Below are 56,807 nucleotides of genomic sequence, written 5' to 3'. Positions count from 1 at the left end.
CCAGGCTGCCCGCCTCGCCGCCCAAGGGGCGGTAGAGGGCCAGGGCCAGCGGGTTGTCGCCGTTCAGGCCGGCGATCTTCAGCACATCGGGCACGGCGGCGCGGGCGCTGACGCGCTCGCGGTAGCCGGCCGGGAAGCCGGCGCCCCAGCGCTTGAACAGTTCCAGGCCACGGGCCTCGCCCTCGGCATCGATCAGGGCGTCGCGCAGGTCGTCGTCCCAGCGGCGGGCGGCGGCGGTCAGCTTGGCCTCGATGTCACGGCGCTCGTACAGCGGCACTTGCCCAGGCGTGGTGCGCACGGTGAAGTGGATGCGGGCCAGCACGGCATCGCTGAGCTGCACATCGAACTCGGCACTGGTGCCGCTGAAGACCTGCATCAGGATGCGCTGGAACTTGATGCGCATATCGGTCGAGTAGGCCTCGCGTGGCACATAGACCAGGCAGCTGAAGAAGCGCTCGAAAGGATCGCGGCAGACGAACAGGCGCAGGCGCTGGCGCTCGCCCAGGGCCAGGATGCCCAGGGCGGTTTCGTAGAGCTCGTCGTCCGAGATCTGGTAGAGGTCGTCGCGCGGGTAGGTCTCCAGGATGTGCTGCAAGGCCTTGGCCAGATGGCCGCCCGGCGGCAGGCCGGCGCGCGTGGTGATGGCGCCGACGCGGCTGCGCAGGATGGGCGTCTCGGAGACGCGGGCGCTGTAGGCGGTGGAGGTGAAGAGGCCGATGAAGCGGTGCTCGCCGATCACCTCGCCGGCCGCGTTGTAGCGCTTGATGCCGACGTAATCGGTGTAGCCGGCGCGGTGCACGGTGGAGCGGGTGTTGGCCTTGGTGACCATCACGGTCGGTTCGGGCGCCCGCGCCATGGCGCGGGCATTGGCCGGCAGCAGGGAGTAGCCGGTCGAGAGTTTCTCTTGCTCGGTTTCTCGCAGCAGGCCCAGGCCACTGCCGGGCTGCAGGCTCAGGGCTTCCTTGCCATCCTGGTCGAAGACCAGGTCGTGGCAGCGGTAGCCCAGCAGGGTGATGTGGTCATCGGCCAGCCATTCCAGAAAAGCCACGCTTTCCTTGATGTGGGCGGCGCGCAGACTGGCCGGGGCCTGGTTCAGCTCATCGATCACCTGGCGCAGGCGGCCGACCATGGGCTTCCAGTCCTCGACGGCGGTGCGCACATCGGCCAGCACGCGCTCAATGCCGGCGACCAGCTCCTGGCGCTGCTGGGCGTCGATGATGCGGTCCACCTCGATATGCATCCAGGATTCGCGCTGGCCGCTGGCCTCGGCGCCTTCGCGGCGCGGCCCGATGGCCTTGAGCTGGCCGGCTGCATCGCGCTCGACGGCAAAAATCGGGTGGATGATCAGGTGCAGGGTCAGGCCTTGCCGATTGATCTCCATGGTCGTGGTGTCGACCAGAAAGGGCATGTCGTCATTGACGATGTCGATGACCGAGTGGCGCGAGGCCCAGCCATGCTCGGCGACTGCCGGGCTCTGCACCCGCACCAGGGTCTGACCGGGCAGGCGCTTGGCGCCGAACTGCAGATGCGAAAGCAGGGCGCCGAGCAAATCCTCGGGCGTGCGGGCCAGCAGGTCTTCCGGGTCGAGGCGGGCGAAATACTCGCGGCCAAAGCTCTCGATCAAGCCCTTGTGCTCGGCGGCCAGCGGGCGGCTGGCGGCCAGGGCCAGCACGGTGTCGATGCGTTCGCTTTGCAGCGCTTCTTGGGGGTCGGTCATTGCTCTTGTCTCCTTGGAAGGATGCTTGTGTGTCCAGTGTGCCCGGGCATTGCGACAGCCATTTAACCAGCAAGCGAGGCTTCTCGGTTTGAGAAGACGCAGGGTCAGGCCTTGCCGGCTCAGACGGACTTCAGGGTTTTCGGCGTTTCGCTGGAAAACTGCAGGCCGGCCAGCCAGTCGCTGACCTTGCGCTCCAGCAGATCCAGGGGCAGGGCGCCGCTGTCCAGCAGCATGTCGTGGAAGGCACGCAGATCGAAGCCTTCGCCCAAGGCCCGCTCGGCCCGCGCCCGCAGGGCCAGCATGTGCAGCTGGCCGATCTTGTAGGACAGGGCCTGGCCGGGCCAGCCGATGTAGCGGTCTACCTCGTTGACGATGTCCAGCTCGCTCTTGGGGGCTTGGGCGCGGAAGTAGTCGATCGCCTGCTCGCGGCTCCAGCCCATGGCATGCAGGCCGGTGTCCAGCACCAGGCGCACGGCGCGCCACATGTCGTAGCTGAGCTGGCCGAAGCGCGAGTAGGGGTCTTGGTAGAGCCCCAGCTCATAGCCCAGGCGCTCGCTGTAGAGCGCCCAGCCCTCCAGGTAGGCGTTGTAGCCGGCAAAGCGGCGGAACTTGGGCAGCTCGCCCAGCTCCTGAGCCAGGGCCAGTTGCAGGTGATGGCCGGGCATGGCCTCGTGGCTGGTCAGCACCTCGATCTCGAACTTGGGCCGCATCTCCGGCCGGTAGAGGTTGACGTAGTAGTAACCGGCGCGGCGGCCGTCATCGGACGGGGCGCTGTAGTAGGCCGCCGTGGTGTTGGGAGCGCTGCTCATGGGAATCGGCCGCACACCGTAAGGCATGCGTGGCAGCCGGCCGAAGAGCTTGGGCAGCTCGGGCTCGATCTTTTTGGCCGCCATCACATAGGCGCAGAAGAGCTCGTCTTCGCTGCCGCAGTAGTGGCGCGGGTCGCTGCGCAGCTGCTCGAAGAACTCGGGCTGGCTGCCTTCGAAACCCAGCTCGTCCATCACCGCCTGCATCTCGGCCTGGATGCGGCCCACCTCGGCCAGGCCGATGGCGTGGATGTCCTCGGCGCTGAGCGTGGTGCTGGTGTGGAAGGCGATGCGGTTGGCGTAGTAGGCCTTGCCGTCCGGGCTGTCCCAGATGCCCACGCTCTCGCGGCAGGCCGGCAGATAGCGCTCGGCGAACAGGCGGCGAAAGTGCTGGTAGGCCGGCAGCACGGCTTCGGCGATCACCTGGCGCGCTTCTGCCTGCAGGGCCTCGGCCTCCTCGGGCGCGATGCGCGCCGGCAGTTGGCGGAAGGCGCTGAAGAAGGGGCTCAGCTCGGGTTCGCTGACGCACTGGCCGTCCAGCTGAGGCAGCACGCGTTCCATCAAGATGCGCGGCTGGGTGCGGCCGCTGGCGGCGGCGCGCTCCAGCAACTCGCCGTACTGCTGCAGGTAGTTGGGCAGGCCGCGCAGGCGCTGCAGCCAAACCTCGAAGTCGGCCGCTATGTCCAGCGGCATCAGCTCGGCCACTTCGTTGAGGGCCTGCGGGCCCTCGCGCGCGGAGATCGCCCAGGCGAGCGGATGGAAGGGCAGGACATCGAGCCGGGTGCGCAACTCGTGGCGGAACAGCTCCGCATTGAGCCGCTCGCTCTCGGGCAGGCCGGCCGCCGCTATGGCCTCGAGCTCGGCCAGGGCCGCGCGGTTGGCGGCCTCGCTGCGCGCCTGCGCCTCCTCGGACAGATCGGGCCAGAGCGCATTGAAACGCGGGTCGCCGATATAGCTGGCCTGCAGCGGGTTCTCGGCCAGCTCGCGTTCCCAGCAGGCCTCGAACAAGGCGTGCAGGCGCTGGGTTGGGCTGGGCGTGGGGACGACGGTTGGGGCAGCAGGTTCGAACATGGCAGCGGGCGGCGGGGCCTGAATCGCGGTGGCTCATCCTATGCCAGTGGGCGCAGGCCCAAGCCGGCGCCATTCGCTTGCACATCTTTGCAAATCAGACACGCTGGCGCAGCCTCACGTGCCAGATGATGGCGGCCGGGCCTGGGTCTGGGCCGATGGAGCGTGCCGTGTTGATGTCTCGACGATCTGGATTGCAAGCAGCGGCCTGGGGCGGCCTGGCCGCCTGGGCGGGTACATGGCGGTCGGTGTTCGCACAAGCCCGCCCGTCCGAGCCGCTGGCGCAGCCCCTGACGGCTCAGGAGCGGGCCGTCCACGCGCTGTGCCGCCTGAGCTACGGGCCGCGGCCAGCCGATCTGGCGGCGTTGCAGCGCCTGGGGCCTGAGGCCTGGCTCGAGCAGTTCCTGGCCGCGCAGCTGCGCGGCAGCGCAGGGGGGCAGGTCTTGCCTGAGTCGGTGCAGGCTCGGCTGCAGGGGTTGGATACGGTGTCGCTCAGCCAGGCTGCCCTGCTGGGCCGGTACCAGGAGGCGCGCCGCCTGGCGCGCCTGGACAAGGCCGGCGAAGCGGCGGCGAAGGGTGCAGAGAATGGTGCGTCGAATGGCGCGGCAGGTGTGGTGAGTGCCCAGGAGGCCCGCCGCGAGCTGGTGCGCCCCATCCTGGCTCAGGCGGCCGAGCAACGCCTGCTGCGCGCCCTGCACAGCTCGGCCCAGCTGGAGGAGCAGCTGCTGGAGTTCTGGTTCAACCACTTCAATGTCTTCGCCGGCAAGGGGCCGGTGGCCGCCCTGGTCGGCAGCTACGAGCGCGAGGCGATTCGGCCCCATATCTGGGGGCGCTTCCGCCAGATGCTGGGCGCCACGGCCAAGCACCCGGCCATGCTGTTCTATCTGGACAACGCCCAGAGCGTGGCGCCGGGTTTCCGCCCGCCCGCTCGTCTGGGTGACGAACAAGTGGCGCGGCCGCGCGGCCTCAATGAAAACTACGCCCGCGAGCTGATGGAGCTGCACACCCTGGGCGTGGACGGTGGCTACAGCCAGGCGGATGTCACCGAGCTGGCCCGCATGCTGACCGGCTGGACGGTGGACGTGCGGGGGGCGCTGGGGCGGCAGGGCAGCGGCGATCTGTTCGAGTTCGCGCCGCGCCGCCACGACAACGGCTCCAAGCAGTGGCTGGGCCGGCCGGTCACGGCGCGCGGTCAGGCCGAGGGCGAATGGGCGCTCGATGTGCTGGCCAGCCACCCGGCCACCGCCCGCCATCTGAGCTTCAAGCTGGCCCAGGCCTTTGTCGCCGACGAGCCGCCCGAGGCGCTGGTCGCCCAGCTGAGCCGCAGCTTTCTGGCCAGCGGCGGTGATCTGCGGGCTTGGGTGCAAACTTTGCTCGGCAGCGAGCATTTCTGGCAGCGCGAGCATCTGCGCAGCAAGTTCAAGACGCCCTACCAGTTTCTGCTCTCCAGCCTGCGTGTGCTCGACGCCCAGCCCCAGGACATGCAGCCCCTGCTGGGTGCGCTGGCGCAGAGCGGCATGCCGCTGTACGGCGCCGCCACGCCCGATGGCTACAAGAACCTGGCCTCGGCCTGGATGAACCCGGAGGCCCTGTCCCAGCGGGTCCAGTGGCTGAGCCGTTTGAACGAGCGCACAGCCGGTGTGGAGCGCGCGTCCCGGCAGGGCGGCAGCCTGCTCAAGACCCTGGCGCCTTTGCTCAGCGAACACACGCGCAGCGTGTTGGCCCAGGAGCCGGCCGAGCTGCAGCTGGCCCTGCTGCTGGGCAGCCCTGAATGGATGCGGCGCTGAGCGCGCTGTCGTTGGATCGCTTTGCTGCAAGAGGATGCACGCACCATGACTGAACTGAGTCGACGTCACTTTGTTCTGCGCCACGGTTTGGCGGGCCTGAGCCTGGCCGGCCTGAGCCCCAGGGCCATGGCCCAGCCCGCCAGCAGCCGCCGCAAGCTGGTGGTGATCCTGCTGCGTGGCGCCGTCGACGGCCTGAGCGTGGTCGCGCCATGGGGTGACCCGGCCTACGCGGCGGCCCGGCCCAGCCTGGCCTTGGGCAGCCCGGGCACCGAGGGCGGGGTGCTCCGCTTGGATTCGCTGTTCGGGCTGCACCCGGCGCTGGCGCCGCTGATGCCCTTCTGGTCGGAGGGCAGCCTTGGCTTCGTCCATGCCAGCGGCTCGCCGGACCCAACGCGCTCGCACTTCGATGCACAGGACTATCTGGAATCTGGCACCCCGGGCCGCAAGAGCACGCCGGATGGCTGGATGAACCGCCTGGTCGCACAGTTGCCGGGTTCGGCCGGCCCCACCCGAGCGCTGAACATGGGCGCCACGCCGCCGCGCATCCTGGCCGGTCCGGCGCCGGTGGCCACGCTGGGCCTGGGGCCGCGGGCCCTGGATCGCAAGGCCATCGACCAGCCTGCCATGCAGGCCGGCCTGGCCCGGCTGTATGCCGAAGACCCGGCCCTGGCTCGCACCTTTCAGAGCACCGCCGAGGGCCGCGGTCAAATGCAGCGCAGCATGGCGGCCGGCAGCGAGTCGGTGCCAGACGCGTCTGCCACGCCTGTGATGGCGATGTCGGCCACCCACCCCCCGAGCGCCGAGAGCGCCGACCGCGGCGCCGCCTCGGCCCGCAGCTTTGCCGCCGATGCACGGCGCCTGGGGCAGCTGATCCGCCGGGACCCCAAGACCCAGCTGGCCTTCACCTCGGTGGGCGGCTGGGACACGCACGTCAACCAGGGCGCGGCCCAGGGTCAGCTGGCCAACAAACTGGCCAGCCTGGCCCAGGGTCTGGAGGCGCTGGCGCAAGGCCTGGGCGACAGCTGGCGCGACAGCGTGGTGGTGGTGATGAGCGAGTTCGGCCGCACGGTGCGCGAGAACGGCACCGGCGGCACCGACCATGGCCGCGGCAATGTGATGTGGCTGCTGGGCGGCGCGGTGGCCGGCGGCCGGGTGCTGGGTGAGTGGCCCGGCCTGGATACGGCCGCCCTGGCCGAGGGCCGCGATTTGGCCGTGGTCACCGACTACCGCCATGTGCTGGCGCCGCTGCTGCAGCGCCACCTGGGTGTGCAGGACGCGGGGCTGGCGGCGGTGTTCCCCCAACTGCCCGCGTGGGCGGGCACGCCCGGTGGGCTGCGATTGCTGCGCGCCTGAGCGGCGCTTCATTTCTTAGTCGGTCTCGGCCTGTACCAGACGGTTGCGCCCCTCGGCCTTGGCCCGGTACATGGCCGCGTCAGCGGCCTGGAACAGTTCGCTCTGTGAATTCTGAGGCTTGGGCACCAGGGTGGCACTGCCGATGCTGACCGTGACCCAGGGCCCGGCCGATGAGGCCGGGTGGGACAACTGGCGCGCCAGCAGGTCTGCTCGCAAGGACTCGGCCCAGGCCTGGGCTTGCTCGGCATCGCCGGGCAGAATGAGGGCGAACTCCTCGCCGCCATAGCGCGCGGCCAGGCAGCCGGGTGGCGCCTCGGGCCGCTGGGCCAGCGCTTGCAGCAACTGGCCCAGCGCCTGTAGGCATTCGTCCCCGGCCCGGTGGCCGAGCCGGTCGTTGTACTGCTTGAAATGGTCAACATCGAGCAGCAGCAAGCTCAGGGGCTGGCCGGCTTCTGCGGCCGTTCGCCAAGCCTGGGCCAGACCGCGGTCGAACTGGCGGCGGTTGGCGAGCTGGGTCAGTTCATCGATTTCAGCCAGACGGCGCAGCACCTGCTCGGAATGCTTGTACTGGCTGATGTCGTGCAGCAGCGCGATCTGCAGCTCGGCTTGGCCGGGCAGGGGGCTCAGGGTCAGCTCGATGTGCAGGGGCTCGCCTTGCAAGGTCAGCGCGCACAGTTCCTGGCGGCCGGTTCGCAGGCGTTCGACCGATTCGGCCGCCAGCAGCTCGCGCAGCGAGCGGCCGCACAAGGGCATGGGGCCTGCGCCGAACAGGCGTTCGGCCGCCGGGTTGGCTTTGCGAATGCACAGCGCAGGGTCGACCAGCAGCAGACCCTCGGCCATGTGATTGACGATGGCCTGCATGCGCTCGGCCTGCTCGCGCTGCACGCGCAGGTGATGGCGCAGCTGCAGCTGCGAATCGATGCGGGCCAGGGCCTCTTCCACACGCACCGGCTTGTGGATGTAGTCGGCCGCCCCGAGACTGAAGCCCTCGACCACATCGCAGCTGTCGGTGCGCGCGCTGACGAAGATCACCGGCACGGCGCGGCTGTGCGGGCTGGCCTTGAGGCGGCGGCAGGTCTCGAAGCCGTCCATTTCAGGCATGCAGACATCCAGCAGGATCAGATCCAGCGGCACCCGTTCGGCGATCTCCAGCGCCGCCTGGCCTGAGGTGGCGGCGTAGATCTGGTGGCCCCGGGGCTTGAGCAGGGTGCGCAGCACGCCGATATTGGCCGGCGTGTCATCGACGATGAGCAGGGCGCTGGGCTGGGGCCGCGGACCGGGCAGATCGAAGAGATCGGCCTCGGGCCCGAGGGGCTGCTGGATCATGGCAGTGCTTGCGCTCATGCGGGCAGCTCGTCGCTGGCGGCCAGGGCATGCAGCTCGCGCTGCAGCCGGGCCATGTCGTACTGCCGCAGGCAGTCCAGCAGGCGCTCGCCCAGGGCCTGCTCGGCGGGGCAGTCCTGCAGCAGCTGTTCAATGCCGCGCTCCAGCTCGCTGATCCAGCCGGTTTCGGCGGCGGACTGCAGCAGTTGCAAGAGTTCGCTTGGCAGGCGCTGCGTGGCCGCGGTGTGATGGCCGGTCGGCGAGGCCTGCGGGTGGCCCTCCACCGAGGCGGCCGCTGCGTCTGCGCCGGTAGCGCCGGGGCGGAACAGCGGACCCAGGTGCTGGCGCAGCAACTGGTGCACGGTCTCGAAAAGAAAAGGCTTGCCGATGAAGTCGTCGAAGCCTTCGCGCATATAGCTCTGGCGTTCGTGCATCAGGGCCGAGGCGGTCAGCGCCACCACCACCGGTTGGGGCTGGGGCAGCTCGCGGCGCAGGCGCTTGAGGGTTTCGATGCCGTCCAGCACCGGCATGCGGATGTCGAGAAAGACGATGTCAAAGCGCGCTGGTGACTCCTGCAGCATCTGCAAGGCCTGCAGCCCATGCTCGGCCTGCTGCACCTCGGCACCCAGGCCGCTCAGCATGCGCGCCAGCACATCGCGGTTGGCCTCGATATCGTCCACCACCAGCACCCGCAAGACCTGACCCTCGCTGAGGCTGACCAGGGCGCCAAAGCCCGAGTCTTGAGGCAGGCTGCTGCGGTCGCCGGCGGCCAGATGCAGGCGGAATGAAAAGCGCGAGCCCTGGCCCTCGGTGGATTGCAGCTGCAGCTGCCCGCCCATCAGCTCGACCTGGCGCGAGGAGATGGCCAGGCCCAAGCCCGTGCCCCCGCGCTGGGCGCCGGCGTCCGCTTGGTGGAAGGGTGCGAACACCAGGTCCTGCTGGGCCTGCGGGATGCCCAGGCCGGTGTCACTGACCTCGAAGCAGAGCTGCATGCCGGCCGCTCCGGCCTCGGCCCGCGCGCGGATGCGCAGCACCACCTCGCCGCAATCGGTGAACTTGACCGCATTGCTGAGCAGATTGAGCAGCACCTGGCGCAGCTTGCCGGCATCACCGCGCAGCACGCAGGGGCTGGGCAGCTCCAGTTCGCAGCGCCAACCAATGCCTTTCTGCGCACAGCGCAGCGCAAACATATCGCCCATTTCGCTGGCCAAGGCGGCCAGGTCCAGGTCGACCAGGTCCAGGCTCATGCCGCCGGCCTCGATCTTGGAGAGGTCGAGGATGTCGTTGATCAGGGTCAGCAGATGGGTGCCCGATTTTTCAATCGGCGCGACGATGCTGCGCAAAGCAGGGGGCAGGCGCGGGTCGCGGCTGAGCAGCTGGGCATAGCCGAGCACGGCATTGAGCGGTGTGCGGATCTCATGCGACATATTGGCCAGGAAGATGGACTTGGCATGGTTGGCCGCTTCCGCCGCGCGTTTGGCCTCTTCCAGCTCTGTGGTGCGGCGCTGCACGCGCAGCTCCAGGTCGCGGTTCAGGTCCAGGATTTGCTGGCGGGCCAGGCGCGCCTCCGTCACCTCGGTGGCGACGATGATGTGCTGGCTGGGCCGGCCGGCATCGTCGGCCAGAGGCAGCACGGTGGTCTCGGCCCAGCGGTGGCTGCCGTCGGCCTGCGGGTGGATGAGCTCGCCATGCCAGACCCGACCTTGTGCCAGGCATTGCTGCAGGCTCAGGCCCTCGTGGCCCAGCGCTCCACCGTGGCCGCGCAGGGGTTGGTGCTGCTGCGCCAGCAAGTGTTCGGCCGGGGCGCCGGCCAGGGCGCAGAAGCGCTGGTTCGCCGCGCTGAGCCGCCCCAGACCGTCGCTGACCGCGACGATGGCATGCTCGTTCAAGGCCTGCTCCAGATGCTGCACTTTCTTGAGCGTGGCGCGCAGCTCGGCCTGCTGATCGGCCATGGCACGCAAGGTGTCGTAAGCGCGCAAGGCGCTGACCACGGCCGCAAACAGCTTGGCGCCGGTCAACTCGGCCTTGTTGCGGTAGTCGTCAATGTCGTAGTCGACGATGACCTGGTGCTGCGGCGCCATGCCGGGTTGGCCGGTGCGCAGCAGGATGCGGGTCAGGTGGCAATTGAGGCCATGTCGGATCGTGTGCACCAGACGCAGGCCAGCGTCGTCGGTCTCCATCACCACGTCGAGCAGCACCAGGGCGATGTCGGGCGTGCTGGCCAGCAGGGTGCAGGCCTCGGCAGCGCTGTAGGCGCTCAGAAACTGAAAGCTGCGGCCGCGAAAGCTCTGCAGGCCCAGGGCCAGCAGGGTGGCTTGGTGGATGCCTTCGTCGTCGTCAACGATCAGGATGCGCCAGGGCGGCAAGGGCGCCGCGGCGGAATTGGAACCCCCCGTCGCCTCGCTGTCGGCATGGGGCGGCAGGTGCGAGGCGGCAGGCTCGTCCTCGTCGGCAAAGATCTGGAGCTCATCGAGGTCCAAAGGCTCGTCTCGGCTCCGGGTGTCCGACGCAGCGTCGGTCTGGCGGCTCGGTTTCATGGGGCACTCCCTGTGCGGGCCTCGATGCGTGGCGGCGGCGGTGTTGTGGGTGTGCTGCCTGCGGCGCGCTCTCGGCGTCTTGAGTTCTGGATTGGGGCCCGGGTGGCGCAGGCGAGATGACATCGCTCGCGCCTCGGACCGGGTGGCCTGCGTCAGGCCCCGCGGATCAAGGCGGGTGGACCCAGGTCCGCTTGAATGCCGTGAAGGTGTGGCTCATGAATGCACTCCGGCAGGGCGCAGCAGGGCCACGCTGCCGGCTTCATCACCGGGCCAGGGGGCCAGGGTCAGGTCCAGTGGCACACTGCCGCACAGACCTTGGGCCAGATGCACCTGACCCTGGCCGCTGGCGGGCAGGGCCTGACGGAGCAGGCGGCCGAGCTCGGGCGATTGGATTTCGACGGCGCTGCGGCCCAGCTGCTCTTGCAGGGCCGGGTTGCTGTAGCGAACGCTGCCTTGAGGGTCGAGCAGCAACAGGCCTTCGCGCATGGACTCGACGATGGCGCGCAGCTGTTGCTGCTCGGCGCGTTCCTGCTGGGCGCAGCGGCGCAGCGCCAGCTGGGTCTGCACACGGGCCAGCACCTCCTCGACGCGGATGGGCTTGGCGATGTAGTCCGCCGCGCCGGCCTGGAAGCCCAGCACCACATCCTCACTTTCGGTGCAGGCGGTGATGAAGATGACGGGCACGTCGGTGGTGGCGGATCGGGCTTTGAGGGCGCGGCAGGTGGCGAAGCCGTCCATGCCCGGCATCATCACGTCCAGCAGGATCAGATCGGGCTGGATGCGTTCGACCAGCTCCAGCGCCTGCAGGCCCGAGCTGGCCGCGTAAATGCGGTAGCCCTGGGGGCGCAGCATGGTGTGCAGCAGGCCGATATTGGGCGGTGTGTCATCCACGATGAGGATGACCGGGTCGGGCGACCCGAGGCGGGCAGTTGCTGTCGAGGACGCGTTCGAATCCATGCGAATCTCTCCTGCGCGGCCCGCCAAGGTCGGTGGGCTTGAGGATTATGTGGCAGGACCCGGTCCGCAGCTCGGCGTGAGAACCCTGATTCCCAGGCTGCATGCGCCACAATCGATGGCTGTGGTGGCAGGCGTTCTGCGGCCGGTAAGCAGGGCGGACGATGGGGCTTGGGTTGGCAGACAGCACGGCAGTGACCGAAATGGCAGCAGGCGTGGATGCTCAGGCGCTCGGTCCGCGCCGGCAGTTGCTCAAGACCCTGGGCCTGGCCGCCAGCATGGGCCTGCCCTCCTTGGGAGGCCCCGCAGCCGCCAGCCCGTCTGGTCGCCACAAGGACTGGGTGATCCGCCACGAGATGCGCCGTGCCGCCGACGGCACGCCTTCGCTGGAGCTGGCTGTTCTGCACCTCTTGCTCAGCAAGACCGAAGCCAGCCATGGCCCCTTCCGCCTGGAAACCATGCCGCCGCGCGAGAACCTCACGCAGAGCCGGCAGATGCTGGACCTGCGCATCGGCGCGCTGGACCTGATGGCCACCATGACCTCCAAGACCCGCGAGGCCGATGGCATCCCCGTGCACACCTGCATGCGCCGCGGCCTCAACGGCCTGCGCCTGCCGATTGCCCTGGCCAGCCGCCGCCGTGAGCTGGAGGAGGTGCGCAGCCTGCAACAGGTGCGTCAGCTGCGCGTGGCGCAGGTGGCGCATTGGCCCGATGCTTCGGTGATGCGGGCCAATGGCATGACGGTGCTGCCCATCCCGCGCCTCGATGTCTTCGAGGCCATGCTCAAACGCGACCGCTTTGATCTGTTCGCCCTGGCTGCTGATGAGGCTTTTGGCATCGTCAATGCCTTGCCCGGCGTGGTGGTGCTGAGTGACTGGCTGCTGGCCTACCCGTCCACCTTCAGCTTCATCGTCAACCAGGCCCGGCCCGAGCTGGCCGAGCGCCTGCGCCAGGGCTGGCGTGTGGTGCAGGCCGATGGCAGTTTCGAGGCCCTGCACGAGAAGCTGGTCGGCGCCGAGGTGGCGCAGGCCCAGCTGGGCTCGCGCCGCTGGCTGAGCCTGAGCAACCCCGAGCTGCCGCCCGCCGCCCTGCGCCAGGACGGCCGACTATGGCATCCGCTGGTGCGTCAGCGGGTGATTGCGCCGCTGCTGCGCTGAGCGGGCGGCCTTCGGCTTGACCGGCGGTGGCCGGGGCAGCTCACCCGAAGCTCACTCGAAACTCACTCGAAGCGATCCAGCACCGCGCCCGAGCTGGCGCTGGAGGCGTTCTTGGCGAACTTGGCCAGCACGCCGCGGGTGTAGCGCGGTGCCGGTTTGACCCAGGCGGCCTTGCGGCGGGCCAGCTCGGCCTCATCGACATGCAGCTCCAGCTTCAGCTGATGCGCGTCGATGGTGATGCGGTCGCCTTCGTGCACCAGGGCGATCACGCCGCCCTCGTAGGCCTCGGGTGCCACATGGCCGACCACCATGCCCCAGGTGCCGCCAGAGAAGCGGCCATCGGTGATGAGACCCACGCTTTCGCCCAGGCCCTGGCCGATCAGGGCACCGGTGGGCGCCAGCATTTCGGGCATGCCGGGGCCGCCCTTGGGTCCCAGATAGCGCAAGACCATGATGTCGCCCGCCACGATCTTGCCGGCCATGATGGCGGCCAGGGCCGATTGCTCGTCCTCGAACACGCGGGCCGGGCCGGTCATCACGGGGCTCTTCAGACCGGTGATCTTGGCCACGCAGCCTTCGGGCGAGAGGTTGCCGCGCAGGATGGCCAGATGGCCTTGGGCATACAGGGGCTGGTCCACCCGGCGGATGACTTCTTGCGTGGGCGAGAGCTCGGGCACCTCGGCCAGGTTCTCGGCCACGGTCTTGCCGGTGATGGTGATGCAGTCGCCATGCAGCAGGCCGGCCTGCAGCAGCACCTTCATCACGGCCGGGATGCCGCCGGCCTTGTGCAGGTCCACGGCCAGGAAGCGGCCGCTGGGCTTGAGGTCGCAAAGCACCGGAATCTTCTTGCGCATGCGCTCGAAGTCGTCGATGGTCCAGTCCACCTCGGCCGCGTGGGCGATGGCCAGGAAGTGCAGCACGGCATTGGTCGAGCCACCGGTGGCCATGATCACGGCCACGGCGTTCTCGATCGCCTTCTTGGTGACGATGTCGCGCGGTTTCAGGTCGGCCTTGACGGCCTCGACCAGCACGGCAGCGGCCTTCTTGGTGTTCTCGACCACCTCGTCCTCGACATTGGACATGGACGAGGAGTAGGGCAGGCTCATGCCCAGGGCTTCAAAGGCCGAGCTCATGGTGTTGGCGGTGTACATGCCGCCGCAGGAGCCGCTGCCGGGGATGGCGCGCTTCTCGATCTGGCAGAAGTCCTCTTCGCTCATCTTGCCGGCGCTGAATTGGCCCACGGCTTCGAAGACCGAGACGATGTTCAGGTCCTGGCCCTTGTAGTGGCCCGGCTTGATGGTGCCGCCGTAGATGTAGATGGCCGGCACATTGGCGCGCAGCATGCCCATCATGCCGCCAGGCATGTTCTTGTCACAGCCGCCGATCACCATCACGCCGTCCAGCCATTGGCCGCCGACGCAGGTTTCCACGCAGTCCGAGATCACCTCGCGCGAGACCAGGCTGTACTTCATGCCTTCGGTGCCCATGGCCATGCCGTCGCTGATGGTGGGCGTGCCGAAGAGCTGGGCATTGGCGCCCGCAGCCTTGAGGCCGATCACGGCCGCGTCGGCCAGCTTTTGCAGGCCCGAGTTGCAGGGCGTGATGGTCGAGTGGCCGTTGGCCACGCCGATCATGGGCTTGCCGAAATCGGTTTCCTGGTAGCCCATGCCGTAGTACATGGAGCGGTTGGGTGCGCGGGCCACGCCCTCGGTGATGTTGCGCGAACGGCGGTCGAAACGGATGGGCGGCTGGCTGTCCTGGCTCATGGTGTGAGGTCTCCTGCTGGGGTGGCTTCAGTATCTCGAAGGGTCGATTGCTTTTCAAATATATTATTCAGATTGAATTGATACTCTGGATGAATCAATGAGCCTGGATCTGCGCAGCCTGCGCCAGTTTGTTGCCGTGGCCGAAGAGCTGCATTTCGGCCGCGCCGCCGAGCGCCTGCACATGACCCAGCCGCCGCTGACCCAGGCCATCCAGAAACTGGAGGCCGAGCTGGGCGCCAGCCTCTTCGTTCGCAGCAGCCGTTCGGTGGGCCTGAGCCCGGCCGGTGCGGCCTTGCTGCCCCTGGCCCAGGGCCTGCTGGCCCAGGCGGCCGAGCTGCCGGCCCTGGCCCAGGCGGCAGCGCGGGGCACGGCCGGGCGGCTGCGCCTGGCCTTTGTGTCCACCCTGGGTTTTGGCGAGCTGCCGCGCTGGCTCAAGGGTTTTCGCGAGCAGGTGCCCGATGTGGCGCTGAGCCTGCGCGAGGCCACGCTCGATGTGCAGCTGCAGGCCTTCGAGGCCGGCGAGATCGATGCCGGCTTTGTGCTGCATGCCCGCGGCGCCGTGCCGCCAGGCTTTGAGTCGCTGCAGGTGGCGGACGAGCCCCTGCTGCTGGCGCTGAGTGCCGACTCGCCGCTGGCCCGCTTCGATCAGCTGCCTCTGGCCGAGGTTCTGGGATTGCCGCTGGTGATGTTCCCGCGGGCGATTGCGCCCTCGCTGTTCGATGCCGTGGTGGCCGTGTACCGGGCGCAGGGCTGCGAGCCGCGCATCGAGCAAGAGGCCATCCAGATGCAGACCATCGTCAACCTGGTCTCGGCCGGCATCGGCGCGGCCTGGGTGCCGGCCAGCATGCAGGGCTTTCAGCGCCCGGGTGTGGTCTACCGTGTGCTGCAGGCGCCGGCCGGGGAACAGGTGCCGCTGCCGCGAGGCGAGACGCGGTTGATCTGGCGGCGCGACGCGGCGCCGGCCGTCTGGCGTTTTGGCGAGCATGTGGCGGCTCAGCTGGCGGCGCCGCCGCCTCCGCAGCAAGTGTCGGAAGCCACCTCCGGCCCTCGGTGAATACCCCGCCAACCGCGGGCCTGCGGCCTCGTTCTAATGCGCAGGCCCCAAAAAAGGAGAGTGCCCGTGATGCGCGTGAAGACTGTTCGACTTGCCGTGTTGGCCCTGAGCGTGGGTCTGAGCTTGAGCGCAAGCCTGGCCCAGGCCGAGGTGCTGAAAGACCCGCAGTGGCGCGATTGGCTGGAGGCGGGCAAAAGTGCTGAGCTGGAGCAGGCCGCACAGACCCGGCTCAAGTCCGATCCCGAGGACAGCCAGGCCGTGCTGGCCCTGGGCCTGCTGGCGCTGGAGTCGGGTGACGCCAAACGGCTGGAGGCTGCCGTCAAGCCGGTGCAGGCCTGCGCCGATCGGCAGCCGGCCCAGGCGGCGTGTTTTTACGTGCTGGGCTCCCTGCAAGGTGTGCAGGCCATGAACGGCGGCATGATGAAAGCCATCAGCCTCAGCGGCAAGATCAAGGACAACCTGAGCCGGGCGGTGGAACTCGATCCTCTGCTGTTTGACGCCCGCGATGCCTTGCAGCAGTTCTATCTGATGGCGCCGGGCATTGCCGGTGGCAGCGTCGCCAAGGCGCGCGATCTGGCCCAGGCTGCCCAGGCCCGCCAACCCGAGCATGCCAAGCTGCTGCGCGCCCGCGTGGAGATGAAGGAAGAGCGCTGGGCCGAGGCCGAGCGCGAGCTCAGTGCGATCAAGCCTGGCGAGGACAAGGATTTGCTCGCCGGCCAGCGCGCCGGCTTGTATCAGCTGGCCATCCAGCTCTTCTCCGACAAGCAGTACGCCAAGGCCAAGCCGATCTTCGAGCGCCTACAGCGCGACTTCCCCGGTCATGCGGCCGGCCACTACGGCATGGGCCGCCTGCTCAGCGAAACCGGCCAGATCGACGAGGCCATCAAATCGCTGGAGCGCGCCCGCACGGCCGAGGGCGCCGAGCGCTATCCCGTCGACCATCGCCTCGGTTTTGCCCTGCTGGCCAAGGGCGACAAGACCCAGGGCAAGTCGGTGCTGGAGCGTTTCCTCGGCAACAAGAAAGCCAACCCACGCAATCTGGACGAGGTGCGCAAGCGCCTGGCCGAGCTGGGCTGAACTTCAAGGCTGAAGCGCCGGCCGGCTGACGCTTCAGCGCGGCAGGCGCTGCGCGGTGGCCAGGCCGTCCAGGGCGGCTCGGTTGCCCGGGGAGGTCTTCAGGTCTGCCTCGAAGGCGGCGAGGGCGCCGGGTCTATCCTGCGCCCGCAAGAGCATCTGAGCCAGCCAGCGCTGGGCGCTGGCGGCCCAGAGCGGCGGCTCGCTGGGGCTCAACTCGGCCTCGCGGTCCACCGCCTCTTTCAGAGTGGACAGGGCGGCGGCGCGATCGCCGCGGGCCCAGGCCTGCTCGGCCTGCAACGGCGCCAGCAGCAGGCGGGCCCAGGCAATGCGGGCGGGCTTGCGTGGGTTGTCGCTGGCCGTTTGTGCGTCCAGATGGGTTTGCAGCAGCGCCAGATCGGATTGCGCATCCTGGATCAGGCCCAGGCGCAGCCGTGCCAAGCCGCGAGCATGGGCCAGCAGCGTCGGCTCGATGCCCGCGGAAGTCGAGCGCGCGAGGACGTCGCGCCAACGCTCGAAATGCACCAAGGTCAGCCAGGGCAGGCCGCGCAGGAAATCGCCCCATTCGCCGGCCGGGGCTTCGGCCGCCAGCTGCTCGGCCATGGCCAGGGCGGTTTTGAAATCGCCGCCGAGCTGGGCGGCGACCCACAGAAAGCGTTGGTTGTGCGGATTCCAGTTTGTGCCCGGACTGAAGCCTTGGGTGTGCAGCTGGCGGTCCAGCGCGGCTTGCGCCGCCAGACCGCGCTGGTTGGCCTGCACGGCCTCGCCATAACGGCCCAGTTTGACGAGCAGATGCGAGCTCATGTGCTGCAGATGCGGCGAGGCGGGGGCCAGGTGTTGCAGGTTCTGCACCGCGTTGATGGCGCGCGGCGCATCTTCGACGGTGTCGGCCGCATGGCTCAGGTAGTGGATCACGCCGGTGTGCTGCGGGTGCTGGCTCAGGGCCTCCAGCAGGCGGCTGCTCAGGCCGGCCCACAGGATCTCCAGGCCCGAGGGGTCGGGGTGGACGACGAACAAGGCCTCGGCCCACCAGGACAGCAGATCGGGGTCCTGCGGGAACATCTCGCTGAGGATGCGCATGCGGCGCTCGAACACGCGGTCGAGCGGGTGGACCTGGCGGGTTTCGTCGGTGTCCGGCCCGCAGGCTTCGAGTACGGCCAGGGTGGCGGCGGGCATCTGGCTGACGTCGCCGAGTTGCAGTCGCTCCAGCATGGCCTCGGCCAGTGCGCGCTCCAGCGGCGCTTCGCGATTGGCCAGGGACAGGCGCTGGGCCAGGCGGGCGTAGTGGCGGGCCTGCGCCAGATCGTTGCGCGGGTCCTCGCGCAGCCGGGCGTTGTAGCTGGGGGCGTATTGCCAGGCCAGGCCCCAGGCGCACAGGGTGCAGCGCGGGTCAGCCGCGAGGGCGGCGCGAAAGGCGCGCCGCGCCTCGATCTCATCAAAGGCATAGGCCAGTTGCAAGCCCTGGTTGAACCAGGCTTGGGCCTCGGGTGAGCGGCTGACGATGCGGCGCTGGGTGGCCTCGCCAAAGCCGGCCAGGCGCGGTGCGCGGGCGGCGTGCAGCGCCTCCGGCCCGGGCCCGGTGTTGGCGGCCAGATGCAGACCAAGCCCCAGGCCCAGCCCCAAGCCCAGGCAGGCCGACAGCACCCGGCGCCAGCGCGCACGCGCCAGGCGTGGGGCTGGCCTCAGGGCCACGGAGGCCGCAAGCGCGGGGGCGGGCAGGGCAGACATGGCCGGGAGTATCGCGTGAACTCGACGGTATCGCGGCCCGCGCCGGACCGCGCCAGTTCCTGCCGTGGGGTAGGGTGCTGCGGCTTGTTGCGGGCCTGCTGGCTATGATGCCGGCCTGAGGCGCGGGGTCGAATCATGGACGTCCGCGCTCGCTGTTCTTGTGTGCCTCACCGTTTCAGGATTGCCGCCATGTGGGTTCATCCCCAGTTTGACCCGATTGCCCTTCGTCTCGGCCCTGTGGCCATCCATTGGTACGGGCTGATGTACCTGGCCGCCTTCGGCATGTTTCTGTATCTGGCCGGCCGCCGCGTGCAGCAGCCGCAGTATGCGCAAGCCGGCTGGAGCCGGCGCGATGTCGATGACCTGCTGTTCTTCGGCGTGCTGGGCGTGGTGCTGGGTGGGCGCCTGGGCTATGTGCTCTTTTACAAGCCCGATTACTACATCGACCACCTGCTGGAGGTGTTTGCGGTCTGGAAGGGCGGCATGGCTTTTCACGGCGGTCTGCTGGGCGTGATCGTGGCGATGGCGCTGTTTGCCAAGCTGCGCGGCCGCCGCTTCTTCGAGGTGACCGATCTGATCGCGCCCTGTGTGCCCACCGGCCTGGCCGCGGGGCGCCTCGGCAACTTCATCAATGGGGAACTCTGGGGTCGCTTTGCCGATCCCAGCCTGCCCTGGGCCATGGTGTTTCCGCAATCGGGCTCGCCCGAGCCGCGCCACCCCTCCCAGCTCTACCAGTTCCTGGGCGAAGGCTTGTTCCTGTTCACCTTGCTGTGGCTCTACACCCGCAGGCCGCGCCTGACCGGCCAGGTTTCAGGCCTGTTCCTGATCGGCTACGGCGCGCAGCGTTTCGTCACCGAGTTCTTCCGCCAGCCCGATGATTTCCTGGGCCTGCGGGCCCTGCAGCTGAGTCAGGGACAATGGCTGAGCCTGCCCATGATCGTGGCCGGCCTGGCCATCTGGCTCTGGGCCAGCCGCCGCCCTGCGGCCTGATTGGAGCAGGGGTGCAGTGGTGCAGCGGGCTGGCTCCTGCGCCCGGCCGTGCCAACATTGAACGACTGACAGAACGAGTGACCGACTGACCCATGCGTCAAATTTTCTTCGACACCGAAACCACCGGCCTGCTGGCTGAGGGCGGTGACCGCATCATCGAAATCGGCTGCGTTGAGATGATCAACCGCCAGCTGACCGGCAACAACCTGCACCTCTACATCAACCCCGAGCGGGCCAGCCATGAAGACGCGCTGCGGGTGCACGGCCTGACCGAGGCCTTTTTGGCCGACAAGCCCAAGTTCGCCGAAATCGTCGACGAGTTGCTGGAGTTCCTGACCGGCGCCGAGCTGGTCATTCACAACGCGCCCTTCGACATCGGCTTCGTCAACGCCGAGCTGAAGCGCCTGCGCAAGCCGCCCATCACAGATGTCGTCGGCAGCGTGCGCGACACGTTGCTGATGGCACGCGAGATGTTCCCGGGCAAGGCCAATTCCCTGGACGCGCTGTGCCGCCGCCTGGAAGTGGACAACTCGGGCCGGACGCTGCACGGTGCTTTGCTCGATGCGGAGCTGCTGGCCGACGTCTACATCAATATGACGCGCGGCCAGGACGCGCTCTTGATCGACGACGCCGGCGGGGACAGCGACTCGGCCGAGTTCAAGCTGGCTGCGGTGGACCTGCGCAGCTTCGAGCTGCCTGTGTTGCGCGCCGACGAGGCCGAGCTGGCCGCACACACCAAGGTGCTGGGCGAGCTGGACAAGAGCAGCGGCGGCAAGCGGGTCTGGCAAGACGGCATCTGAGCCGCTTCTCAGTCGCCTTTTTGAAGTTTTTCAGCGCAAGGCTTGCCGAGCTCAAAAAACACGTGGCATAATAGAGGGCTTCCCGGTTAGCGAAGTTTGCAGGTTGAAAAACAAGCAAATGACGCACAGGCGACCAAGACAACCGGGCGGTTAGCTCAGCGGTAGAGCACTGCCTTCACACGGCAGGGGTCGCAGGTTCGAACCCTGCACCGCCCACCAGGTTTTTTGAACGGAGCTCGGCAATCGTATCGAGCCCGCCCAAGAATCCTGATCGTCGTCGCCCGCCTCAGATTACCGGGCGGTTAGCTCAGCGGTAGAGCACTGCCTTCACACGGCAGGGGTCGCAGGTTCGAACCCTGCACCGCCCACCAGATCAAGCCCAGTGAACGAAAGTACGCTGGGCTTTTTTCTTGCCCGCTTGTGCCTGGGCCTGCACCCGCTGTTGCGCCCATGCCGACAGTTAGGCACCCAGGCCCGTCAAGCGGGGCTGGGCAAGCCTGTCGCAGTGGACAGCACCGGAGTGGCTTGGCATGCTGCCAAGGCCCCAGCTCTTTGAGGATTCCTCCATGCTTCGACGCAGCGCCGAATGGTTCGATGCCCAGTACAACAACCGGGCGCGTGTGCCCGACAGTGCGGTGCTGCTCGATCGTTGGACGCGCGCCTCGCAGCTGGTGCGGGATCAGGCGCCTTGCGTGCTCGACATTGCCTACGGCGCCGCGCCCAGCGAGCGGCTCGATGTGTTTCCGACGGAAGCGGCGCAGGCGCCGGTGCTGGTGTTTCTGCACGGCGGTTACTGGCGTGCCCTCGACAAATCGGACCATTCCTTCGTCGCCAGTGCCTTCACCGACGAGGGCGCGATGGTGGTGGTGCCCAATTACGCGCTCTGCCCCTCGGTCAGCATGGAGCGTATTCCGCTGCAGCTGGTGCACAGCCTGGCCTGGGTCTGGCGCCATGCCGCCCAGCATGGAGGCGATCCCAACCGCATCGTGCTGGTCGGGCATTCGGCCGGGGCGCATCTGGCCGCCATGCTGAGCTGCTGCGACTGGAAATCGGTGGCGCCCGATTTGCCGCGCCATCTGGTCAAGGGGGTGCTGTCGATCTCGGGCCTGCATGACCTGACCCCGATCCGACAGACGCCGTTTCTGCAGGGTGATCTGAAGCTCGATGCCGACAGCGTGCGGCGCCTCAGTCCGGTGCATTTCCCTGCACCCGACACGCCGCTGTATGCGGTCTGTGGCAGCGAGGAGAGCGAGGAGTTCCGGCGCCAGAACCGCCTGATCCGCCAGGCCTGGGGCCGGCGCGCCGTGCCCATCTGCGAGGAGATTGCCGGCTGCAACCACTTCGACATCCTGCATGACCTGGCCGACCCGCAAGGCCGCAGCCACCAGCTGGCGCGCAAGCTGCTCGATCTGCGCTGGTACAGCGCCTTGCTCTGAGGTCAAGCTCCGCCGTGCCGTTGGATTGGCGCGCTACCATGCAGTCGCGCCCAGAGATGGTGGAGCGCGAAGGAGATTTATGAGCATCAGCGCAGACAGCGTGTTGAGCCTCGAGGCTTACAGCGACTACCGGCGAGCCCACCACGAGGACATCCTGGAGCACCGGCAGCGCCGTTCGGTGCTGCTGGGCGAGCACATGCGTCTGCAGTTCGAGAGCGAGCAGACCCTGCGCTACCAGCTGCAGGAGGTCTTGCTGGCCGAGCGCCTGGTCGACCCTGAGGATGTGGAACGCGAGCGCGTGCTCTACGCGGCCTTGGCACCGCGCGGCAGCGACTGGCGGGCCACGCTGATGATCGAGTTTGCCGACGCCCGCCAGCGCGAGCAGGAGCTGCCCCAGCTGGCCGGCGTCGAGCAGCGCTTTTTTGTGGAGATCCAAGGCCTGGGCCGGGTCTACGCCGTGGCCAACGAGGACATGCCGCCGGAGCCCAAAGCTGGCTCGCCCGATGGCGCCGCGCCGGCCGCACCCTCGGCGGTGAGCTCGATTCATTTTCTGCGATTCGATTTCAGCCCCGAGCAGCGCGACGCCTTGCGCACCGGCGCCTCGGTCACCGTGGGCTGTGAGCATCCGGCCTATCCGGTCGATGTCGAGATCCCTGCGGCCACCTTGAGCAGCCTGCTGGGCGATTTCAGCAACTGAGCCCGGGCGAGGCTCAGGACATGCCGACGTAGCGCCCGGGTCGGTGGTTGATGGCCAGGGCTGCATTGATGGCCACCATGCCGACCAAGGACAGGCCCACGCGCTCGGGGGCGACAAAGGCCAGGGCGCTGAGCAGGATCAGGCCATCGAGGCCGGCCTGCACATAGCCGGCGCGCCAGCCGCGCTTTTCCTGCAGGTAGAGCACCAGCACATTGAGCCCCCCCAGCGAGGCGCGGTGGCGGAACAGGATCAGCATGCCGGCGCCGATCAAGAGGCCGCCGGTGATGGCGGCGAACCATATGTTGAGCTCGGCGAATTTCAGCCAGTGCGGCAGCACCTCGGCCAGCAGGGCCATCAGGCTGACCGCGGCGATGGTGCGCAGGGTGAAGGGCAGGCCCATGCGCCGGTAGGCCAGCCAGTAAAACGGCAGATTGATGCAGAAGAACAGGGCGCCGAAGGGCAGGCCCGAGGCGTAGTGCAGCAAGAAGGCGATGCCCACCGTGCCGCCGGTCAGCATGCCGGCCTGCTTGAACAGCGCCACGCCCAGGGCCACGAACAAGGTGCCGGTGACGATGGCCTGCACATCCTCCAGCGGCGAGTGGCGGAAGCTGCGGCTCAGGGTCTCGCGCAAGCTCATCCGGTGATGCCCGACATGAAGTACTTGATCACGCCTTTGGCCAGAAAACCGACCAGGCCGAAGCCCAGGCCCAGCAGCAGGATGAAGGTGCCAAAGCGGCCGGCCTTGGACTCGCGGGCCAGCTGCAGGATGATGAACACCATATAGGCCATGAAACCGCCCACGCCCCAAGTGAGGCAAAACTGGGCGAGCTCCTGTTCGCTGTATCCAAACATCCTGGTGTCTTTCGGTCCGGTCCGGTCTTGGCGTCTGTGGTTTGGCGTTCGTTCAGTCGTGCACGCTGACCAGATCGCGGTAGGCATGCCAGCTGGCATGGCCCAGGAGAGGCACGACCAGCACCAGGCCGACCATGAAGCTGGCCATGCCCAGCAGGGTCAGCAGCATGATGATGGCGGCCCACAAGGCCACCGGCGCCGGGTACTCCATGACCACGCGCCAGCTGGTGAAGACGGCACCGAGCACGCCAATATCGCGGTCCAGCAGCAGGGGCACGGCGACCAGGGTGGAGGCAAACACTGGCGCAGCCAGCAGGGCGCCCAGGGCCAGCCAGGCTTCGAACAACGGTGTCTCTTCGTTCAGCACCACATGGCGGATGAAATCAATCGGCTCGCGAATGGCGTGGCCGCTGAAACCGGTGATCAGCGAGGCCGAGGTCATCACCCAGCCGGTGCCGGCAAAGGCCAGCAGAACGCCGAACACCACCAGCCGCCCATCGCGCGGCCACCAGGTGTGCAGCACGGTGTGCAGGTTGGGTGAGCGGCCCAGCTCCAGATCACGGCTGATCACGTAGAGGCCTGTGGCCAGGATGGGGGCCACCAGCAAGAAGCCGCTGAAGGCACCGACCAGCAGCCAGAAATGATGGCGCGCCAGCAGCACGATCACCGCGCCAGCGATGGCCATGGCCATGCCATGGGCCAGCGAGGCACCCGGGCAACGCCAGATGTCGCGCCAGCCGCGGGCCAGCCAGCCCAGGGGGCGCAAGGCGGGGATGGGCTTCACGCCAAATTTGCGTGACTGCGCCAGGGCTTTTTCGGTGTCCAGAAAGGGCATGGGGTGCGGTGCGAGCTCAGGGAAGATGATGACATGCTCGCATGTCGCGGTCCTTGATGCCCATCAAGACAAACACGGGTGCAAGACTGCAAGCGCGCGGCGCAGCAGCATGCGCCGGGTATCAAGCCGGCAGGCTCACCGCGTCGAGCAATTCACTTTCGATCTGCAGCTGTGCCCGGTTGTGCTGCAGGGCCGGGCCGTCGACGAGGAAGGTGTCTTCCACCCGCTCGCCCAGAGTGGAGATCTTGGCCAGCTGCAGATTGATGCCGTGACGGGCCAGCACGCGGGCGATGGCGTAGAGCAGGCCGGCGCGGTCGCTGGTGCTGATGGACAGCAGCCAGGCCTGGCCGCGTTCGTCGGGCCGCAGGGCGATGCGCGGGGTGTAGGGGAAGCTCTTGACTCGGCGCGAGAGCCGGCCACGGCGTGGCTCGGGCAGCGGGCCTTCGGCCTGCAGGGCCTGGCCTAGCTTGTTTTCGACCAGGGGCACGAGGTCGCGGTGGTTGAGCTCCAAGTCGGGGCTGATGACCTGGAAGGTGTCCAGGGCGAAACCGCGCTTGGTGGTGTGCACCTTGGCGTCCAGGATGTTGAAGCCGGCGCCGTCGAAATAACCGCAGATGCGGGCGAACAGGTCCTGGCGGTCGGGTGCGTAGACCAGCACCTGCAAGCCTTCGCCGATCGGCGAGGGCCGGGCCTGCACCACCGGCGTGGCGGTCTGCACATGGCGCCAGAGCGAGCGCGCATGCCAGGCCAGCTCGCCCGCCTCGTGGCGCGCGAAATAGCTGATGGCCAGGGTCTCCCAAAGCGCGGTCTCGGTGCCGGGCAGCATGGAGTGCAGGGCCAGGCTGTGGCGGGCCTCGTTCTTGCGCGCCTCGATCTCGGCGGCCAGATTGGGCTGGGCGCCGCCCAGGGCGCGCAGGGCCAGGCGGTAGAGGTCTTCGAGCAGCTTGCCCTTCCAGGCATTCCAGACCTTGGGGCTGGTGCCGCGGATGTCGGCCACGGTCAGCAGGTAGAGGGCGGTCAGGTGGCGGGCGTCTCCGACCTTGGTGACATAACTCTGGATCACCTCGGGGTCGGAGAGGTCTTCTTTTTGTGCCACGCGCGAGTGGGTCAGGTGGTGGCGCACCAGGAAGACCACCAGCTCGCTGTCTTCCTTGCTCAGGCCGTGGTCGCGGCAGAAGCGCCGCGCGTCGTCGGCGCCGAGATCGGAGTGATCCCCGCCACGGCCCTTGGCCACATCGTGGAAGAGTGCGGCGATGTAGAGCAGCTCAGGCTTGTCCCACTGCGAGGCCAGCTGCGAGCAGAAGGCGTACTCGTGCGCATGCTCGGGGATGAAGAAGCGGCGCACATTGCGCAGCACCATCAGGATGTGCTGATCCACGGTGTAGACGTGGAACAGGTCGTGCTGCATCTGGCCGACGATGCCGCGGAACACCCAGAGGTAGCGGCCCAGCACCGAGGTCTGGTTCATCAGCCGGAAGGCATGCGTCTGCCCCTCGGGCTGGCGCAGGATCTGCATGAAGGTGGCGCGGTTCACCGGGTCGCGGCGGAAGGCCGCGTCCATCTGCTCGCGGGCGTTGTAAAGCGCGCGCAGGGTGCGGGCCGATAGGCCCTTGATGCCGGGTGTCTGCTGGTAGACCAGAAAGGTGCGCAGGATGGCATGAGGCTCGCGCTGGTAGAGCTCGTCGCTGGCCACCTCGAGCATGCCGGCCCGGTCCAGGAACTGCGCCTCGTGGCCGGGGATGGGGCGCATCAGCCCTTGTTGCGAGCCGTTGATCTGCTCCTCCAGATTGAGCAGCAGGATCTGGTTCAGCTGGGTCACGGCTTTGGCCGCCCAGTAGAAGCGCCGCATCAGCACCTCGGAGGCACGCTGTTCCTTGGTGGACTGATAGCCAAAGCTCTCGGCCACGGCGGTTTGCAGATCGAAAACCAGGCGATCCTCGCGCCGCCCCGCCACGGCGTGCAGGCGCGCACGGATCAGCTTGAGCAGGCCTTCGTTGCGCTGCAGCTGGCGGCTCTCAAAGGCCGTGATCAGGCCGCGCGTGGCCAGGGCCTTCCAGGTGTGGCCCAGGCCGGCGGCGCGGGCGATCCAGATCAGCACCTGCAGATCGCGCAGGCCGCCCGGGCTCTCCTTGCAGTTGGGCTCCAGCGAATAGGGCGTGTCGTCGAACTTGGTGTGGCGCTGTTGCGCTTCCAGCGTCTTGGCGCGCAAAAAGGCGCTGACGTCCAGATGCTCGTGCTGGCGCTGCACCAGCTGCTTGAACAGCGGCCGCGCGCCGGCCAGGGGGCGTGCTTCCAGCAGGGCGGTCTGCACCGTCACATCGCCGGCGGCCTCTTGCAGGCATTCGCCCAGGGTGCGCACCGAGGAGCCCAGCTCCAGGCCGATGTCCCAGCAGGCGGTGATGAAGGTCTCGATGCTTTGCTTGACGGCGCCCGGCTGGTGCGCCTCGACGCCGTCGGGCAGCAGCAGCAGCACATCGACATCGGAGAAGGGGAAGAGCTCGCCACGGCCATATCCGCCCACGGCCACCAGGCAGAAGCCCGGCGGCATGGCCGCCTGGGCCCAGAGCTGCTGCAGGATGCCGTCGACATGGCGCGCCAGCTGGCGCAGCAGGCGCTGGGCGGCGCGCTGCGTGGGCGGGCCGGCGCGGAAGGCGTCGATCAGCGCCTGCTTGCCGCTCTTGAGCTGCTGGCGCAGCTCGACCACAGGGTTGGCGCTGCTGCTGCTGGCCATGGCGGCGCCCTCAGGTGCTGGTGCTGCTGATGAAGGCGGGCAGGGCGGGGCTGCCCTCGGACAGGGTGAAGACCTCGTAGCCGGTTTCGGTCACCATCAGCGTGTGTTCCCACTGGGCGGACAGGGAGCGGTCCTTGGTGACGATGGTCCAGCCATCGCCGGTTTCCTTGATCTCGCGGCGGCCGGCGTTGATCATGGGCTCGATGGTGAAGACCATGCCGGGCACCAGCTCTTCCAGCGTGCCAGGGCGGCCATAGTGCAGCACCTGCGGCTCTTCGTGGAAGACCTGGCCGATGCCGTGGCCGCAGAACTCGCGCACGATGGAAAAGCCATTGCTCTCGGCAAAGCTCTGGATGGCATGGCCGATGTCGCCCAGGCGTGCGCCCGGCTTGACCTTGGCAATGCCCTTCCACATGGCCTCGTAGGTGAAGGCGCACAGGCGCTTGGCGGCGATGGAGCCCTCGCCAACCACAAACATGCGGCTGGTGTCGCCATGCCAGCCATCTTTGATGACGGTGACGTCGATGTTGACGATGTCGCCGTTCTTCAGCGCCCGGTCATTGGGGATGCCGTGGCAGACCTGGTGGTTGACCGAGGTGCAGATGGACTTGGGGTAGGGGATGTAGCCGGCCGGCGTGTAGTTCAGCGGCGCGGGGATCGCCTGCTGGACATTGACGATGTAGTCATGCGCCAGCTTGTCGAGTTGTTCGGTGGTGATGCCCGGTTTGACATGCGGGGTCAGCATGTCCAGCACCTCGGAGGCCAGGCGCCCGGCAATGCGCAAGGCCGGGATGTCGGCGCCGGATTTGATCGTGATCGTCATGGGGCGGGATTTTACGTGCTGCGCCGCCGGCTTGCCCTGCCTACCATCGCGGCTTCTTGGTTCTGGGCTCTTGGGTCCGGGCTCTCGGTTCTGGGTTGGGCCTGCGGCGACGGGCGGGAGGGGCAGCAGGGATGACACAGGCAAGCGAAGCGGGCTCGGGCGGCGCAGGATCAGACCCCCTGGAGCGGAGTGCCCGCGCCTCGGCCCACCGGCTCGGCGCCATCGATCTCTTGCGCGGCCTGGTGGTGGCGCTGATGGCGCTGGACCACACGCGCGACTTCTTCGCGCCCATGAATTTCAACCCGCTGGATCTGAACCAGAGCAGCCCGGCCTGGTTTTTGACGCGCTGGATCACGCATCTGTGCGCGCCGACCTTTGTGCTGCTGGCGGGGCTGTCGGCCTGGCTGCGCGGCCAGCGTCACAGCCGCACTGACATGAGCCGCTACCTGCTGAGCCGCGGCGCCATGCTCGTGCTGCTGGAGCTGAGCTGGGTCAGCTTCAGCTGGCAGTTTGGTTTTGAAACCCTGATATTGCAGGTGATCTGGGCCATCGGTGTGGCCATGATGGCGCTGGGCCTGCTGATCTGGCTGCCGCGCTGGGCCGTGATCGCCGTGGCCGCCGGCCTGATCCTGCCGCACAACCTGCTCGATGCCTGGCATGGCGAGGGTGCCAGCTGGGCCTTCATGCTCTGGCACCAGGGTGGCTACTTCAAGCCGGCCGCCGCCGGGCCGGGGGTGATGGTGGTGTATCCGCTGATGCCCTGGATCGGCTGGATGGCGGCCGGCTATGCGCTCGGGCCGCTGCTGCGCGGGCCGACAGCGCAGCGTCAACGCTTTCTGCTGCGGGCGGCCCTGGGCTTGCTGCTGGGTTTTGTGCTGCTGCGTGCCACGGGTCTTTACGGCGACCCGCATCCCTGGGTGGCCCAGGGGCGGCCGCTCTGGCATGAGGCCCTGGCCTTCATCGACGTGCACAAATACCCGCCCTCGCTGCTCTACCTGGCCATCACCGGGGCCTTCACATTGGCTGCGCTGGCCCTGCTGGAGCGCGCGATGGAGGGCGGGGGCTTGCAAGCGCCCGCAGCGCTGATGCTGTTCGGCCGCCACGCGCAGTTCTTCTACCTGCTGCACATCGCCCTGATCCATGGGCTGGCGGGCGCCTGGTACTGGCTGCGCTACGGCGCCTTGCCCAGCGACGGGGCGCACATGCCGGCCGGCTATGCGCCCTCGCTGTGGGTTTGCTATGGCGCCTGGCTGTGCGTGCTGGGCCTGATGTGGGTGCTGTGTCGCGCCTGGAGCCGGGGGCAGCGGGGACTTCGAGCTTGAGAGTTTTCGTCGCGAGCGGCCGTCAGGCGAGGCGGACGGAGCGCAGGAACCGGAACGTACTTCCGGTACGTGAGGATTTCGAGCACCGGACCAACGACGCATGGCGGCCGCGCAGTAGAAAACTCACGAGCGATCAGTCCTTCCAGACGATGATGCCGAAGTAGGAGGTCACCAGCACGATCACGCCGAACACGATGCGGTAGTAGGCGAAGGGCACAAAGCTGTGGCTGGAGATGTAGCGCAGCAGCCATCGCACGCAGATCCAGGCGCTGATGAAGGAGAACAGCAGGCCGACCGCGAACATGGGCACATCGTCCATGCTGAGCAGGGCGCGCTCCTTGAGCAGGCTGTAGGCGCCGGCGCCGATCAGGGTCGGGATGGCCAGGAAGAAGGAGAAATCGGTCGCGGCCTTGCGCGACAGACCCATCAGCATGCCGCCGATGATGGTGGAGCCCGAGCGGCTGGTGCCCGGCACCATGGCCAGACACTGGATCAGGCCGACCTTGAGCGCGTCCAGCGGCGTCATATCGTCCACATGGGCGATGCGCACGGCCGCTTGTTGACGGCGCTCGGCCCAGAGGATGATGAAGCCGCCGATGATGAAGGTGCTGGCCACCACGGTGGGGGTGAACAGATGGGCCTTGATGGCCTTGCCGAACAGCAGGCCCAGGATCACCGCCGGCAGAAAGCCGATGGCCACATTGAGGGTGAAGCGGCGTGCGCGGGCATCCGAGCCCAGGCCCGTGGCCACTTCGCGCAGGCGCTGCCAGTAGACCAGGATGACGGCGAAGATCGCGCCGGTCTGGATGGCGATGTCGAAGACCTTGCTCTTGGCGTCATCGAAGCCGAGCAGGGCGCCGGTCAGGATCAGGTGTCCGGTGGACGAGATGGGCAGGAACTCGGTCAGCCCCTCGACGATGCCCATGATGGCGGCCTTGATCAGCAAAACGATGTCCACGCAGGGCACTCCCTCTGTCGCTAAAAGTCTCAAAAATGTCGGAAAAACGGGCCGGATGATAGCTGGTGGGTCATGACGGCCCGCTGAGCGTGCCGCTCGCCGGCCCCGATTGACCTGGCTCGATGCCGCCGCCTATATTGCTGACCCATTGGTCAGTAACGCTCTGTTTACACCCCATGGCTGCGCCATCTTCGCCTCCTGTTTCGCGTTCCGAGCCAGCCGTGGTGAGCCCGGCTGCGCGCCAGCGCCGCAAGCAATCGCGTCCGCAGGAACTGCTGGCCGCGGCGCTCGAGTTGTTCGTGGAAAAAGGCTTTGCCGCGACCCGCACCGAGGAAGTGGCGGCCCGCGCGGGCGTCTCCAAAGGCACGCTCTATCTTTACTACCCGAGCAAGCAGGATTTGTTCAAGGCCGTGGTGCGCGAGTGCCTGGTGGCCCAGATTCACGAGGCCGCCGCGCTCAGTGCCCAGCACCAGGGCCCCGTGGCCGAGCTTTTGGGCCAGGTGCTGCAGGCCTGGTGGCAGCGTGTGGGGCAGAGCACGGCCGGCGGCATCGCCAAGATCATGGTGGCCGAGGCGCGCAACTTCCCGGAGCTGGCGGCCTTCTACACCGAGGAGGTGATCCTGCCCATCCAGGCCCTGCTGGTGGGGCTGATCGAGCGCGGCGTGGCGCGCGGCGAGTTCCGCCCGGTGCCGGTGGAAGCGACGGTGCATGTGCTGATCGGGCCCATCCTGCACATGATTCTTTACCAACATTCCTTCGCGGCCTGTGCCTGTGGCGGGCCCACAATCGAGCCCGCCGCGGTCCTGGAGGTGCAGCTCGATCTGATGCTGCGCGGGCTCCTGGCGCCGGCTGTGGCCGGTCCGACATGAGTTCGTGTGCGGGCAGGGCGCTTCGGGCCCGCTGTCTTTGCGCGCGGCGCTTGTTGTGTTCATCCCCTGGCGCGGCCTGGCCGCATCAGGCCTGAAAAGAAGAGTGTTCATCGCATGAAGCCTTGGTTGAAGATCGCCGTTCCCGTGCTGGGTGTCTTGGTGTTGCTGGGCCTGGCGGGCTTCTGGATGAAGGGGCGTGGGTCCGCGGGGTCGTCCGCTTCAGCGTCTGCCCCGGCTGCGGCCAGCAAGGCGCCGGTCGCCCTGGCCCTGGCCGAGATCGACCTGGCGCGCGTGCAGCGCCTGCGTTTTGCGCAAACCCTGGAACTCAGCGGCAGCTTGAAGGCCCGGGAGTCGGTGGTGATCAAGGCCAAGGTCGCCGGTGAGCTGCAGCGCCTGGATGTGCGCGAGGGCGACAGCGTGCGCGCCGGCCAGGCCCTGGGCCAGATCGACCCGGTCGAGGTGGACCTGCGCCTGCGCCAGGCCCAGGAGAACGCCGCCGCGGCCAAATCGCAACTGGACATCGCGCAGCGCAACCTCGACAACAACCGCGCCCTGGTGGCCCAGGGCTTTATTTCTTCCACCGCCATGGAGACCGCCAGTGCCAGTGCGGCCGGAGCCCGTGCCACCCTGCAAGCGGCCGAGGCCGCCGTGGGCCTGGCCCGCAAGGCGCGAGCAGATGCCCAGCTGGTCTCGCCGATTGCCGGCCAGGTGGCGCAGCGCCTGGCCCAGCCGGGCGAGCGCCTGCCCTTGGATGCGCGGGTGCTGGAAATCGTCAACCTGAGCCAGCTGGAGCTGGAAGCGGCCGTGGCGCCCGAGCTCAGCGTCGGCCTCAAGCCGGGCGCAGCGGCCCAGCTGCAGGTGGAGGGCCTGGCCGAGCCAGTGCCGGCCACGGTGGCACGCATCAACCCGGCCACGCAGAGCGGCTCGCGCTCGGTCATGGTCTACCTGCGCCTGGAGGGCCGGCCGGGCTTGCGCCAGGGCATGTTTGCCCGCGGCCGCATCTTGCTGGACGAACGTGAGGCCCTGGTCGCGCCGGCCTCCAGCCTGCGTCTGGACAAGGCCAAGCCCTATGTGCTGCAGATCGCTGATGGCCGGGTCAAGGCCCAGACGGTGGAGCTGGGCGCCAGCGGCGAGGCGCTGATCCAGGGCCGCGGCGTGGCGGTGCAGGAGCTGCGCTCGGGCGTGGCGGACGGCGCGCTGCTGCTGTCCTTGTCGGCCGGCCAGGTGCCGGAGGGCACGGCGGTGAGCTTGGCCGCTGCGCCAGCTGTACCGGCTTTACCGGCTGTAGCGTCTTCAGCGGCCTCACGCTGATCGGGCCGCCGCCATGTGGTTCACCCGCGTTTCCATCCAGAACCCCGTCATGGCCGTCATGGTCATGCTGGCTTTTGTCGTGCTGGGCCTGTTCAGCTACCAGCGCCTGTCGGTCGATCAGTTTCCCAATATCGACTTCCCCACCGTGGTGGTGCAGATGGACTATCCGGGCGCTTCGCCCGAGATCGTCGAGAGCGAAGTCACCAAGAAGGTGGAGGAGGCCGTCAACACGGTGGCCGGCATCAATGCCCTGACTTCGCGCTCGTATGAGGGCAGCTCGGTGGTCATCATCGAGTTCAACCTCGATGTCGACGGCCGCAAGGCCGCCGAGGATGTGCGCGAGAAAGTGGCCTTGATGCGGCCGCTGTTGCGCGACGAGGTCAAGGACCCGCGCATTTCACGCTTCGACCCGCAGAGCACGCCCATCTTCAATGTGGCCATCCTCTCGGAAGACGGCAAGAAGAACACCCAGGAGCTGACCACCTGGGCCACGCAGGTGCTGCAAAAGCGCCTGGAGAATGTGCGCGGCGTGGGCTCGGTCAGCGTGGTGGGCGGCTTGCAGCGCCAGATCCAGCTGCAGCTGCGCCCGCAGGCCATGGAGGCGCTGGGCATCACTGTGGACCAGGTGCTGGCCGCCGTGCGGAGCGAGAACCAGGAGCTGCCCATGGGCAATCTGCGCTCGCTCGAGCAGGAGCGGGTGGTGCAGATCAATGCCCGGCTCAAGCGGCCCGAGGATTTCCGCGACATCGTGGTGGCGCGCAAGGGCGGCGCCTCGGTCAAGCTCTGGCAGGTGGCCGATGTGGTGGACGGCCCGCAGGAGGTGGAGAGCCTGGCGCTCTACAACGGCCAGCGCACGGTGCTGCTGAGCGTGCAGAAGAGCCAGGGCGAGAACACCATCGAGGTGGTCGATGGCCTGCAGCGCGCGCTCAAGGAAGCGCAAGACCTGACCCCGCCGGGCGTCAAGGTCGAGGTCAACCGCGACAACTCGCGCGCGATTCGCGTCTCGGTGGCCAATGTCAAACGCACGCTGTTCGAGGGCGCGGCCCTGACCATCCTGATCGTGTTCCTGTTCCTGAACAGCTGGCGTTCGACCGTCATCACCGGCCTGACCCTGCCGATCGCCTTGATCGGTACCTTTCTGTTCATGTATGCCTTCGGTTTCACCATCAACAACATCACCATGATGGCCTTGAGCCTGTGCGTGGGCTTGTTGATTGACGACGCCATCGTCGTGCGCGAGAACATCGTGCGCCATGTGCAGATGGGCGCCACGCCGCGCCAGGCGGCGCTCGATGGCACGGCCGAAATCGGCTTGGCGGTGCTGGCCACCACCTTGTCCATCGTCGCGGTGTTCCTGCCCATCGGCTTCATGGGCGGCATCGTCGGCAAGTTCTTCCATGAGTTCGGCATCACCATCGTCGCGGCGGTGCTGATCTCCATGTTCGTCAGCTTCACCCTGGATCCGATGCTGTCCAGCGTCTGGCATGATCCGCAGGCGCATGGCGTTCACCGCGGACCGCCGGTGACGCTGTACGACAAGACCCTGGGCCGCCTGACCGGCGCGGTCGATCGCTTCACCAATTGGCTGTCGGCGGGCTACCAACGTATCCTGGCCTGGTCGCTGCGCCACAAGGGCGCAACCCTGCTGATCGCGCTGGCGACGTTCTTATCCAGCTTTGTGCTGCTGGCCGGCGTGGGCAAGGAGTTTGTGCCCAAGGCCGACCTGTCCGAGACGCAGATCAATTTCTACACGCCTGTGGGCTCGGCCCTGGAGGTGACCGAGGCGCGCGCCAAGCAGATCGACGCCTTGCTGCGCGAGCTGCCCGAGGTGCGCTACACCGTGGCCACCATCAACAGCGGCTTTGCGGCCGGCAAGATCTACGGCGCTATTTATGTGCGCCTGGTCGACCGCAAGGATCGCCAGCGCAGCGTGGCCGATCTGGCCGAACCGATGCGCCAGCGCCTGGCCACCGTGCCTGGCATCACCGTCACCAATATCGGTCAGACCGATCTGGGCGGCGGCAAGAGCCTGCAGTTTTCCATCCAGGGCAGCGATCTGGGCGAGCTGGAGCGCATCTCCAAGCAGGTGGTGGCCCGGCTGCAGAAGATCCCCGGCCTGGTCGACCTGGATACCACGCTCAAGCCCAACAAGCCGACCGTCTCGGTCGAGGTCAAGCGCGATGTGGCGGCCGATGCCGGCCTCAACGTCAATGCCCTGGCCGGCACGCTGCGCACCTTGCTGGCTGGCACCACGGTGGGCAACTGGCGCGCTTCGGATGGCGAGAACTACGACGTGCTGGTCCGCTTGGGGCCGCAAAGCCGCGACTCCCTGGCCGACTTGCAGCGCATGCCCATCAATCTGCCGGCGGCCGCCGACGGCGCGCCGCGGGTGATGGCGCTGACGCAACTGGCCGAGGTGCGACCCTCGACCGGGCCCAACCAAATCAATCGCCGCGACATGGCGCGCGAGATCACCATCGACGCCAACGCCCTGGGGCGCAGCTCGGGCGAGGTGTCGGCCGACATCAAGAAGGTGCTGGACGAGATCGCTTTCCCGCCCGGTTACCGCTACAGCTTTGGTGGCTCGACCAAGAACATGAACGAGTCCTTCCAGTACGCCGTGGGCGCCCTGGGCCTGGCCGTGGTCTTTATCTACATGATTTTGGCCAGCCAGTTCAAGAGCTTTTTGCAGCCGCTGGCGCTGATGAGCTCGCTGCCGCTGACCCTGGTTGGCGTGTTCCTGGCTTTGCTGCTGTTCCGCTCCACGCTCAATATGTTCAGCGTCATCGGCATCGTCATGTTGATGGGTTTGGTGACCAAGAACGCGATTCTGCTGATCGACTTCGCCATCCGCTCGCGCGCCGGCCAGCATGGCAACGGGGTGGACCAGGAGCCCATGGAGCGCGAGGCGGCCTTGCTGCATGCAGCCCATGTGCGCCTGCGGCCCATCCTGATGACCACCCTGGCCATGGTCTTCGGCATGGTGCCCCTGGCTTTTGCGCTGACCGAAGGCTCCGAGCAGCGCGCGCCCATGGGGCAGGCGGTGATCGGCGGGGTGATCACCTCCTCGCTGCTGACCCTGGTGGTGGTGCCGGTGATCTATTGCTATCTGGACGATCTGGCCGCCTGGGCGAAACGGCGCTGGACAGGAAATAGAATTCCCGCTGTACCGGGCACGGCCGACGCCGTCGCCGCGGATTGACAGCACAACACGGAAAGACTGACTGAGATGAACATCGAACAAGCCCGCTTCAACATGATCGAACAGCAGATCCGCCCCTGGGACGTGCTGGACGCTGGCGTGCTGCAGCTGCTGGCCGTGGTCAAGCGCGAAGACTTCGTGCCGCCGGCCAGCAAGGGCCTGGCCTTCATGGACACCGAAGTGGCCCTGGCCGGCGGACAGCGCATGCTGGCCCCGCGCGTCGAGGCCCGCCTGCTGCAAGAGCTGAAGGTGGCGCGCCATGAGAAGGTGCTGGAAGTCGGCACCGGCAGCGGCTTCATGGCCGCGCTGCTGGGCCACCGCGCCCAGCGCGTGCTGAGCCTGGAAATCAACCCCGAGCTGGCCGCCCAGGCCACGCTCAACCTCAAGCGCGCTGGCGTGCTGAACGTCACGGTGCTGGAGCAGGACGGCTCGCGAGGCCTGGCCAAGGAAGCCCCGTTTGATGTGATCCTGCTCTCGGGTTCGGTGGCCGAGGTGCCGTCGGCGCTGCTGGCTCAGCTCAAGGTCGGTGGCCGCCTGGCAGCCATCGTCGGCGAGGTGCCGGTGATGCGCGCCCAGCTGATCACCCGCGTGGACGACAAGAACTACCGCACGACCGAGCTCTTCGACACCGTGGCACCGCGCCTGCAAGGCTTTGCCGAGCGCAGCAGCTTCCAGTTCTGAGTGCCTGCACTGAGATGCTGCCTTCTCTGAGCGTCACCGATCTGCGCGAGCTGTGTGCGCGCAGCGCACCTGGGGCGGCGCCAGCTTCGGGGCTGTCGGCGCCCTTGTTGCTCGATGTACGTGAGCCCTGGGAAGCGGCGCTGGCCCGGATCGACATCGAAGGGGTGGCCAGCTGCCTGATCCCCATGGGCCAGCTGCCCGAGCGACTGGACGAGTTGGATCGCTTGCAGTCCATCGTCTGTTATTGCCATCACGGCATGAGAAGTCTGCAAGTCGTCGCATTTCTGCAGCGCCAGGGCTTCGATTCCGTCTATAACCTCGCCGGTGGCATTGATGCGTGGTCCTTGCAGGTCGACCCTGGTGTGCCCCGCTACTGATGACCAAACCCAACAAGTGCGCATCCCGCTAGGATCGCGGCTCAGGAATCAAAAAGCTAATCGCTGACAAGGAAGCTCATGCGTGACCCCCGTGCAATGAATTCGCGCCACTCCTCCTCCAACCCGGGCCGTGCCCTGAGCCGCATCGGCATGGCCCTGGCCTTGTTGATGGCCGGCGGCGCCCAGGCGCAAAGCCTGCAGGAGCTCTACGACGCGGCCCGCGCATTCGATGCCCAGTACCTGTCCGCCCGCGCCCTGGCCGATTCCGCCCAGTACAAGGCCGCCCAGGCCGACGCCCTGGCCCGCCCCAGCCTGGGCTTGGGCGTCACGGCCAAGCGTGATGAGACCGATCCGCCGAACTTCAGCCGTGTCGGCGCCACCTCGCTGAGTGCCGGCCTGCAGGGCAAGTACGCGCTCTACAACCGCAGCAACCAGCTGACCATCTCGCAGGCCCAGCTGGGCCTGACCGTGGCCCAGGCCGATCTGGAAACCGCCGAGCAGGATCTGATCGTGCGCGTGGCCCAGGCCTACTTTGATGTGCTGGGCGCGCAAGATGCGCTGGGCACCGCCCGCGCCAGCAAGGCCATGATTTCCGAGCAACTGGCCTCGGCCAAGCGCAATTTCGAAGTCGGCACCCAGACCATCACCGACACCCGCGAAGCGCAAGCCCGCTACGACCTGGCCCTGGCCACCGAGATCGCGGCCGAGAACGACCTGCGCATCAAGAGCGTGACCCTGGATCAGCTGGTCGGTCGCAACGGCGTGACGCCCAAGCCCCTGGCCGTGCCCGTGGCCCTGCCGGCCGTGACGCCGCTGACCGTGGACCCCTGGGTGGCGCAGGCCGAAGAGCAGCACCCCCTGGTGCGCAAGGCCCGCCTGGGCCTGGATTCGGCCAAGATCGAAATCGACAAGGCCCGCGCCGCCGAAGGCGTGACGCTCGATCTCAACGGCAGCCTGGGCACCGTCAATGCACGCGGCGCGGGTGCTCAGCTCAAGGGCACGACCCACAATGCCAGCCTGGGTGTGACCCTGAGCCTGCCGCTCTACACCGGCGGCGCCACGCAAAACCGCATCAAGGAAACCCTGGCCTTGGAACAGAAGTCGCGCAACGACCTCGACTACGCGCGCCGCGCCGTGTCCGAAGGCACCAAGCGCGCCTTCTTCGGCGTGCAGTCGCTGACCGCCCAGGTCAAGGCGCTGGAAGCGGCCGAGTCCTCGTCCAAACTGGCGCTGGAAGCTACGCAGCTGGGCTACAAGGTCGGCGTGCGGGTCAATCTGGACGTGCTCAATGCCCAGACCCAGCTCTTCAACACCCAGCAAAACCTGGCCAAGGCGCGCTACGACGTGGTCATGACCAGCCTCAAGCTGCGCCAGGCCTCGGGCCAGCTCAAGCCGGAGGATGTGTCGGCGGTGAACCAGCTGCTGGCCAAGTAAGCCAAGCGTCGCAGGCCAAGGCAAGGCTTGCGCAGCCCGCCCAGGCGAGAGGCCTCGGCGGGCTTTTTCATGCCCGGCTGCCCGGCCTGTCACGATGGCTGGGCGAGAATACCGGCCATGCTTTACCTGCTCTCTCCCGCCAAGTCGCTGGACTACGAAACCCCGGTTCCCGACTCCCTCAAGCCGCTGATCAGCCAGCCCCAGTTCACCGCCCAGTCGAGTGAATTGATCCAGGTGCTCAAGACCCAGACGCCGGCCGATATCGCCCGGCTGATGGACCTGTCCGAGGCCTTGTCCGAGCTCAATGTGGCCCGTTACCAGGCCTGGCGCCCCCGCTTCACCGAGAAGAACAGCAAGCCGGCTGTGCTGGCCTTTGACGGCGATGTCTACGATGGTCTGCAGGCCAAGACCTTGAATGCCAAGCAGCTGCAATGGGCGCAAGCCCATGTGGCCATCCTCTCGGGCCTGTACGGCGTGCTGCGCCCCATGGATTTGATGCAGCCCTACCGGCTGGAGATGGGCACGCGCCTGGCCAATCCGCGCGGCAGCAATCTTTACCAGTTCTGGGGCGACCGGCTGGCCGAGCACCTCAACGCGCGCGCGGCTTCCAGCCAGGTGCCGGTGATCGTCAACCTGGCCTCGCAGGAGTACTTCAAGGCGGCCGATCGCAAGGCCTTGCAGCCGCGGGTGCTGGAGTGCGTGTTCGAGGACTGGAAGAACGGCCAGTACAAGATCATCAGCTTCTTCGCCAAGCGTGCGCGCGGCCTGATGGCGCGATTCGCCATCACAGAAGGCGTGGACACGCCGGCTGGCCTGCTGGACTTCAATCTCGACGGCTACCGCTACCATGCCGAGGTGTCCACGGCCGAGCGTCTGGTGTTCCGCCGTCGTCTGACCGATTGATCGTTTTTTGTTTCTCTTCCTCTTGTCCCTCGCTTCACCATGAGTGCACAACAACTGATCACCGCCGAGCTGCGCCAATGGATCGGCGCCCAGCTGGCCCAGGGCTGCAGCCAGGAGCAATTGCTGGCCGCCATGCAAAGCAGTGGCTGGGATGCCTCGGTGGCGGCCACGGCCTTGGCGCAGACGCTGGACCCCTCCCTGGTGCAGCCCATGGCCGCCGGTCCCGCCATCAGCCAGGCGGTGCGCGACGCGGCCGCTGGCAGTGCGGTGCCCGAGCCCGATCTCAGCGGGGGGCGCCCGGTGATCCGGGTTGGGGATCGCGAGGTGCGGGTGCTGCTGAGCCTGCGGCATCCGCGCGTGGTGGTGTTCGGCGGTCTGCTGTCGGATGAAGAGTGCGATGCCATGGTGGCCCAATCCGAGGCGCGCCTGGCGCGATCGGAAACCGTGGCGGCCAAGGACAGCGGCAGCGAGGTCAACGCGGCTCGCACCAGCGAGGGCATGTTCTTCGAGCGCGGTGAGAACGAGCTGATCCGTCGCATCGAGGCGCGCCTGGCGGCCCTGATCAATTGGCCGGTTGATCACGGCGAAGGCCTGCAGGTGCTGCGTTACCGCCCTGGTGCCGAATATTTGCCGCATTACGACTATTTCGACCCTGGCATGAGCAGCACGCCGGCCATCCTCAAGCGCGGCGGTCAGCGCGTCGGCACGCTGGTGATGTACCTCAACACGCCGGCCGCGGGTGGCGCCACCATCTTCCCGGACATCGGCCTCGACGTGCTGCCGGTCAAGGGCAATGCGGTGTTCTTCAGCTACGACCGGCCGCAGCCTCAAACCCTGACCCTGCACGGCGGCGCGCCCGTGCGGGAAGGGGAGAAATGGGTGGCCACCAAATGGCTGCGCCAGGGCGTGTTTGTCTGAGGCGCTGCCAGTTCAGCAATTCGCGTAGGAAATGAAAACCATGAGCAAGAACAAGAAGCAAGCGACCGTGTCTCGAATGGTGGCTGTGTGCTTGGGGCTGTTGGCCACGCTGGGCTTGATGGCGCCCGCCTGGGGTCAGATCAGCAGCCAAGGCACCGTCATCCAGACCCCGCAGCCGGTGGCGCCAGCCGTGGTGGGACTGCACCAGCTGGAGGACGCGGCCAAGGCAGCACCGGCGGAAGCCGCGGCCAAAGCTGGCAAAGCATCGGGCAGGGCCGCGAGCAAGGCTGCCAACAAAAAGACCAACAAGGCCGCCGGCAAGGCGGCCCCGGCCAAGAAGGCCAAGGCGAGCAAGTCCGGCAAGCCTGCCAGCAAGGCCAGCAAATCAGGCAAGAAGGCTGCTGCCGAGGGCGTCGGCAAGAGCAGCAAGAGCGGCAAAAAAGCCCAGCAGGCCAGCGGCAAGCGCAAGGCGCATTGAACCCAGGCCTGTGCGCGGGATGAGTGGCGGCGCCGGGAGGCGCGCCAACAGCCTCGGCGTTTGCGGTGTTCAGCCGCGCAGTGGCAGCTGGCTTTGCTTCAGCTGCCGCAGCACAAAGCTGGACTTGCTGTGGCGTATGCCCGGGATCTTGTACAGCCGCTCGCGCAGCAGGCGCTCGTAGTCGCGCGTGTCCGAGACGGCGATGCGCACGTAGTAGTCGTAGTCGCCCGAGACCAGAAAGGCCTCCAGCACTTCGGGGATCTGCTCCAGCGCGCGGCCGAACTCGAACAAGGCCTCGTCGGAGTGGTTGTCCAGCGTGACCTGCACGATCACCGTGTCGGCCAGGCCGATCTTGGCGGCATTGAGGCGCACGGCATAGCCCTCGATCACGCCAGCTTCTTCCATGCGCTTGATGCGCGCCCAGCAGGGCGAGCTGGTCAGGCCGACCTGGCTGCTCAACTCCTGCAGGCTGATGCGGGCGTCCTGCTGCAGGCAGGCCAGGATTGCGAAATCAAATTTGTCGAGCTTCATGCTGCTGGAGTTTAGCTTTGCAGCAAGATTTGCTTCTGTGATTTGATTTTGAGGAAAAATTCGGAAGCCTTTGCTGCGTGTTCTTGGGCACAGTGCTGGCATGAGTGCATTGCCTGAAACCTTGTTTGACGCAGCACCGGATCTGGCTCCGGTGTGTCTTCAGCCCGCCATCCCGCGCAACGGCGCGCAGGCCTTGATTGCCAGCCTGCTGGCTCTGGGCGTGGACACCGTGTTCGGCTACCCCGGCGGTGCCGTGCTGCCGCTCTACGACGCCTTGCATGCTGAGCCGCGCCTGCGCCATGTGCTGGTGCGCCACGAGCAGGCGGCCGTGCATGCGGCCGAGGGCTATGCGCGCAGCACGGGCAAGGTGGGGGTGGTCTTCGTGACCTCGGGCCCGGGTATGAGCAACACCACCACCGGTCTGCTGGACGCCTTGTGCGACAGCATCCCGGTGCTGTGCATCAGCGGCCAGGTGGCCACCACGGCGATCGGCACCGATGCGTTTCAGGAATGCGATGCGCTTGGCATCTCTCGGCCAGTGACCAAGTGGAATGTGCAGATCCGCGCCGTCGACCAGGTGGCGGCCACGGTGGAGGAGGGCTACCGACGCACGCGCGAGGGCCGACCGGGGCCGGTGTTGATTGATTTCCCCAAGGACATCCAGCTGCAAGCCCTGGCCGAAGACAGCTGGCAGACGCCTGTGCCCCGCCGGCCCGCGCCCGACCGGCCCGATGCTTCCGCGGTGGACGCCGCCCTCGATCTGCTGCAGGCTGCGCAGCGCCCGGTGTTCTACGGCGGTGGTGGCCTGATCAATTCAGGCGCAGCGGCCTGCGCCAGTTTTCAGCGACTGGTCCAAGCGACCGGTGCGCCGTGCACCTTGACCTTGATGGGCTTGGGTGCTTTTCCGGCTGCCAGCCCGCAGTGGCTGGGCATGCTGGGCATGCACGGCAGCCTGGAGGCCAATCTGGCCATGCACCATGCCGATGTGATCGTCTGCGTCGGTGCGCGCTTTGACGACCGGGTCACCGGTCGGCTCGACAGCTTCTGCCCGGGTGCCAAGATCATCCACCTGGACATTGATGCGCGTTCCATCGGCAAGGTGGTGCGTGCCGATGTCGGCCTGCGCGGCGACTGTGCAGCTTCGCTGGCGGCGCTGGAGCAGACCTGGCAGACGCGCGGCCTGCACCTCGACTTGCAATCCTGGTGGTCGCGCATTGCGCGCTGGCGGTCGGCCGACAGCTTTGGCTTCGAGGACAGCGGCAGCGGGGAGATCGCGCCGCAGGCCTTGATGCGCCAGTTGCAGCGGGCCATCGAGCGGCAGCGCCCGGCGCAGGGCGCCATCGTCTCGACCGATGTTGGCCAGCATCAGATGTGGGCGGCCCAGCATCTGCAGTTCCAGGCGCCCGGCCGCTGGCTGACTTCCGGTGGCGCTGGAACCATGGGTTATGGCCTGCCCGCGGCCTTGGGGGCACAGATTGCGCATCCGCAGGAGCTGGTGGTCTGCGTCAGCGGCGACGCCTCGGTGCTGATGAACATCCAGGAGCTGTCCACCGCCGTGCAGCACCGCCTGCCTGTCAAGCTGGTGCTGTCCAACAACGGCCGCATGGGCATGGTGAGGCAGTGGCAGGAGCTGATCCACGGCGGCCGCTACAGCCACAGCTACACGGAGGCACTGCCCGATTTCGTGGCCTTGGCCCTGGCCTTCGGCTGGCAAGGCTTGCGGGTCGAGCGGCGTGAGGATCTGGACGCCGCGCTGCAGCGATGCCTGGCCAGCGCCGGGCCCTTTTTCCTCGATGTGCAGGTGCGGGCCGAGGAAAACTGCTTCCCCATGATCCCGGCCGGCGCCGGGCACCAAGAGATATGGTTGGGCAAGGAGCGGGCTTATCTCGAAGAAGCCGAGCTGCCCTCATCCTCAGGCTGAACGGCCTTGGAGATGGGCAGCTGGATGAAGCTGCTGCTCAACCAGCGGATGTGCAGCGGATCGCCCGCATCCGCGGTGCTCTCCTCGCTGACCGGCTTGCCGGTGCCGTGATTGACCTGGGCGCCACTGTTTTTGTTGACGTTGACCTGCAGCACCAGGCGACTGCCCGCTTGCAAGTGGCGGGCCACCATGCGCGTGCGCTCGAAGGGGATGCGCTGGACCCGTCCGGGCGTCAGCAGCCGGCGCTGGCTCATGTCGCGGGCATGGCTGGCGCGGCCGAGGAAGTAGGACAGGTGAAGGTAGTCCCCTTGCGCCGTCAGCTCGTAGAGCACAAGGCCCAGATCGACGTCCCGTTTGTTGATCACCAGGTGCAACTCGCCGGAGAAGCGGCCGGCCAGATTCATGGCCTGCTTCAAGGGGGCGCTGACAAAGGTGTAGCCGCTGCTCGTGTCCAACTCGCGGCGCAGGATCGGGGCAGGGTAGTAGTCGGTGTTGCTGCTGTGCTGGCGATCGGCGAGGTCCAGCGTTTGTTCAAAGCCGTGAGCTCGCTGGCGGCGGTCTGGGGTCAGCTCCGTGCTCCGTCCATCGGCCGACAGGCTCAGGTACAAGCGCTGGTTCTGGCGGTGAAGCGCGTTCAATGACGGCGCATGGAGCCAGCGGTTGGTGCCCATCACTTGGTAGTTGATGCGGTCTTTGAGGAGGGCTGGGCGTGGACCACCTTTCAGCTGGTGGTCCAGCCACTGGAAGGTCAGCTCCTGGGTGTCGAACTGCGCAACCGGGTCGATCGCGTAGCCGCGCAGCACCGGTGCCTTGAAGGACGATTGCGCGCCGCCGTGGTCGTAGGGGCCGATCAGCAGCACATGGTTCGGCCGCGGGTGGTGGGTTTCATGCTGCCGTAGGTATTCGAGGGCGGAGATCTGCCCGTCGTCGTAGTAGCCGGTGATGCTGAGCACAGGGATGTCAATGCGTGCATAGTCGCGGCCTTGCGGCACCATGGACTGCCAATACCCGTCGTAGCTCGGGTGTTGCAGCCAGCGTTGCAGCCAGGGGTTGGCTTGTCCGTCGATCTGGTCGATGTCTCGGTGGGGGCGGCCGCTCTCATACCAACGATCCGCCAGGCGGTTCCAGCGCTGCGAATCGAAATAGCTGGTCTTGTCGAGGTAGGCGTGGTTGCCCACGTAAAACGCCCAGCCGTAGTTGGCATTCAAGCCAACATTGTTTTCCATGGGCAGGCCCTGCCCAGGCATGGCCGCGACATAGGGCACGATGGTTTTCAGGGCCGGGTGTGGGCGCTTGAGGGCTGCCCATTGGGCAAAGCCGTCGTAGCTGCCGCCGAACATGCCCACCCGGCCATCGCTCCAGGGTTGCCGGGCCATCCAATCGATCACGGCATTGACGTCACGGTGTTCAAACTCGTAGGGCGCGATCACCTCCGGGCTGCCCGCCTTGCCGCGCGAGTACGCCGCCACGCCCACATAGCCGCGCTGGGCCGCGTTGCGGGCCTGGCGCCACAGATCCTGTTCATCGGCGTAGATGCTGAAGACCAGAGTGGCCGGCAGGCGAGCCGGCGCGTTCCTGGGCCGCATCACAAAGGCGGAGAGCGTGGTGCCGTCGGGGCCGCGCACCTGGGCCTGTTCTCGCAGGTAGCGGCGTTCTTCCTCGGCCTGCAGCAAAGGTGGCATCAGCGGCAACACGCTGCGGAACACCAGCCAGGGTTGGTAGGCGCGAACCCGTGCCTTGATCTGTTCCTGCGTGAGGTGGACCGAAGCATCCAGCGGCGCTGCCTTCAGTTGAGTCCGCCAGTCCTGCTCGCCGCGCTCCAGGTTGTAGGCAAAGCTGCGTTCCACGCGCATGGCTTGCAAGTCGCTGAGTGCATGCAGGACCTGCGTGTAGGTCGAGTTGAAGGCTGCAGCAAAGCCCGCACTGCCTTCGGCCTGGCTCAGGCGCAGGGCGCGGGCGTAGATCTCGTAGTTCAGATAGCTGAGCTGGGGCTCCGCCTGGCCTTGGCGCACCTGGTCTTCGCGCAGGCGGCGCAAACTGTCGAGAGCGCCGGTCGCGTCCTCGGCGACAAGCTGCAGCCGCATCCGGTTCAGCCAATCGACCCCGCGGGCGGCATTGCCCGGCCCTTGGGGTGATGGAGTGGTGCTGGCTTCAGGATTCGGGCTTTCGGTCAGCACCCTTTGTGCCCACGCACGCATGGCTGCCATCTCGGGAAGTTGTGTCTCTTCTTCTGCGGCCACAGCGCGCACGGAGGGCTTGCCCGCCGAAGGTGCTTGGGCCCAGGCGGTGGCGCTCATCAGGGATGCCCAACACAGACCCAGCAGGATGAATCGCTCGGAGGGCCCGAAAGGTCGCCTGCGCGCGCTTGCTGCTGATGTGTCCCCCATGCTCCCTCCTGCAGGAATGATCTGGCACCAGGGGCCTTGTACCAGCAGGTCGCTGGAAACACAAAAGTCAGCCAGATCGGCTCGACACCAGGCGGGGTGGGCGGCTGCCCGCTGCGTGCTCCGGGTTTCGTCCGGGCGAAAAAAAGCCAGTCGGCATCAGCGGACTGGCTTTGTGTCTGGCAAGCGTCTGGGCCGTGAGGGCCCAGGCATCACGTCCTCAGACGCGCTTGCGGTACTCGTGGGTGCGGGTGTCGATTTCGATCTTGTCGCCTTGGGCCACGAAGATGGGCACGGGGATTTCGAAACCGGTGGAGATCTTGGCGGGCTTCAGGACCTTGCCCGAGGTGTCGCCCTTGACGGCCGGCTCGGTCCAGGTCACTTCACGCACCAGCGAGGTGGGCAGTTCGACCGAGATGGCCTTGCCGTCGTAGAACACCACTTCCACGGGCATGGAGTCTTCCAGGTAGGACAGGGCGTCGCCCATGTTCTCGGCTTCGACTTCGAACTGGTTGTACTCGGTGTCCATGAACACATACATCGGGTCAGCGAAGTAGGTGTAGGTGCACTCGCGCTTTTCCAGGATGACCTGGTCCATCTTGTCGTCGGCCTTGAACACGACTTCGGTGCCGGAGTTGTTCAGCAGGCTCTTGAGCTTCATGCGCACGGTGGCTGCATTGCGGCCGCCGCGGCTGTATTCGGTCTTCAGCACGACCATCGGGTCTTTACCGTGCATGATCACGTTGCCGGCGCGGATTTCTTGAGCAATCTTCATGAGTGTTCCGATTTGGAGAGAAGTTCTGCGGGATGGCCCGGTGGATCACGCATGCTGCAGGTATGCACGATCGATTCGGGGCCCAGGCCATTGTTCGAACTTCGGTCAAAGAACAAGTGCCTGCTGTCTTGAGAGCCGGGTTTTCAAGGCCCAACACGACCTCAAACGCCCGACCAGGGTGCTGCGCCCAACACTTGCGGCGCGACAAAGCCCTCAATTTTAGCCCGATTTGGCGGCCAAGCCGAGCAGCTGGCTGCACAAGTCGGGCTGCAGCAGCAATTGCGCACGCCATTCCAGGGCTTGGGCGGCGGCCGGCGCAGCCGCTGGCAGCTGCAGCGGGCCGGCCTCCAGCTCGTTCCAGCGGCGCCAGAGCTGGCGGGTCGGGCCGGCCAATTCGGCGGGGGCGCCTTGCAGGTAGAGATCGAGAAAGGCGTCGAGCTTGGGGCCATGCGCGCCGTCGTCCTGGCGGTAGATCTGCCAGACCATGGGCTTGCCGGCCCACTGGGCCCGCACAAAAGAATCCTCGCCGCGCACCAGGTTCAGGTCGGCCGCCCAGAGCAGGGCGTCGAACTCCGGCTGGCTGAGGAAGGGCAGGGCATGCAGGCGTAGCGTGGCCGGCCGCTCGCGCTGCAACAGCTCGGCTTGCACCGCGCCGGGGCAGACCAGCAGCAGGGTGGGCTGATCGGCCATGGCGTCCAGCAGATCGCCCAGCCGCGGGTTGGGGTAGGCAAACAGGCTGACGATGCGCTCGCCCGGCTGGCGCTGCAGGCCTTGCGCCGCCAGCCAGGCCTTCGCATCGACGCCGGCCTGCGCCTCCAGCAAGCCCGGTTCGCGCAGCAGGCCGCCGGTGCGCAGGCTGAAGCCGGGGTAGAAAAAACGCTTGTCCAGGCCGCGGCCCGGGCCGCTGAATTGCGGTGAGCTCAGGCCATGGCTGCGCTCGACATAGGCCTCGGCGCTGAGATATTCCAGGTTCAGCCAGAGCGGCGCCGACTGGCGCGCGGCCATGCGGCTGACAAAAGCGGGCGGCAGCTCGCAGCCAAAGGTTTCGATCACCACATCGCCGGCTTCGAGCTCGGGGCCCTCGACCTCGGCTTCGCGCCAGTCATGCACCGCGATGCCCGCCGGCCAGCCGCCCGGCGCCATCCAGCGCAGCGGCGCCGCATCATCGATCCACAAACGCACGCTTTGCCCGCGTGCCGCCAGGTCGCGGGCCAGGCGCCAGCTGACGCCGACATCGCCGAAGTTGTCGATCACACGGCAGAACAGATCCCAGACCCGATTCGAACACTGACTCATGGCGGGATTATCGAGCCGGGCACAATGCTGCCCATGCCAACGCCCGATGCTCAAAAACCCGCTGAAACCCCCGTCGACTCCGCCGTCCCTGCTTCCGCGGAAGAGGCGCGCGCCCTCGGCGAACAAGCCCAGGCTCAGTGGGCGAGCGAGCGCCGCATCGTCGAGGAGGCCGAGGCCTTGCGGGTGCATCAGGTCGAGCAGGCCGCGCGCGAGCAGCGCGAGCGCATCCTGCAGGAGGTGGCGGCTTTGCCCGGCCTGCCCGGGGTCTACCGTTACTTCGACGCTCAGGACCAGGTGCTCTACGTCGGCAAGGCCAAGCACATCAAGAAGCGCGTCTCCAGCTATTTCCAGAAGGACCATGGCGGCACCCGCATCGGCCTGATGGTGGCGCGCATCGCGCGGCTGGAGACCACGGTGGTGCGCACCGAGTCCGAGGCGCTGCTGCTGGAAAACAATCTGATCAAGGCCTTGAACCCCAAGTTCAACATCCTGTTCCGCGACGACAAGAGCTACCCCTACCTCAAGCTCAGCGGCCATCAATTCCCTCGCATCAGCTACTACCGCGGCGCGGTGGACCGGCGCCACCGCTACTTCGGGCCCTTCCCGAGCGGCTGGGCGGTCAAGGAATCGATCCAGCTGATCCAGAAGGTCTTCAAGCTGCGCACCTGTGAGGACACGGTCTTCAACAACCGCTCGCGGCCGTGCCTGCTGTACCAGATCCGCCGCTGTTCCGGCCCCTGTGTGCCCGAAGGGCAGGGCGCCGATTACGCCCGCAATGTCAGCCATGCCGAGCGCTTTCTGCTGGGCGAGACGCAGGAGGTGATGGACGGCCTGCAGGCGCAGATGATGGCCCACTCGGATGCCTTGCAGTTCGAGTTGGCGGCCGAAGTGCGCAACCAGATCCAGGCCCTGGCGCGCGTGCTGCAGCAGCAGTCGGTGGACGAGAACAGCGCCACCGGGCGCGACCGCGATGTCGACATCCTGGCGGCCAAGGTGCAAGGCGGCCGCGCCTGCGTCAACCTGGCCATGGTGCGCGGTGGCCGGCATCTGGGGGACCGCGCTTTCTTCCCGCGCCATGTCGAGGAGGCCACCGCCGTGTCGCTCGGCGACGACGAGCAGCTCAGCGCCTACTCGCCCGAGCGCCAGGTGCTGGAGGCCTTCATGGCCCAGCATTACCTCGATGCCCATGTGCCCTCGTTGATCGTACTCAGCGAGGCGGTGGACGAGTCCTTGTCCGAGGCCTTGAGCGAGCAGGCTGGTTACAAGGTCACGACCCAGGCCCAGCCGCGCGGTCAGCGCCGCATCTGGCAGGAGATGTGCGTCAAGGGCGCTGAGCTGGCGCTGGCGCGCTTGCTGGCCGAAGAGGGCTCGCAGCAGGCGCGCACCCGCGCCCTGGTCGAGGCGCTGGATCTGCAGGTGCAGGAGCTGGACAGCTTCCGCATCGAGTGTTTCGACATCAGCCACACGGCGGGCGAGGCGACCATGGCCTCCTGCGTGGTCTTCGATGCGCATCAGATGCAGAGCAGCCAGTACCGCCGCTACAACATCGAGGGCATCACCGGCGGCGACGATTACGCCGCCATGCGCCAGGTGCTGACGCGGCGCTACAGCAAGCTGGCCGAGGCGGCGCAGCTGGGCACCGGCCGCCTGCCGGACCTGGTGCTGGTGGACGGTGGCCGCGGCCAGGTGTCCATGGCGCGCGAGGTGTTTGAAGAGCTGGGCCTGGATCTGAGCCTGATCGTCGGCGTTGAAAAGGGCGAGGGCCGCAAGGTCGGCCTGGAAGAACTGGTGTTTGCCGATGGCCGCCCCAAGGTCTACCTGGGCCGAGATTCGGCCGCCCTGATGCTGGTGGCGCAGATCCGCGACGAGGCCCACCGCTTTGCCATCACCGGCATGCGCGCCAAGCGCGCGGCGGTGCGCACGGGCGGCTCCAAATTGGAAGATGTGGCCGGCATCGGCCCGAAAAAGCGCGCCCAGCTGCTGCAACGCTTCGGTGGCGTGCGCGGCGTGGCGGCGGCGAGTGTGGATGAGATTGCCAGCGTCAAAGGCATTTCCAAGGAACTGGCAGAGGAGATTTATCGTGTCTTGCATTGAACAGAACCGAGGCGCCGCGCCGTCGTTGCCGCCGGCCGCCAGCGTCTGGACCGGCCGCAGCGGCCTGGGTGCGATCGCCGTGCTGGCAGGCCTGATGGCGGGCTGCAGCAGTGGCCCGCGTGCGCCGGCGCCTTCCAGCAGCCAGCCCAGCACCTCCGCGGCAACGCCGGCTCAGCCGGCCTCGCCGAGCAAGCCCGCTGAGCCCGCCAAGCCGACCGAGAGCGCCAAGCACGGCCTGCCACCGCCCGCACCGGTGCGCAGCCACGACGAGCTGCGCAAACAGGCCGCGCAGCGCCTGGTGGCCGCCAATCCGCACATGACCTATATGGGTCAGGTGCCAGCGGTGCTGTTGGCCATCCCCGTGCTGGAGGTCGAGCTCAAGCATGACGGTCACATCAAGCGCATCAATGTGCTGCGCCGCCCAGGTCAGGCGCTTGATACGGTGCAATTGGCCATCGATGCAGTGCACCGCGCGGCACCCTTTGGCAATGTCTCGCGCATGCCCGAACCCTGGAAGTTCAGCGAGACCTTTCTGTTCAACGACGACCGCCATTTCAAGCCCCGCACCTTGGACTGAAGGCCCCGCTTGAGCCCAGTCCGCCGAGGCAATAAAGCCACAGTCGGCGGGCGCCGAGCGGCCATCTGAGCCCGATGTAGGCTGCTTTGCCCGCTCTTGGTGCAAAAGCCCTGAATTGCGCGGCGGCCTTGGCCTTTGTTTGGGCACAATGCCGGCATGTTCTTCACCCTGCCAACGCTGTTCACTTGGGCCCGCATCGTCGCCATTCCGCTGGTGGTCGGTGTTTTCTATCTGGACCTGAGCAAAGACAGTCAAAATTTCTTCGCAACCGCCTTGTTCATCCTGGTGGCCTTGACCGACTGGCTGGATGGCTACCTGGCCCGCAAGCTCAACCAGACCTCGGCTTTCGGCGCCTTTCTCGACCCGGTGGCGGACAAGATGCTGGTCTGTGCGGCGCTGCTGATCCTGCTGGAACTCGGTCGTGTCAACGCCCTGGTGGCCCTGGTCATCATCGGCCGCGAGATCGCCATCTCCGCCCTGCGCGAATGGATGGCGCAGATCGGCGCCTCCGGCAGCGTGGCCGTGCACATGGTCGGCAAGCTCAAGACCATGGCGCAGATGATTGCGATTCCCTTTCTGCTTTTTGATGGTGTGCTGTTCGGCGTGCTGCCGACCCGTCCCTGGGGCACCTGGCTGCTGCTGGCTGCCGTGGTGCTGACCATCTGGTCGATGGTGTACTACCTGCAAAAAGCCTTGCCCGAGATTCGCGCCAAGGCGCGCTGAATTCGGCGGAAGTGCCAGCGCCCGTCTTGTGCGCTGGGGTGCGCGCCGCAGTGCACGCCAGGTGCCCAGGCTGTCAGCAACTGATGCAGTTGTATCGGGGCTTTTCCCGGTCGGGCGGGCTCGCTGAATGCGCTTAGAATCCGCTTCCCCGCGAGTTTTAGCGTCCCTTGGGTCCGGTCAGAACGCCGGCCTGAGGCGCCAGAAGCCAGGGCCAGATTCGCTGTGCGGACGCATTTCCTTTTGAGGGGATCCAATTGAACAAGTCTGATCTGATCGAGCACATCGCCGTGCAGGCCGACATCTCCAAAGCTGCTGCCGGCCGTGCGCTGGAAGCGGTCATCGGTGGTGTCAAGGCGACGCTGAAGAAGAACGGTTCCGTTTCTCTGGTAGGCTTCGGCACCTTCAGCGTGACCAAGCGCGCTGCGCGTGCAGGGCGCAACCCCCGCACCGGCGATGCGATCAAGATCAAGTCTGCCAAAGTGCCGAAGTTCCGGCCCGGCAAGGCGCTCAAAGACGCGGTCAACTGAAGTTCGGCGTCAGCCCCGTTTGGAAGTTTTGAGTAAGTTGTAGTTGTTGGTTGATCCGGTTTCCCGGGTGCTTAGCTCAGTTGGTAGAGCGTCGCCTTTACACGGCGCAGGTCGGCGGTTCGAGCCCGTCAGCACCCACCAGTATTGCCCCAGTCCGACACTCTGTCTGGACGTGGGCCTTGGCTAGAAGAAGGCCATCCCACGCAAAGGCGAACTCCGGTTCGCCTTTGTCGTGTCTGCATGTCTGAGGTTTCGATGTTTGATTTCGTCCGTAAGCACAACCGCCTGTTTCAGCTGCTCCTGCTGATCCTCATCCTCCCGTCATTCGCCCTGGTCGGGATTGAGGGCTATACCAGCTTCATGGATGGTGCCAACAAGAGCGTGGCCACAGTCGCCGGTCAAAAGATCACCCAGGCCGAATGGGATGCCGCCCAGCGCGAGCAAGCCGATCGCCTGCGCCGCCAGATGCCCAATCTGGACCCCAAGCTGCTGGACTCACCGGAAGCCCGCCGCGAGGCCCTGGATGGCCTGGTGCGCGAGCGTGTGCTGCAAGCGGCTGCCAAGGACCAGCATCTCTTCGTCAGTGACGAGCGCCTGCAGGCCATGTTCATGAACGATCCTCAGTTCGCTTTCCTGCGCAACCCGGACGGCAGCCTCAACAAGTCGCTGCTGGCTGCCCAGGGCATGAGCTCGCAGATGTTCGTCGAACGTCTGCGTCAAGACCTGACCCTCCGCCAGGTGTCTGCAGGCCTGGCCAACTCGAGCCTGGCCAGCAGCGCCAATGCGGGCGTGGCATTTGATGCCTTGCTGCAGCAGCGTGAAGTGCAGTTGCAGCGATTCAAGGCCCAGGACTACGCTGCGGCCATCTCGCCCAGCGACGCCGAGTTGGAGGCCTTCTACAAGGATCCGAAGAACGCCCAGCAGTTCCAGGTGGCGGAGAACGCTCAGATCCAGTACCTGGTGCTGGATCTGGAGGCACTCAAGTCCGATGTCAGCTTCACTGAAGAAGACCTGCGCAAGTACTACAGCGAGAACGCCTCGCGTTACACCGTGGCCGAGGAACGTCGCGCCAGCCACATCCTGATCAAGACCGACAAGGACGGCAAGCCGGACGAGCGCGCGAAGGCCAAGGCCAAGGCGGAAGACCTGCTGGCGCAAGCGCGCAAGAACCCGGCTCAGTTCGCCGATCTGGCGCGCAAGAATTCGCAGGACGAGGGCTCGGCTGCCAATGGCGGCGATCTCGATTTCTTCGGCCGCGGCGCCATGGTCAAGCCGTTCGAAGACGCCGCATACGCACTCAAGCAGGGAGAGATCAGCCCTCTGGTCGAGTCCGAGTTTGGCTACCACATCATTCAGCTGACCGGCGTGCGAGGCGGTGAAAAGAAGAGCTTCGAGTCGCTGCGCGCAGAGATCGAGGCCGAGGTACGCAAGCAGCTGGCGCAAAAGCGCTTCACTGAAGTGGCTGAGCAGTTCAGCAACAGCGTCTACGAGCAGGCCGACAGCCTGCAGCCCGTGGCCGACAAGCTCAAGCTCAATGTGCTGAACGCCACCGTGCAGCGCAAGCCCGCGCCTGGCGCGACCGGGCCTTTGGCTTCGGTGAAGTTGCTGGAAGCCGTGTTCAGCGACGACTCGCTGCGCAACAAGCGCAACACCGAAGCTGTTGAGGCCGCCCCGAATCAGTTGGTTGCTGCCCGCGTGGTGCAGCACAACCCGGCGCACCTGCTGCCGCTGGCGCAGGTGAAGGACACGGTCAAGACCCAACTGATTCGCCAGCTGGCCACGGCACAAGCCGTCAAGGCGGGCACGGCCCGCGTCGCCGAGCTGCAAAAGGCCGGTGCCGCGGATGCTGCCGGGCTGGAGGCGCCGGTGCTGGTGTCGCGTGCGCTGCCGCGTGATCTGCCGCGCAAGGTGCTGGAAGGGATTCTGTCGGCCGATGCCAGCAAGTTGCCCGCCGTGGTTGGCATCGACGGCGGTGATGGCAGCTATGTGCTGGCCCGCATCAACAAGGTGGTGGCCCGCGATCCGGCTGTGGTGGATGTCAAGCGCGCCGCCACGCAGTACGCCCAAGCCTGGTCGGCTGTGGAAGCGCAAGCCTATTCCAATGCACTGAAGACCCGCTACAAAGCCGTGGTCAAGGCCCCTGCAGCCGCGGCCTCGGCAGCCCAGTAAGGCAATCCGATCCAGTCCTCCCACCCCACGATCGCGGGCGGCTGGATTGGACACCCGTTTCAATGAGACGCTTGCCCTCGCAGCGCTTCAGGTTGATATGGACACCGGGTTCTTTCGTGGCTCAGCAGATTTTTCATCAAGACTTGCGCTGATCACAAAATCCGGTCTATAATCTTTGTCTCGACGGTGGTTGTAGCTCAGTTGGTAGAGTCCAGGATTGTGATTCCTGTTGTCGTGGGTTCGAGTCCCATCAGCCACCCCAAAACATGAAAACCCTCAGGCGAAAGCTTGAGGGTTTTTTCGTTTCTGGGCTTGCCGACACGGGTTGATCCATCTCTTGCCTCAACCCGGGGCCTCAACCCGAGCATGCGCGGCCGTTTCAGCGTTCAGGTCTGCGCCGGCGCATCCAGCGTCTGAGCAGGCCCGCAGCCACGGCGAGCAGTAGCAAGGCGCCCAGCAGCCGTGCCCCGTCGGCGGCATTGGCCTCGTGCCAGGCTTGAATCAGTGCATCCATGAAAAAGGCCAGGACCAGCGTGGCCGGCAGCATGCCGAGCAGGGTGCCGAGCAGCATGTCGCGAAGTCGGATGTGGCTGGCTCCGGCCACCATATTGACCAAGGCGAAAGGGGCAATCGGCAGCCACCGAATCAGGATCACGGCCATCAGGCCGCGCGCGGCCAGTGCCTGGCTGATCGCCTGCAGCCGCGGGCCGGCCAGTTCTCGCAAGGCGGCGTGCCCCAGGCCATGGCCGATGCTGTGGCTCAGCCCCGACGCCAGCACGCCCGCTGTCAAGGTACAGGTCATGCCCAGGGCCGGGCCCAGGGCCGCCAGTGCCAGCACGGTCATCAGCATCAGGGGCACGGCCAACACCAGAGCCATTGTCATCACGCCGATCACCCCCAACGGCCCCAGGGCCTGGCCCAGGGCTTGCAGGCGCGGCAGCAGGGTTTGCGCTTGCAAGGCTTCTCGCCCATCGCCATGGGCCCAGATCAGGCTCAGGCTGAGCAACAGCGCCAGCAGGAGCCAGAGCATGCGCAGGCGCCGGCGCAGGCGAGATCGGTCCGTGCGGTGGTTGGAACCACCCGGCGTCGTGTCGTGGCCCGGCGGTGCAGGGGAATGAGGCGTCATGCGTCCTCAGTGTGCCCCATGAACTGTGACAAGGCGCGGGCCAGATCATCGACATGGGCGGGCTCGAAGATCGAGCCGTGGGTGCCTGCGATCTGGCGGCGTTGCAGCTGATGCGGCATCAGCCGCTGCCAGCCCTGGAACAGCATGCGCTGCCAGCGCGCCAATCCGGCTGACTGCAGCAGCAGCACGGGCCCGTCGAACGCCTGACAGCGATGGCCACGCAGCGCCTGTACCTGGCTGACCAGACCGGGGTCGCTGAACATCGCGCCCAGGCGCCGGCCGTTGAGGCTGAGGTCTTGCACGTGCAGCTTGCGCACCAGCCAGCCCAGGGTGCGCCAGGAGGCGGTGCCGCCCAGCACGGCCTCGGGGTGGATGCTGTCCAGCAGGATCAGTCCGTCCGGCGGCAGCTCTTGCTTCTGAAGCAGCGCGGCCGTGGCCAGGGCCGTGACGCCGCCCACGGAAAAGCCAGCCAGCCAGCAAGGCAGGGGCGTCTCACGCACTGCTGCCATCGCTTCGGCATAGAGCTGGGCCAGTTCTTCGAGGCTGCGCTTGCGGTGGTCCAGGGGCGGTTGCAGCATGAAGAGTTGCAGCCCGACTGGCAGCGCATCGGCCAGCTGCTGCAGGCGCAGCACATCGCCGTGGCCGGATGCGGCCACAAAGAGCTGGGCCCGCACCGGTTCGCTCGCCGAGTGGCCCGGTCCGCGGGCCGGCAGCGCACGCAGCAAGCCTGGTTGGCGCGGCGGTCGGCGAAGGGCGCGGGCCAAGCTGGCAATGCTGGGATGCTCCTGCATCAGCTGCAGCGGCAGGCGGCGGCCCAGCTCGTCCTCCAGGCTGGCCAGAATGCCGAGTGCGGCCAGTGAGTCCCCACCCAGCGCGAAGAAGTCCGCGTCCAGATCGAGATGCTGGCCTAGGGCGGCAGCTGCCTGGGCGGCGGCCGGCAGGGCTTCGCTCCAGAGGCTCAGCAGACGCTGCTCCATGCCGGGTTGCGGCGGCCGGAGTTGGCCCGTGCTTGGGCATGCGGGGCTTCGATCACTGGCCTGCGGCTGAGGCAAGGCGCTGGTGAGCAACTTGCCCTGGGCATTGACCGGCAATTCCGGCAGCAGCGTGATGCCACTGGGCCGCATGGCCTCGGGCAGCCTCAGGCGCAGGCCGGCCCACAGTGCGGGCAGGTGATCATCTCGGAGCTCGGGCCCGGCCAGCCAGGCGTGCAGATGGGCAGGGCCGGGCTCTTGCAGCAGTTGCACCACGGCTTGCTGTACCAGGGGCAAGTGCAGGCAGGCGGCTTCCACGTCTCCGAGCTCGATGCGCTGCCCGCGCAGCTTGACCTGGCGGTCCAGTCGGCCGCCAAAGTGGAGCAGACCCTGGGGGTCGAGCCAGCCTCGGTCGCCGCTTCGATACAGGCGGGCGCCGGTCTGTTCGGGTAGGAAGGGGTCGGGCACGAAGTGTTGGGCGTCCAGCTCGGGGCGCCCCAGATAACCGCGAGCCAGCGCGGACCCGCCGATGTAGATTTCACCGCTGACGCCGAAGGGCATGGGCTGGAGTAGGGTGTCCAGCACATGGATGCGCGTGTCATCGACTGGGCGACCCAGGGGCACGTCAGTCGCTTGAATACCTGAGGATGCTTCATCCCCATCGGGCGGCTGGGCCGAGGGTTCGCAGGGCCAGGCAGTGCTGAAGATGCAGGCCTCGGTGGGGCCGTAGAGGTTGTAGAGCTGGGCACTGCAGAGCGACTGGAATCGCCGCAGCAATTCGGGGGAAAGCAACTCACCGCCGCAGCAGGCCACACGCAGTCTGGGTGCGGGCAGGCCTTGACGCTGGGCCTGTGCCCAGGCCTCGACCAGGCCCGCGAGCGTGCTGGGCACAAAAGCGCCGAAGGTGGCGCCATGTCGGGCCATTTGCTCGGCCAGTCGGCGTGGATGCAAACGCCCAGGTGGGGGGAGGGCGATGCTGGCCCCCAGGCTCAGCGGCAGCAGCAGCTCGATCAGGGCCGGGTCAAAGCCGTGGTGCGTGCCCTGGATCGAACGATCCTGCGGCGTGATCTGCCAGCGACGAGCCAGCCAGGCCAGGCGCCGGCTCAAGGCCGCGTGTTCAACCATCACGCCCTTGGGCCGCCCGGTGGAGCCCGAGGTGAAGAGCACATAGGCCAGGTCCTCGGGGCGGGCCACATCGTGGCTCGGGGCGTCGCCAGCGAGCTCGTCGGCTTCGTTGTCCCTCGCCTCGGGCAAAGGCAGGGGCAGACGAAGGCAGCGCGAGCCCAGCCCCGGCAGTTCGGCCAGGGCTTCGACGCCTGATGGGCTGACGGCGTCCAGCAGCAGGGCCTGTGCGCCGCTGTCCATCAGCACGCCGCTCAGGCGGGCGACCGGGGCTTGCGGGTCCAGGGGTAGAAAGGCGGCGCCTGCCAGGCCGATGCCCAGCAATGCCACCACCAGCTCGGGTGAACGCTCCATGGCCAATGCCACCACCTGCTCACGCGCGACGCCCAGGGCGCGGAGCTGTCGCGCCAGCGCTTCGCCGCGTAGCAGCAGCTCGCCATAACTCATGGTCTCCGTGCCAGCCGCGCCATCCCAGACCAAGGCGCAGGCCTGGGGCTGCAAGCCGGCCTGATGGCAGAACTGGTGCAGCCAGGGCTGCGGGGCCTCCTGTGACGCCAGGTCTTTGTGCAGGCCGTGAATCAGGGCCCAGTGCTCTTCTTCGGGCAGCAGGCTCACAGCGTCCAGCGGGCACTCGGGATATTCGCTCAGGT

Annotated in this window: 44 protein-coding genes, 4 tRNA genes and 1 other RNA gene (2 of these 49 cut by a window edge); 29 read left to right on the top strand and 20 right to left on the bottom strand. The window is 67.1% G+C overall.

What is annotated here, in order from left to right:
- Positions 1 to 1,717: the start of an NAD-glutamate dehydrogenase gene (locus tag C1O66_RS06285; protein WP_102767097.1), read on the bottom strand. The gene continues 3,119 nt to the left of window position 1, outside the view; 1,717 of the gene's 4,836 nt are visible here — the first part of the coding sequence; the start codon lies at positions 1,715 to 1,717; its stop codon lies beyond the left edge, outside the window.
- Positions 1,718 to 1,836: 119 nt separating this feature from the next.
- Positions 1,837 to 3,594, bottom strand: a complete 1,758-nt coding sequence (locus C1O66_RS06280; protein ID WP_102767096.1) for a DUF885 domain-containing protein — start codon at positions 3,592 to 3,594, stop codon at positions 1,837 to 1,839.
- Between the two features lie 173 nt (positions 3,595 to 3,767).
- Here C1O66_RS06280 and C1O66_RS06275 point away from each other — a divergent pair, with 173 nt between their 5' ends.
- Both C1O66_RS06275 and C1O66_RS06270 read left to right on the top strand, forming a co-directional pair.
- On the top strand, positions 3,768 to 5,378 hold the full coding sequence (locus tag C1O66_RS06275) for a DUF1800 domain-containing protein (protein ID WP_102769496.1): 1,611 nt from the start codon (positions 3,768 to 3,770) through the stop codon (positions 5,376 to 5,378).
- 45 nt (positions 5,379 to 5,423) lie between these two features.
- Positions 5,424 to 6,731: a DUF1501 domain-containing protein gene (locus tag C1O66_RS06270; RefSeq protein ID WP_279305043.1), complete on the top strand. Its 1,308-nt coding sequence runs from the start codon at positions 5,424 to 5,426 to the stop codon at positions 6,729 to 6,731.
- A gap of 15 nt (positions 6,732 to 6,746) precedes the next feature.
- On the opposite strand, the gene C1O66_RS06265 is transcribed toward C1O66_RS06270, so the two are convergent.
- The 3 genes from C1O66_RS06265 to C1O66_RS06255 all read right to left on the bottom strand — a co-directional run bounded on the left by C1O66_RS06265 (position 6,747) and on the right by C1O66_RS06255 (position 11,548).
- Positions 6,747 to 8,075: a diguanylate cyclase domain-containing protein gene (locus C1O66_RS06265; protein ID WP_243392722.1), complete on the bottom strand. Its 1,329-nt coding sequence runs from the start codon at positions 8,073 to 8,075 to the stop codon at positions 6,747 to 6,749.
- Entirely contained in the window at positions 8,072 to 10,591 is a 2,520-nt protein-coding gene (locus tag C1O66_RS06260; protein WP_165794503.1) for a hybrid sensor histidine kinase/response regulator, read from the bottom strand. The genes C1O66_RS06265 and C1O66_RS06260 overlap by 4 nt, the downstream gene beginning before the upstream one ends.
- 213 nt (positions 10,592 to 10,804) lie before the next feature.
- Positions 10,805 to 11,548, bottom strand: a complete 744-nt coding sequence (locus C1O66_RS06255; RefSeq protein WP_102767093.1) for a response regulator — start codon at positions 11,546 to 11,548, stop codon at positions 10,805 to 10,807.
- Positions 11,549 to 11,748: 200 nt separating this feature from the next.
- Here C1O66_RS06255 and C1O66_RS06250 point away from each other — a divergent pair, with 200 nt between their 5' ends.
- Positions 11,749 to 12,702 carry a type 2 periplasmic-binding domain-containing protein gene (locus C1O66_RS06250; RefSeq protein WP_102767092.1) on the top strand — a complete coding sequence of 318 codons (954 nt, stop codon included), beginning with the start codon at positions 11,749 to 11,751 and terminating at the stop codon, positions 12,700 to 12,702.
- Positions 12,703 to 12,764: 62 nt separating this feature from the next.
- Here the strand turns inward: C1O66_RS06250 and ilvD are convergent, their stop codons facing one another.
- Complete coding sequence (ilvD, locus tag C1O66_RS06245) at positions 12,765 to 14,468, bottom strand: dihydroxy-acid dehydratase (RefSeq protein ID WP_102767091.1); 1,704 nt, start codon at positions 14,466 to 14,468, stop codon at positions 12,765 to 12,767.
- Positions 14,469 to 14,565: 97 nt separating this feature from the next.
- On the opposite strand from ilvD, the gene C1O66_RS06240 reads away from it, so the two are divergent.
- Entirely contained in the window at positions 14,566 to 15,522 is a 957-nt protein-coding gene (locus C1O66_RS06240) for a LysR family transcriptional regulator (protein WP_102767090.1), read from the top strand.
- 69 nt (positions 15,523 to 15,591) lie between these two features.
- Positions 15,592 to 16,599 (top strand): tetratricopeptide repeat protein, encoded by a 1,008-nt coding sequence (locus tag C1O66_RS06235; protein WP_165794502.1) that lies wholly within the window; start codon positions 15,592 to 15,594, stop codon positions 16,597 to 16,599.
- A 33-nt stretch (positions 16,600 to 16,632) separates the two neighbouring features.
- Here C1O66_RS06235 and C1O66_RS06230 read toward each other — a convergent pair whose 3' ends face one another.
- Complete coding sequence (locus C1O66_RS06230; RefSeq protein ID WP_102767088.1) at positions 16,633 to 18,324, bottom strand: hypothetical protein; 1,692 nt, start codon at positions 18,322 to 18,324, stop codon at positions 16,633 to 16,635.
- A 189-nt stretch (positions 18,325 to 18,513) separates the two neighbouring features.
- Between C1O66_RS06230 and lgt the strand changes: the two genes are divergently transcribed.
- The 6 genes from lgt (at position 18,514) to C1O66_RS06200 (ending at position 22,247) form a co-directional block, all read left to right on the top strand.
- Positions 18,514 to 19,314 (top strand): prolipoprotein diacylglyceryl transferase, encoded by an 801-nt coding sequence (gene lgt / locus C1O66_RS06225; RefSeq protein ID WP_102767087.1) that lies wholly within the window; start codon positions 18,514 to 18,516, stop codon positions 19,312 to 19,314.
- 92 nt (positions 19,315 to 19,406) lie between these two features.
- Positions 19,407 to 20,114: a DNA polymerase III subunit epsilon gene (dnaQ, locus tag C1O66_RS06220; protein WP_102767086.1), complete on the top strand. Its 708-nt coding sequence runs from the start codon at positions 19,407 to 19,409 to the stop codon at positions 20,112 to 20,114.
- A gap of 144 nt (positions 20,115 to 20,258) precedes the next feature.
- Positions 20,259 to 20,333, top strand: a tRNA-Val gene (locus tag C1O66_RS06215).
- Positions 20,334 to 20,410: 77 nt separating this feature from the next.
- A tRNA-Val gene (locus C1O66_RS06210) sits at positions 20,411 to 20,485 on the top strand.
- 195 nt (positions 20,486 to 20,680) lie between these two features.
- On the top strand, positions 20,681 to 21,550 hold the full coding sequence (locus C1O66_RS06205; RefSeq protein WP_102767085.1) for an alpha/beta hydrolase: 870 nt from the start codon (positions 20,681 to 20,683) through the stop codon (positions 21,548 to 21,550).
- 79 nt (positions 21,551 to 21,629) lie between these two features.
- Positions 21,630 to 22,247, top strand: a complete 618-nt coding sequence (locus C1O66_RS06200; protein WP_165794501.1) for a DUF3501 family protein — start codon at positions 21,630 to 21,632, stop codon at positions 22,245 to 22,247.
- 13 nt (positions 22,248 to 22,260) lie between these two features.
- Here C1O66_RS06200 and C1O66_RS06195 read toward each other — a convergent pair whose 3' ends face one another.
- The 5 genes from C1O66_RS06195 to map all read right to left on the bottom strand — a co-directional run bounded on the left by C1O66_RS06195 (position 22,261) and on the right by map (position 27,488).
- Positions 22,261 to 22,884: a YitT family protein gene (locus tag C1O66_RS06195; protein WP_102767083.1), complete on the bottom strand. Its 624-nt coding sequence runs from the start codon at positions 22,882 to 22,884 to the stop codon at positions 22,261 to 22,263.
- Complete coding sequence (locus C1O66_RS06190; RefSeq protein ID WP_102767082.1) at positions 22,881 to 23,099, bottom strand: DUF2788 domain-containing protein; 219 nt, start codon at positions 23,097 to 23,099, stop codon at positions 22,881 to 22,883. Before C1O66_RS06190 ends, C1O66_RS06195 begins: the two co-directional genes overlap by 4 nt.
- Positions 23,100 to 23,151: 52 nt before the next feature.
- On the bottom strand, positions 23,152 to 23,934 hold the full coding sequence (locus tag C1O66_RS06185; protein ID WP_207795907.1) for a DUF2189 domain-containing protein: 783 nt from the start codon (positions 23,932 to 23,934) through the stop codon (positions 23,152 to 23,154).
- A 121-nt stretch (positions 23,935 to 24,055) separates the two neighbouring features.
- A complete protein-coding gene (locus tag C1O66_RS06180) occupies positions 24,056 to 26,665 on the bottom strand; it encodes a [protein-PII] uridylyltransferase (RefSeq protein ID WP_102767081.1) in 2,610 nt (869 codons plus the stop codon).
- A gap of 10 nt (positions 26,666 to 26,675) precedes the next feature.
- On the bottom strand, positions 26,676 to 27,488 hold the full coding sequence (map, locus tag C1O66_RS06175; RefSeq protein WP_102767080.1) for a type I methionyl aminopeptidase: 813 nt from the start codon (positions 27,486 to 27,488) through the stop codon (positions 26,676 to 26,678).
- A 131-nt stretch (positions 27,489 to 27,619) separates the two neighbouring features.
- Here map and C1O66_RS06170 point away from each other — a divergent pair, with 131 nt between their 5' ends.
- On the top strand, positions 27,620 to 28,810 hold the full coding sequence (locus C1O66_RS06170; RefSeq protein ID WP_102767079.1) for a DUF1624 domain-containing protein: 1,191 nt from the start codon (positions 27,620 to 27,622) through the stop codon (positions 28,808 to 28,810).
- Here C1O66_RS06170 and C1O66_RS06165 read toward each other — a convergent pair.
- Both C1O66_RS06165 and C1O66_RS06160 read right to left on the bottom strand, forming a co-directional pair.
- Positions 28,805 to 28,881: non-coding RNA, sX9 sRNA (locus C1O66_RS06165), on the bottom strand. The genes C1O66_RS06170 and C1O66_RS06165 overlap by 6 nt on opposite strands.
- 62 nt (positions 28,882 to 28,943) lie before the next feature.
- Positions 28,944 to 29,768, bottom strand: coding sequence for an undecaprenyl-diphosphate phosphatase (locus C1O66_RS06160; protein WP_102767078.1), 825 nt, complete (start codon positions 29,766 to 29,768; stop codon positions 28,944 to 28,946).
- Positions 29,769 to 29,989: 221 nt separating this feature from the next.
- On the opposite strand from C1O66_RS06160, the gene C1O66_RS06155 reads away from it, so the two are divergent.
- The 9 genes from C1O66_RS06155 to C1O66_RS06115 all read left to right on the top strand — a co-directional run bounded on the left by C1O66_RS06155 (position 29,990) and on the right by C1O66_RS06115 (position 39,941).
- A complete protein-coding gene (locus C1O66_RS06155; RefSeq protein ID WP_243392721.1) occupies positions 29,990 to 30,637 on the top strand; it encodes a TetR/AcrR family transcriptional regulator in 648 nt (215 codons plus the stop codon).
- 114 nt (positions 30,638 to 30,751) lie between these two features.
- Complete coding sequence (locus tag C1O66_RS06150; RefSeq protein WP_102767076.1) at positions 30,752 to 31,948, top strand: efflux RND transporter periplasmic adaptor subunit; 1,197 nt, start codon at positions 30,752 to 30,754, stop codon at positions 31,946 to 31,948.
- Positions 31,949 to 31,961: 13 nt separating this feature from the next.
- A complete protein-coding gene (locus tag C1O66_RS06145) occupies positions 31,962 to 35,150 on the top strand; it encodes an efflux RND transporter permease subunit (protein ID WP_102767075.1) in 3,189 nt (1,062 codons plus the stop codon).
- Positions 35,151 to 35,177: 27 nt separating this feature from the next.
- Positions 35,178 to 35,831: a protein-L-isoaspartate O-methyltransferase family protein gene (locus C1O66_RS06140; protein WP_102767074.1), complete on the top strand. Its 654-nt coding sequence runs from the start codon at positions 35,178 to 35,180 to the stop codon at positions 35,829 to 35,831.
- A 14-nt stretch (positions 35,832 to 35,845) separates the two neighbouring features.
- Positions 35,846 to 36,208: a rhodanese-like domain-containing protein gene (locus tag C1O66_RS06135; RefSeq protein WP_102767073.1), complete on the top strand. Its 363-nt coding sequence runs from the start codon at positions 35,846 to 35,848 to the stop codon at positions 36,206 to 36,208.
- 78 nt (positions 36,209 to 36,286) lie between these two features.
- The gene (locus tag C1O66_RS06130) at positions 36,287 to 37,642 is read left to right on the top strand and encodes a TolC family outer membrane protein (protein WP_243392720.1); all 1,356 of its coding nucleotides are present in this window, start codon (positions 36,287 to 36,289) and stop codon (positions 37,640 to 37,642) included.
- Between the two features lie 117 nt (positions 37,643 to 37,759).
- Positions 37,760 to 38,545 (top strand): peroxide stress protein YaaA, encoded by a 786-nt coding sequence (gene yaaA / locus C1O66_RS06125; RefSeq protein WP_102767071.1) that lies wholly within the window; start codon positions 37,760 to 37,762, stop codon positions 38,543 to 38,545.
- A 39-nt stretch (positions 38,546 to 38,584) separates the two neighbouring features.
- A complete protein-coding gene (locus tag C1O66_RS06120) occupies positions 38,585 to 39,463 on the top strand; it encodes a 2OG-Fe(II) oxygenase (protein WP_102767070.1) in 879 nt (292 codons plus the stop codon).
- 40 nt (positions 39,464 to 39,503) lie between these two features.
- Positions 39,504 to 39,941, top strand: a complete 438-nt coding sequence (locus C1O66_RS06115; protein WP_133155116.1) for a hypothetical protein — start codon at positions 39,504 to 39,506, stop codon at positions 39,939 to 39,941.
- A 69-nt stretch (positions 39,942 to 40,010) separates the two neighbouring features.
- On the opposite strand, the gene C1O66_RS06110 is transcribed toward C1O66_RS06115, so the two are convergent.
- The gene (locus C1O66_RS06110) at positions 40,011 to 40,472 is read right to left on the bottom strand and encodes an Lrp/AsnC family transcriptional regulator (protein ID WP_102767068.1); all 462 of its coding nucleotides are present in this window, start codon (positions 40,470 to 40,472) and stop codon (positions 40,011 to 40,013) included.
- A gap of 100 nt (positions 40,473 to 40,572) precedes the next feature.
- Between C1O66_RS06110 and ilvB the strand changes: the two genes are divergently transcribed.
- Positions 40,573 to 42,393, top strand: a complete 1,821-nt coding sequence (ilvB, locus tag C1O66_RS06105) for a biosynthetic-type acetolactate synthase large subunit (RefSeq protein ID WP_102767067.1) — start codon at positions 40,573 to 40,575, stop codon at positions 42,391 to 42,393.
- On the opposite strand, the gene C1O66_RS06100 is transcribed toward ilvB, so the two are convergent.
- From C1O66_RS06100 to earP, 3 genes are all read right to left on the bottom strand, one after another.
- Entirely contained in the window at positions 42,354 to 44,591 is a 2,238-nt protein-coding gene (locus C1O66_RS06100; protein ID WP_165794500.1) for a CocE/NonD family hydrolase, read from the bottom strand. The genes ilvB and C1O66_RS06100 overlap by 40 nt on opposite strands.
- A 406-nt stretch (positions 44,592 to 44,997) precedes the next feature.
- Positions 44,998 to 45,552, bottom strand: a complete 555-nt coding sequence (gene efp, locus C1O66_RS06095) for an elongation factor P (protein WP_102767065.1) — start codon at positions 45,550 to 45,552, stop codon at positions 44,998 to 45,000.
- Positions 45,553 to 45,771: 219 nt separating this feature from the next.
- Entirely contained in the window at positions 45,772 to 46,848 is a 1,077-nt protein-coding gene (earP, locus tag C1O66_RS06090; protein ID WP_102767064.1) for an elongation factor P maturation arginine rhamnosyltransferase EarP, read from the bottom strand.
- Between the two features lie 33 nt (positions 46,849 to 46,881).
- Between earP and uvrC the strand changes: the two genes are divergently transcribed.
- From uvrC to C1O66_RS06055, 7 genes are all read left to right on the top strand, one after another.
- On the top strand, positions 46,882 to 48,942 hold the full coding sequence (gene uvrC, locus C1O66_RS06085; RefSeq protein WP_102769493.1) for an excinuclease ABC subunit UvrC: 2,061 nt from the start codon (positions 46,882 to 46,884) through the stop codon (positions 48,940 to 48,942).
- The gene (locus C1O66_RS06080) at positions 48,929 to 49,519 is read left to right on the top strand and encodes a hypothetical protein (RefSeq protein ID WP_243392719.1); all 591 of its coding nucleotides are present in this window, start codon (positions 48,929 to 48,931) and stop codon (positions 49,517 to 49,519) included. Before uvrC ends, C1O66_RS06080 begins: the two co-directional genes overlap by 14 nt.
- A 156-nt stretch (positions 49,520 to 49,675) precedes the next feature.
- Positions 49,676 to 50,242 (top strand): CDP-diacylglycerol--glycerol-3-phosphate 3-phosphatidyltransferase, encoded by a 567-nt coding sequence (gene pgsA, locus C1O66_RS06075; protein WP_102767063.1) that lies wholly within the window; start codon positions 49,676 to 49,678, stop codon positions 50,240 to 50,242.
- A gap of 254 nt (positions 50,243 to 50,496) precedes the next feature.
- Entirely contained in the window at positions 50,497 to 50,769 is a 273-nt protein-coding gene (locus C1O66_RS06070) for an HU family DNA-binding protein (RefSeq protein ID WP_102767062.1), read from the top strand.
- 65 nt (positions 50,770 to 50,834) lie between these two features.
- Positions 50,835 to 50,910, top strand: a tRNA-Val gene (locus C1O66_RS06065).
- 114 nt (positions 50,911 to 51,024) lie between these two features.
- The gene (locus tag C1O66_RS06060; protein ID WP_102767061.1) at positions 51,025 to 52,938 is read left to right on the top strand and encodes a peptidylprolyl isomerase; all 1,914 of its coding nucleotides are present in this window, start codon (positions 51,025 to 51,027) and stop codon (positions 52,936 to 52,938) included.
- Positions 52,939 to 53,124: 186 nt separating this feature from the next.
- A tRNA-His gene (locus tag C1O66_RS06055) sits at positions 53,125 to 53,200 on the top strand.
- 117 nt (positions 53,201 to 53,317) lie between these two features.
- On the opposite strand, the gene C1O66_RS06050 is transcribed toward C1O66_RS06055, so the two are convergent.
- Positions 53,318 to 54,064, bottom strand: a complete 747-nt coding sequence (locus tag C1O66_RS06050) for a TVP38/TMEM64 family protein (protein WP_102767060.1) — start codon at positions 54,062 to 54,064, stop codon at positions 53,318 to 53,320.
- Positions 54,061 to 56,807, bottom strand: partial view of a non-ribosomal peptide synthetase gene (locus C1O66_RS06045; RefSeq protein WP_102767059.1) — the 3' portion only. 1,459 nt of this gene lie beyond the right edge of the window; only the last 2,747 of its 4,206 coding nucleotides appear in the window; its start codon lies beyond the right edge, outside the window — the gene reads right to left on this strand; the stop codon is at positions 54,061 to 54,063. Before C1O66_RS06045 ends, C1O66_RS06050 begins: the two co-directional genes overlap by 4 nt.

This window comes from Paucibacter aquatile, from assembly GCF_002885975.1.
In the GTDB taxonomy this organism is placed as follows: Bacteria; Pseudomonadota; Gammaproteobacteria; order Burkholderiales; family Burkholderiaceae_C; genus Paucibacter_A; species Paucibacter_A aquatilis.
The sequence above is the reverse complement of the archived record's forward strand: the minus strand, read 5'-3'. Positions and strand labels throughout refer to the sequence as shown.

Excerpts from the sequence above, each read along its gene's own strand:
- C1O66_RS06270 (WP_279305043.1), top strand. The coding sequence starts at position 5,424 with ATGACTGAACTGAGTCGACGTCACTTTGTTCTGCGCCACGGTTTGGCG.
- dnaQ (WP_102767086.1), top strand. The coding sequence starts at position 19,407 with ATGCGTCAAATTTTCTTCGACACCGAAACCACCGGCCTGCTGGCTGAG.
- C1O66_RS06145 (WP_102767075.1), top strand. The coding sequence starts at position 31,962 with ATGTGGTTCACCCGCGTTTCCATCCAGAACCCCGTCATGGCCGTCATG.
- C1O66_RS06170 (WP_102767079.1), top strand. The coding sequence starts at position 27,620 with ATGACACAGGCAAGCGAAGCGGGCTCGGGCGGCGCAGGATCAGACCCC.
- C1O66_RS06060 (WP_102767061.1), top strand. The coding sequence starts at position 51,025 with ATGTTTGATTTCGTCCGTAAGCACAACCGCCTGTTTCAGCTGCTCCTG.
- C1O66_RS06135 (WP_102767073.1), top strand. The coding sequence starts at position 35,846 with ATGCTGCCTTCTCTGAGCGTCACCGATCTGCGCGAGCTGTGTGCGCGC.
- C1O66_RS06240 (WP_102767090.1), top strand. The coding sequence starts at position 14,566 with ATGAGCCTGGATCTGCGCAGCCTGCGCCAGTTTGTTGCCGTGGCCGAA.
- C1O66_RS06185 (WP_207795907.1), bottom strand. The coding sequence starts at position 23,934 with ATGCCCTTTCTGGACACCGAAAAAGCCCTGGCGCAGTCACGCAAATTT.
- C1O66_RS06280 (WP_102767096.1), bottom strand. The coding sequence starts at position 3,594 with ATGTTCGAACCTGCTGCCCCAACCGTCGTCCCCACGCCCAGCCCAACC.
- C1O66_RS06130 (WP_243392720.1), top strand. The coding sequence starts at position 36,287 with ATGCGTGACCCCCGTGCAATGAATTCGCGCCACTCCTCCTCCAACCCG.
- C1O66_RS06190 (WP_102767082.1), bottom strand. The coding sequence starts at position 23,099 with ATGTTTGGATACAGCGAACAGGAGCTCGCCCAGTTTTGCCTCACTTGG.
- earP (WP_102767064.1), bottom strand. The coding sequence starts at position 46,848 with ATGAGTCAGTGTTCGAATCGGGTCTGGGATCTGTTCTGCCGTGTGATC.
- C1O66_RS06120 (WP_102767070.1), top strand. The coding sequence starts at position 38,585 with ATGAGTGCACAACAACTGATCACCGCCGAGCTGCGCCAATGGATCGGC.
- yaaA (WP_102767071.1), top strand. The coding sequence starts at position 37,760 with ATGCTTTACCTGCTCTCTCCCGCCAAGTCGCTGGACTACGAAACCCCG.
- C1O66_RS06180 (WP_102767081.1), bottom strand. The coding sequence starts at position 26,665 with ATGGCCAGCAGCAGCAGCGCCAACCCTGTGGTCGAGCTGCGCCAGCAG.
- ilvD (WP_102767091.1), bottom strand. The coding sequence starts at position 14,468 with ATGAGCCAGGACAGCCAGCCGCCCATCCGTTTCGACCGCCGTTCGCGC.
- C1O66_RS06195 (WP_102767083.1), bottom strand. The coding sequence starts at position 22,884 with ATGAGCTTGCGCGAGACCCTGAGCCGCAGCTTCCGCCACTCGCCGCTG.
- C1O66_RS06200 (WP_165794501.1), top strand. The coding sequence starts at position 21,630 with ATGAGCATCAGCGCAGACAGCGTGTTGAGCCTCGAGGCTTACAGCGAC.
- C1O66_RS06205 (WP_102767085.1), top strand. The coding sequence starts at position 20,681 with ATGCTTCGACGCAGCGCCGAATGGTTCGATGCCCAGTACAACAACCGG.
- C1O66_RS06235 (WP_165794502.1), top strand. The coding sequence starts at position 15,592 with ATGCGCGTGAAGACTGTTCGACTTGCCGTGTTGGCCCTGAGCGTGGGT.
- C1O66_RS06100 (WP_165794500.1), bottom strand. The coding sequence starts at position 44,591 with ATGCGTGCGTGGGCACAAAGGGTGCTGACCGAAAGCCCGAATCCTGAA.
- C1O66_RS06140 (WP_102767074.1), top strand. The coding sequence starts at position 35,178 with ATGAACATCGAACAAGCCCGCTTCAACATGATCGAACAGCAGATCCGC.
- C1O66_RS06110 (WP_102767068.1), bottom strand. The coding sequence starts at position 40,472 with ATGAAGCTCGACAAATTTGATTTCGCAATCCTGGCCTGCCTGCAGCAG.
- C1O66_RS06250 (WP_102767092.1), top strand. The coding sequence starts at position 11,749 with ATGGCAGCAGGCGTGGATGCTCAGGCGCTCGGTCCGCGCCGGCAGTTG.
- lgt (WP_102767087.1), top strand. The coding sequence starts at position 18,514 with ATGTGGGTTCATCCCCAGTTTGACCCGATTGCCCTTCGTCTCGGCCCT.
- C1O66_RS06050 (WP_102767060.1), bottom strand. The coding sequence starts at position 54,064 with ATGACGCCTCATTCCCCTGCACCGCCGGGCCACGACACGACGCCGGGT.
- ilvB (WP_102767067.1), top strand. The coding sequence starts at position 40,573 with ATGAGTGCATTGCCTGAAACCTTGTTTGACGCAGCACCGGATCTGGCT.
- C1O66_RS06230 (WP_102767088.1), bottom strand. The coding sequence starts at position 18,324 with ATGTCTGCCCTGCCCGCCCCCGCGCTTGCGGCCTCCGTGGCCCTGAGG.
- pgsA (WP_102767063.1), top strand. The coding sequence starts at position 49,676 with ATGTTCTTCACCCTGCCAACGCTGTTCACTTGGGCCCGCATCGTCGCC.
- efp (WP_102767065.1), bottom strand. The coding sequence starts at position 45,552 with ATGAAGATTGCTCAAGAAATCCGCGCCGGCAACGTGATCATGCACGGT.
- C1O66_RS06260 (WP_165794503.1), bottom strand. The coding sequence starts at position 10,591 with ATGAAACCGAGCCGCCAGACCGACGCTGCGTCGGACACCCGGAGCCGA.
- C1O66_RS06265 (WP_243392722.1), bottom strand. The coding sequence starts at position 8,075 with ATGAGCGCAAGCACTGCCATGATCCAGCAGCCCCTCGGGCCCGAGGCC.
- C1O66_RS06275 (WP_102769496.1), top strand. The coding sequence starts at position 3,768 with ATGTCTCGACGATCTGGATTGCAAGCAGCGGCCTGGGGCGGCCTGGCC.
- C1O66_RS06150 (WP_102767076.1), top strand. The coding sequence starts at position 30,752 with ATGAAGCCTTGGTTGAAGATCGCCGTTCCCGTGCTGGGTGTCTTGGTG.
- uvrC (WP_102769493.1), top strand. The coding sequence starts at position 46,882 with ATGCCAACGCCCGATGCTCAAAAACCCGCTGAAACCCCCGTCGACTCC.
- C1O66_RS06255 (WP_102767093.1), bottom strand. The coding sequence starts at position 11,548 with ATGGATTCGAACGCGTCCTCGACAGCAACTGCCCGCCTCGGGTCGCCC.
- C1O66_RS06115 (WP_133155116.1), top strand. The coding sequence starts at position 39,504 with ATGAGCAAGAACAAGAAGCAAGCGACCGTGTCTCGAATGGTGGCTGTG.
- map (WP_102767080.1), bottom strand. The coding sequence starts at position 27,488 with ATGACGATCACGATCAAATCCGGCGCCGACATCCCGGCCTTGCGCATT.